Below are 56441 nucleotides of genomic sequence, written 5' to 3' on the forward strand. Positions count from 1 at the left end.
GTGTCAGGCACTGTTGATTTGACCGATGACCGCATTCGCCAGCAAGCCGGCTCCTACAGAATCAGGCGGCGCTTGGAAGAGCGTCGCCGCCCACAAAGTATCTACAGGCGGCAGCGATCCTGACGCAAACGCCGGCAAGCCGTGCTGCTGCAGCGCGTTGCCGCGCGACATCTCTCACTGGTCAGTTTTCTTCAATACCCGCCTAACCCTCGCCCGTTAATGTGTCCCTTCACTCATTGGATGGAGAAGGGCAGTAATGAACCTGATGATTTCCATGGCGGCGTTCGCGCTCGCGGCGTCCATTTCCCCGGGGCCGGTGAATGTGGTGGCGCTCAGTTCCGGGGCGCAGTTCGGGCTGGGGGCGAGTCTGCGGCATGTCATGGGCGCGACGGTCGGTTTCGTGGTGCTGCTGGCTTCCACCGGTTTCGGCCTGCATGAGGTGTTGCACAACTACCCGATGCTCACCGATATCATCCGCTGGGCGGGCATGGCGTTTCTGCTGTATCTGGCCTGGAAACTGGCGATGGACGACGGCCAACTGAATGTCGACAAACCCACGCAGCGGCCGTCGTTCTGGCATGGCGCGGCGATGCAGTGGCTCAATCCCAAAGCATGGCTGGCAGCTGTCGCGGGGATGGGCGCGTTCGTGGCCGATGGCGAGGCGCGGCTGATCGGCCTGTTCGCGCTGATCTACTTCGTGGTCTGTTATTTCTCGGTCGGCTGCTGGGCTTATGCTGGCGCGTTTCTCGGCCCCTGGTTGCGCAGCCCGCAGCGCATTCGCACCTTCAACCGCAGCATGGCGGCGTTGTTGGTCGGCTGTGCAGTGTCGTTGCTGTACGTCTGATCACTGCCGATACTGGCCCGGCGTCGCGGCAAGGTGCTTCTTGAACACACGCTGAAAGTGCGCCTGATCGGCAAAGCCGCTGCGCTGGGCAATATCGGCAATCGGCTCGCCCTCGCGCAGCTGTGTCTGGGCGTGTTGAATGCGCCGGTTGATCAGATAAGCATGGGGCGTCATGTGGTAATGCTGTTCGAAAGCGCGAATCAGATAAGCCTCAGACAGATTCGCCGCCTGACAGATTTCCTCCAGCCGCATCGCCCGCAAAAAATGCTGGTTGATGTACTGCGCGGCACGCTCGACCCGTTGGTTGACCTTCTTCAGCGGCGCATCGAAACTGCCAAGACGCTGCTGCATCAGCACGAAAAACGCGACGACGGCTTCGTGTTTCTGCAACGATTCCAGGGTCGGATCAATCAGCGTCCGGTGCAGATCCAGCAGACCCGAAAACAGCGCGGGATCCGTGCTGTGAATCGCCGGAATCGGTCGAAAACCTTCGACGCCACAAGCCTGCTGCACCCGGCCCAGCCACTGGGCATCGACATAAAACATGATGTACGACCAGGGTTGATCGTCGATAGGGTTGCAGGCGTGCACATCGCCGGGATTCATCAGCACCACGGTGCCAGTGGAGATGGTCTGGCAGGTCTTTTCATGCAGGTAAGTGCTTTGCCCGGCCGTGATCGCGCCGATGGAAAACACTTCGTGGGAATGACGCGAGTAGCAGACCTTGCGGCCATCGGCGATGGAGCGGGCTTCAATGAACGGCAGCTCGCCGTCCCTCCAGAACACCGGTGTTTCAGCGTTGCTCACCGGGTTCTGAAGGGCCATGTCAGATCATCCTTTGCTGCGCTTGCAACTGTGAAAAATATCCAGCGTCGGCTGGTATTCGGTGGTGTTGACGCCGAGCAAGCCTAGCACCGAATGAAACATATAGTCATGGCTCAGGCCCGCCTGGTTTTGCTTGTTCGCCAGACAGCTGCGATCGATGTCGGCATCTTCCAGTGTCGAATGGCCGAACCACATGACCATCGGCACATGGGTCTGCGCAACGGGTGCGATCGCGTAAGGCGCGGCGTGCAGATAGATGCCGTTTTCCCCCAGCGATTCACCGTGGTCCGAAACGTAGATCATCGAAGTGTCGACCTTGTCCTGATTGCGCTTGAGCAATTCGATGGTCTGCGACAGGAAGTGGTCGGTATAGAGAATCGTGTTGTCGTAGACGTTCTTCAGCTCATCGGAGGTGCAGCTGCCCAACTGATTGGTGTGACAGACCGGGGTGAATCGCTCCAGGCTTTTCGGATAGCGGTCGTAGTACTCCGGGCCGTGGCTGCCGTCGGAATGCAGGACGATGATGGCGTTGCCCGTGAGCGAATCAATGTACTCCTGCAGCCCGACCAACAGGGATTCATCCAGGCAATTCTGACCGTCGCAGAACGGGCTCGCCTGGTTTTTCGGGATGTCGCTGTGGGGCACGCGTACGCAGGTGTCCTTACAGTCGCTGTTGTTGTCCAGCCAAACCACCTGCAAACCGGCGCGCTGTAGCATGTCCAGCAGCCCCTCATAGGTCTTGCCTTTCTTGTCGCTGTAATCGGTGCGCGGAAATTTGGAAAACATGCAAGGCACCGAAACCGCCGTGGACGTACCGCAGGAGGCCACCTGAGTGAAATTGAGAATGTCCTGCTTCTTCAATTCAGGGTTGGTATCGCGGGCGTAGCCATTGAGCGAGAAGTGATCGGCGCGTGCAGTTTCACCAACAACGAAGATCATCAGGCTCTTTTTCGGTCGCTGCCGGGCTTCAGGGCTAAGCACGGAGTCGGCGCCCACGGTCTGGATCTGGACCGTTTCCTTGATCGCCACCGTCTGCTTGGTCAGCTTGCCGACGGCGTAGATGTAGTTGGTCGGATTGATGAAGTGGGTCAGAGCGTCTTCGTCACGGAAGATTGGCGCGTAGGTCGAGTAGAACAGTCCCACCGAGGCCGCCATTACCAGCACGCAACCGATGCAGACCAGCACCTTGTTCACCAGCCCCGGCAGAACCCGGCGATAGGTCACGGGGATCAGCCAGATCAATGTAATCGGTAGCGCACCGAGCACACCCAGATACAGGAACAACTTGCCGCTGAGCAAGGCCTTGACCTCGCCAGGGTTGGTCTCCAGCACGTTCTCCATCATCGTCGTGTCGATGCTGACGCCGTAGGTATTCATGAAATACGCCGCTGCCGCGGAGCACAGCGCGACCAGACTCAGCACCGGCTTGAGCGTCGGGCGGAAGGACACGAGGGTCAGAAGCAGGGTGATCGCGGCCCACAGGAAGAACGCGAACGAGATGTAGAAAGCTACGGCCTTGATGCCCTGCAACTGCGTCAGCCCGACCAGCGCATGCCAGGTGGCCAGGTTGTAGAACAGCACCAGACACAGGGAAGACAGCATGACCAGGCGGGTGGAGGTAACGGGTCGCAGCGTTGAGCGCATTTCCATATAAAGCACTACTCGAAACGGGGCTGCACATGCGCTTCAGCAGTCCCGTCCCTGGACCGGCACGTCAGCTGAGCCTGTTCGTCACAGGCGGGTTGATAAAGGATTCGAAAGTGGCGCGGAGTTTTTCAGATCGATTGTGAAGACTTTGTGAATACGGCGTAGACGGCGCGTTACCGGGCGGAGTGTTTTTGAAACCGTGCATGACGTCCCGCAGCGTTTTTGCCGACGTGCGGACGACCCCGGTCCCAGCGCGTTAAACGTAACGCCCCAAACATGCTCGCCCTGATTGACAATGCCTGCACAGCTTCTCTAGGATGCCGCTCATGCGCCGATTTAAACAGCTACTTGCGGGGCGCCGGGTGTCGTGAACAACGTCACCGAAATACCGCTAAAGCGCTGGTTCGGTGTTGCCTCTCACCGCTGCCCAGCGGAACACTGAGGCAGAGAAAACGACACTATGAGCAGTAATCCCAGCCCGCGCGCCCTCGTTCGCCTGGCCCCTATCGCCAGTCAATTCAACCGTCGCAACCCGAAAATCCTGCTCGGTGGTGCCCACCAGCCGACGCTTCTGCGCTACCTCGACGGCTGGCCTCGCCGTCAATACGGTCCTCACGCTTTCCTCATCCAATTCATCAACGTCGACGAATCCCTCGAACGTTTCGGTAACGACCAATTTGATCTGGCTGTCATTCAAGCGCCCTCCGCCGAGCACGCCGAAGGGGTGATTCGGCACCTGACGCGCATCGCCCGCCAGGGACTGATCACCCGCTGCTGACCCCGCACCGGGATGGCTATGGGTTATGCGCTTTGCCGAAGCGTTCGCACGCTAAGTGCGATGGCGGGTGGCGATCCTCGGAATGCCGCCAGTCCCGCCAGAATCAAAAGCCTGGGTGCCTCATTTTTCCGACAATTTCATGATCATCGCCACCGTCAGGTACAACCTCGGCGCGATGCTCGACAGCTCCGAATACTCGTCATCGGCATGCAGCCCTGCGCCGACCACGCCCATGGTTTCCAGCACGGCAGGTTTCTGGCTGTCGGGCACGTACGCATAACCGGCGTCGGTGCCGAAGCGCATGGCGATCGGTTCGATGTTGCGGCCGATCTTGCCGTAAAGCGCCTGAGCGGTTTTTGCCAGGTCTTCGGTGGCCGGGTTTTTCACCAGCGGCGGGCGGCCCTTGTCGAGGCGGAATGTTACTTCCGTGCCATCGATCAGTTTGTTCTGCACGATGCGTTGACCATCCGCCAGCACCCGCTCCGACTCGCTGAGGTCCGAATAGCGCATGTCACCTTCAGCCGAGGCGCTGGCCGGGATGATGTTGCGCTTCTCGCCACCCTTGATCAGCGTCCAGTTGACGGTCGTACCTTTGGCCTGATCTCCCAGGTCCTTGAGCTGAACCAGTTGGTGGGCCAACTCCAGCGCCGCGTTTCTTCCCGCCTCCGGTGCGGAACCGGCGTGGGAGGACTTGCCTTTGACGTCGACGAACACGCCATTGATGCCATTGGTGGCGACTGTCACAGCGTCCTTGTCCGGCGGCTCATAGGAGAAAACGTAGTCATGCTTGCGCGCCAGGTCGGCGATGACTTTTTTCGAGCCTGCCGAGCCCATTTCCTCATCCGGGTTGAACAGCACCGTGATCGTGCCGAAGTCCTTGAACTTCTGATCCTGCAGCAGCTTGAGTGAGTGCAGGACCATGGCTACCCCACCTTTGGCGTCTGCCACACCGGGGCCGTAAGCGCGATCGCCATCGATCCGGAACGGTCGCTTGGCAGCGGTGCCCGGACCGAACACAGTGTCGTAGTGAATCATCAGCAGGAAGGTTTTCGTGCCGTTGCCCTTGATCGTGCCGACAATGTTGTCGCCCGCCGAAGGGCTGGCCGGCGTGGTTTCGACGGTCGCACCCAGCGCCTTGAGACGTTCGACCAATACTGCGCTGACGGTCTTGAGCCCTGCGGCCTGGCCCGTACCGGTGTCGATGTCCACCAGTTGCTTGACGGTCGCCAGATAAGGCTTCTGTTCGGCTTCGGCTTTTTTCAGCAATTGTTCGGGAGGCAGCTCGGCGGCCAGGGCCAGTGAGCAGAACAAAGAGGCGGCAACCGCGGTCGCCAGGGAGGTACGTCGAACGAGCATGCTGGATCCCTCAGATGGTGTGCAAGTCTGGTATGCGAGCCATCTTCAGATAGCCCGCAGGTCTGCATTGTTCCCCCGCGTTCGCTCTTCAGCTTAGCCGGCGATATGTTCAGGCGCGGTGCATCACGGGCTTTCCCGCGCCGATCGCCGTAGAATCACGCCTCAGGAAGCGAGTTTTCGAGGTTGCAGCGGTGGATTTACAGCAGGGTTTTGTCCTGACCCGACATTGGCGAGATACGGATGCGGGCACCGAGGTCGACTTCTGGCTGGCGACCGACAACGGGCCGCGCCACCTGCGCCTGCCGCTTCAGACCTCCACGGCGTTCATTCCCGCGCAGCATCGCGAACGTGCCGAGGCGGTGTTGCGTCAGGAGAAGGATGTCGAGCTCAAGCCACTGCAGCTATGCGATTTCCGCCACCGACCGGTGCTTGGCCTCTATACCCGGCAGCACCGGCAGTTGATGAACCTGGAAAAAGACCTGCGTCAAGCCAGCGTCGATGTCTATGAAGCCGACGTGCGCCCGCCTGAGCGCTATCTGATGGAGCGTTTCATCACCGCGCCCGTGCAATTCAGCGGTACGCCGGATGCCAACGGTGTGTTGCGCGATGCGCAGATGAAACCCGCGCCGGAGTATCGCCCGCAGTTGAAACTGGTGTCTCTGGATATCGAAACCACCGAGCGCGGCGAGCTGTATTCCATTGCACTGGAAGGCTGCGGCGAGCGTCAGGTGTACATGCTCGGGCCGGCCAATGGCGATGCGTCGCAGGTGGATTTCAAGTTCGACTATTGCGACAGCCGCGCCCAGTTGCTGGAAAGGCTCAACGAGTGGATGGCGCTGCACGACCCGGACGCGATCATTGGCTGGAACGTGGTGCAGTTCGACCTGCGGGTGTTGCATGAGCATTCCCGCCGTCTGAATGTGCCGTTGCGACTGGGGCGCGACGGCGAAACCATGGCCTGGCGCGAGCACGGTGCGCGCAATAGCCACTTCTTCGCGTCCGCCGCCGGGCGTTTGATCATCGACGGCATCGAGGCCCTGCGCTCGGCGACCTGGAGCTTCCCCTCGTTCAGCCTGGAAAACGTCTCGCAGACCCTGTTGGGTGAAGGCAAGGCCATCGACAATCCGTACCAGCGCATGGACGAAATCAACCGCATGTTCGCCGAGGACAAGCCTGCACTGGCGCGCTACAACCTCAAGGATTGCGAGCTGGTCACGCGGATCTTCGCCAAGACCGAGCTGCTGACCTTCCTTCTCGAACGCGCGACCGTCACCGGTTTGCCAGTCGATAGAAGCGGCGGTTCGGTGGCGGCGTTCGAGCACCTGTACATGCCGCTTATGCATCGCCAGGGTTTCGTGGCGCCCAATCTGGGCGAGCGCATGCCCGAGGCGAGTCCCGGCGGTTTCGTCATGGATTCGCGGCCAGGTTTATATGAATCGGTGCTGGTGCTGGACTACAAGAGCCTGTATCCATCGATCATCCGCAGCTTTCTCATTGACCCGGTGGGCTTGATCGAAGGGCTCAGACATCCCGACGACAGTGAGTCGGTGGAAGGTTTTCGTGGCGCGCGATTCTCACGCACCCGACACTGCCTGCCGTCCATCGTCGCGCGGGTGGCGCAAGGTCGAGAGACGGCCAAGCGTGAGCGTAATGCGCCGCTGTCCCAGGCCCTGAAGATCATCATGAACGCTTTCTACGGTGTGCTCGGCTCCAGCGGTTGTCGCTTCTTCGATACCCGGCTGGCATCGTCGATCACCCTGCGCGGACATCAGATCATGCGCCAGACTCGCCAGCTCATCGAAGCCCAAGGCTACGAGGTGATTTACGGCGACACCGATTCCACGTTCGTCTGGCTCAAGCGGCCTCATGGTCAGGAAGAGGCCGCGCACATTGGCAAGGCGCTGGTGGAGGGCGTCAACGACTTCTGGCGAAAACACCTGCGTGATGAATACGGCCTGGAGAGCGCCCTCGAACTGCAATTCGAAACTCACTTCAAACGGTTCCTGATGCCGACCATTCGTGGCGCGGAGGAGGGCAGCAAGAAACGCTACGCCGGCCTGGTTACCCGCGCCAACGGTGAAGACGAAATGGTCTACAAAGGCCTGGAGGTGGTACGCACCGATTGGTCGCCGCTGGCGCAGGCGTTCCAGCAGGAACTTTACTTACGCATCTTCAACCGCCGTCCGTACCAGGATTACGTGCGCGACTATGTACGTCGCACCTTGGCGGGGGAAATGGATGACCAACTCATTTACCGCAAACGCCTGCGCCGCGCACTTGACGACTACGAGCGCAATGTCCCGCCCCACGTACGCGCCGCGCGCATCGCCGACGACTACAACCGCCAACACGGCCGCCCGCTGCAATACCAGAACCGCGGCTGGATCAATTACGTGATCAGCGTCGTCGGCCCTGAGCCGCTGGAGGTGCGCAGCGCCCCGATCGACTACGACCATTACATCACCCGACAGCTGCAACCGATTGCCGACGCGATTCTGCCATTCGTGCAGGATGATTTCGGCACCCTGATCGGCGGGCAGATGGGGCTTTTTTGAGAGCGGATTGCAATCCTCTCGAAAGCCGCTCCAGCTGCCGCCGAAGGCAAAGATGCAAGCGCATGCGCACGGCGCGTCATCGCGGTGTGAGCCGGGGCGCATGAGTGATGTTTGATCGATTTTTTTTTCACAGGAAAAAGCAAGCGCTTGCGTGAAACGATTCAGCTGTTCTAGAGTGTTTCAAGTTAATTCCGCGAGTCGCCCGAAACGAGGCGAACCCAGGCATAAGAACAAGAAACTCGGAGACACCCATGAACAGCTCGCCCGCTGTACTGCCGCACGCTTTTCCTGCGCTCGATGCGCCATTCCCCGCACTCCCGGACGCTCGCCCATGAGTGCCGTTCCCGTCGAACATCCCTTGCCTGTGCTGGAAATGAACGCCATTTCCAAGACCTTCAATGGCCTGCGCGTGCTGAAAAATGTCGCTTTGAAAGTCTATGCCGGTGAAGTCCATGCGTTGATGGGCGAGAACGGCGCGGGCAAGTCGACGCTGATGAAAATTCTTTCCGGCGCCTATCAGGCCGATGCCGGGGGCCAGATTCTTATCGATGGTCAGACGCTGACGGCGTTCGATCCGTTGACCGCGAAAGCGCAGGGCATCGCGGTGATTTATCAGGAACTGAGCCTGTGTCCGAATCTCAGCGTCGCCGAGAACGTTTATCTGGGCCGTGAGCTGCGTCGTGGCTGGAGCATCGATCGCAAGGCGATGGAGGCCGGTTGCGTCGACGTGCTCGCGCGCCTGGGCGCCGATTTCAAACCTTCGACCAAAGTCAGCGTGCTGTCGATTGCCGAGCGCCAACTGGTGGAAATCGCCCGCGCGCTGCACGCCAAGGCGAAGATTCTGGTGATGGACGAGCCGACTACGCCGCTGTCCTCGCGGGAGACCGATCGCCTGTTCGCGCTGATCAAGCAGCTGCGCGACCAGGGCCTGGCGGTCATCTACATCAGCCATCGCATGGCGGAAATCTACGAGCTGTCTGACAGGGTATCGGTGCTGCGCGACGGCGAGTACGTCGGCATGCTGCAGCGTGACGGTTTGTCGGCCGATGCGCTGGTGAAAATGATGGTCGGCCGCGACCTGTCCGGTTTCTATAAGAAGGAACACGCCGCCTACGACCCCGGTGCGGTGGTGATGCGGGTGCGCGACATGGCCGATGGCAAGCGCGTCAAACCGTGCAGTTTCGAGTTGCATGCGGGCGAAGTACTGGGCATCGCCGGCTTGGTCGGGGCAGGGCGTACGGAACTGGCGCGGCTGATTTTCGCGGCAGACCCGCGCACTTCCGGCACGCTTGAGGTGGCTGGCAAAACTGTCACCGAGCTGCGCAACCCCACCGACGCCATTCGTGCGGGGGTGGTTTACCTGACGGAGGATCGCAAGGCCCAGGGCCTGTTTCTCGACATGAGTGTGCGCGACAACATCAACGTCTGTGCCTGCGTGCCGGACGCCCATGCCGGCGGTGTGCTGGACCGTGGCCGTGGCGCGCAGCGGGCGGTGGAAGCGATTCGTTCGCTGTCGATTCGCGTAGCGTCGGGCAAGGTCAATGTCGGTGCGCTTTCCGGCGGCAACCAACAGAAGGTCTTGCTGGCGCGGCTGCTGGAGGTCAAGCCCCACGTGCTGATCCTCGACGAGCCCACGCGCGGCGTGGACATCGGCTCGAAATCGGAGATCTACCGGATCATCAACGAACTGGCGAAGGCTGGCGTGGGCATCGTGGTGATCTCCAGCGAACTGCCGGAAATCATCGGCACCTGCGACCGCGTGCTGATCATGCGCGAGGGGCAGTTGGTGGCGGAGGTGGGCGGCGCGTCGGGACAGGAGATTTCTCAGGAGCGGATCATCGATCTGGCGACTGGGGGTGAGCAGGTATCCGCGCCTGGCCCTGATGGCGGATGACCTGTGGCAATGAGCCTGCTCACGAAGGCTGACCTCCAGACGCTGGATGTTTTGGATGTACCGGTCTGTTCGTGAGCAAGCTCACTCCCACAGCTGCGCGTTTGCAGCATGACCGCGCGGCGTCGCCGAATACAGAAATACGCAGCACTCTTTCAATAACAAAAAAGGAAATCAGGCCATGAGTCTGCCCCTGGAAAACTCGCCCACCGTGGCCGCCATCAGCAAGCGTGAGCGTGTGCGCGAACTGATGCGCACCATCGGCATGCTGCCCGTTCTGATCTTGCTGCTGGTTGGCTTCGCGTTGATGACCGACAGCTTCATGACCTGGCAGAACCTGTCGATCATCACCCAGCAGGCATCGGTCAACGTGGTGCTGGCTGCTGGCATGACCTTCGTGATTCTGACCGCAGGCATCGACCTGTCGGTGGGCGCGATTCTCGCAGCCTCCGCGGTGGTTGCCTTGCAAGCGTCGATGTCGCCGCAGTTTGGCATGCTGGGGATCGCTGCCGGGATCGGTTTCGGCCTGTTGCTGGGCCTGGTCAATGGTGGGCTGATCGCCTTCATGCGTTTGCCGCCGTTCATCGTCACCCTTGGCGCGCTGACTGCCATGCGTGGCCTGGCGCGATTGCTGGCGGACGATAAAACCGTGTTCAACCCCGACCTGCCGTTCGCCTTCATCGGTAACGATTCAGTGCTAGGCGTGCCGTGGCTGGTGATCATCGCCGTGGCCGTCATTGCGATTTCCTGGTTCATCCTGCGCCGCACCGTCATGGGTGTGCAGATCTACTCGGTCGGCGGTAACCCGGAAGCGGCACGCCTGTCCGGGATTAAGGTATGGAAGGTGCTGCTGTTCGTCTATGCCGTTTCCGGCGCGTTGGCCGGGCTGGGCGCGGTGATGAGTGCGTCGCGGCTGTTCGCCGCAAACGGCCTGCAGTTGGGTCAGTCGTACGAGCTGGATGCCATCGCCGCAGTGATCCTGGGCGGCACCAGTTTTACCGGCGGCGTCGGCACCATCGGCGGCACTCTGATTGGCGCGCTGATCATTGCGGTATTGACCAACGGTCTGGTGCTGCTCGGCGTCTCGGACATCTGGCAATACATCATCAAGGGCATCGTGATCATCGGCGCAGTGGCGCTCGATCGCTATCGCCAGTCCGGTGCGCGGACCTGATTCGCCGGCTTGGGTCGTGCGGCTGCCGATCGCTGTAGCAGCGCGGCTCGCCGGCGGCGGCTTGCTTGAGATCGCTACCGCTGGCAAACGGAACGCCGACCGGCCGGACTGCGGCACGAAACGGGTATCAGCTGAATAGGTTTCAAACAATGGCTCTGACAATAATCACAAGAGAGAAAATCATGAACTTCAAACGCAAATTTCCCGCTGTCGTATCCCTGTGCCTGGCCGCGCTGTTGTCGCAAGGTGTCGAGGCGCGCGAGCTGAAATCGGTGGGCATCAGCCTGGGCTCGCTGGGCAACCCGTATTTCGTGACCCTGGCCGACGGGGCCAAGGCCAAGGCGCTTGAAATCAACCCCAACGCCAAGGTCACTTCGGTGTCCGCCGATTACGACCTGAGCAAGCAGTTCGCGCAGATCGATAATTTCATCGCGGCAGGCGTGGACCTGATCCTGATCAACGCCGTGGACCCGAAAGCCATCGCCTCGGCCATCAAAAAAGCTCAAGCCGCGGGCATCAAGGTGGTCGCGGTCGATGTTAGCGCCGCGGGGGTAGATGCCACGGTGCAGACCGACAACGTCGAAGCCGGCAAGCTCGCTTGTCAGTTCGTCGTCGACAAGCTTTCCGGCAAGGGCAATGTGATCATCGAAAACGGCCCGCAAGTCACGGCGGTGACCGATCGCGTGACCGGCTGCAAATCCGCCTTCGCCGCCGCCCCGGACATCAAGGTGCTGTCCGACGATCAAGACGCCAAGGGCTCCCGCGACGGCGGCCTGAATGCGATGCAGGGCTACCTGACGCGCTTCCCGAAAATCGACGGGTTGTTCGCGATCAATGACCCGCAAGCCATCGGCAGCGACCTGGCGGCCAGACAGCTCAAGCGCAGCGGCATTGTGATTACCTCGGTCGACGGCGCCCCGGACATCGAGCATGCCTTGAAGTCGGAGTCGTCGATTCAGGCCTCTGCCAGTCAGGATCCGTGGGCCATGGCGCAGCAGGCGGTGTTGATCGGCAACGACCTGCTCAACGACAAGAAACCGGCCGAGGCGGTGACCCAACTCACGCCCAAGTTGATCACCCGCGACAACATCGGCTCTTACACCGGCTGGTCGAGCAAACACTGATACGTCTTGAACCAACACCTTGGACAGGGAGAGTGAACGCAGTGGTCAAGATGGAGGACGTGGCGCGACGGGCGAGGGTATCGACGTCGACGGTGTCCCATGTGCTCAACGGCACGCGCAAGGTCAGCCCGGAAACCCTCGAAGCGGTGCAGCAGGCAGTCAGGGAGTTGGGCTATATCCCCAACACCCTGGCGCGTTCGCTGGCCCGCTCGCGCACCAATACCATTGGCGTGGCGATCTCGGCGCTGTCCAACCACTACTTCAGCGAGACCGTTCACGCCATTGAAACCGAGTGCGCGCGCCACGGCATCATGATGCTGTTCGTCGATACCCACGACGACCCCGAGCAGGAGTTGCGCGTGGTCAGGGCGCTGCACCATCGGCGTGTCGACGGCATTCTGTTGGCGCCCTGCAGCGATCCAGAGCAGGCGGCGCTGGCCTATCTGCAGGCCAATGCCATTCCCGCGGTGCTGGTCGACCGGCTGGCTGCAGACGGCTTCGATCAGGTCGGAGTGGAAAATCGTGAAGCCACGCGAGCCTTGGTCGCGCATCTGATCGGCCACGGTCATCAGCGCATTGGCATGATCGCCGGACATCGCGGTTTGAGCACCACCGAAGAGCGCATCGAAGGCTATCGCCAGGCGTTGTCGCAGGCCGGGCTCGCATTCGACGACATGCTGCTGGTCAACGGTGAATCCAACAGCGAATCGGCGCGGCTGGCTGCTTCAACGCTGTTGGCATTGCCGAGTCCGCCAAGCGCGATCATGGCGGCCAACAACCTGATGACCATCGGCGCCATGCACGCGCTACGGGATGCGAATATCGCGGTGCCTGAGCAGATGGCGCTGGTGGGTTTCGACGATTTCGACTGGGCGGATTTCTTTCTGCCCCGTCTGAGTGTGATCGCCCAACCGGTGCATGCATTGGGCGCTCGCGCCGTGCAGTTGTTGTTGCAACGCATCGACAATCCCGACGGCGCGCGGCAATCCGAACAGCTGCCTGCCACGTTGCGCATACGAAATTCATGTGGATGCCCTTGAACCGTCCCGCTGACTGGAACTGAACACACATGAGCCAAGCTGTCTCCCTGGGCATCGACCTGGGCACCTCGGAACTCAAGGCCATTTTGCTCGACGCACAAGGTACGGTGCTGGCCCAGGCCGGCGCCCGGGTGAGTGTGTCGCGCAGGCAATCCGGTTGGTCGGAACAGAATCCCGTTGACTGGTGGCTGGCCTGCGTGGCGGCACTTGGACAGTTACGTACCGAGCAGTCAGAGGCCTGGAGCCGCATCGAATGTCTGGGGTTGTCGGGACAGATGCATGGCGCCGTGCTGCTCGATCAGGCTGGACAGATCCTGTATCCGGCGATTCTCTGGGATGACTCGCGAGCGGTGGCGCAGGCCGAGCAGTTGAATCGCGAGTTTCCCGATTACGCCGAAATTACCGGCAGCCTGGCAATGGCCGGGCTGACGGCGCCGAAGTTGCTATGGCTGCGGCAATACGAACCCGAGCTCTTCTCCAGGATCGATTGCGTGCTGTCGCCCAAGGACTACCTGCGCCTATTGTTGACGGGCGAGCGGGTCAGCGACATGTCGGATGCCGCAGGCACGCTATGGCTGGATGTGGCGCGGCGGCAATGGTACGAACCGATGTTGCGCGCCACCGGTTTGGACCTGACGCAGATGCCGAGATTGCTGGAGGCCGATCAACTGTCTGGCTCCCTGAACGCAGAAGCCGCGCAGTTGCTCGGTTTACCCCTGGGTTTGCCTGTCGCGGCGGGTGGTGGTGATAACCCGGTGTCAGCAGTGGCCATCGGGGCGATCAATGCGGGGGATGCTTTCGTGACCCTGGGTACCAGCGCGGCCATCGTCGCGATTACCGATCATGCCGCGGGGAATCCGCCCAGCGCGGTGCACAGCTTTTGTCACGCAATGCCGAATCGCTGGTACACCATGGGCGCGATGCTTGCGGGGGCCAGCTGCCTGCGTTGGGTGACTCGGCTGCTCGGTCAGCCGGATGAGCAAACCCTGCTGGATCAGGTATGCACGGCGTTGCCCGTCGACCAACCTGTTGCCGAAACCTGTCCCTTGTTCTTGCCTTATCTGGCAGGCGAACGAACCCCGCACAACGACCCGCTGCTGCGCGGTGGTTTCATGAGTCTGGGGCATGACAGCACGCCCGCCATGCTCGGCTATGCGGTGCTGGAGGGCGTGGGTTTCGGCTTGCTGGACGCGATGAACGCCGCTCTGTCGGCCGGGGCCAGGGTCAACGCCTGCGCACTGGTCGGCGGCGGCGCGCGCAGTGAGTACTGGGCGCAGTTGCTGGCCAATATTCTTGATCGCGAGGTCTACACCTTGCATGGCAGCGAGTTGAGTGCCTGCATCGGTGCGGCGAAGCTGGGGCTGCTGGCGATCGGGCAGGGGGCTGATTTGCTGCAGCACGGAATGCCGATCAAGGCGCGCTATCGACCGATGGCATCAGTGCAGCCAGCGTTGCGAGTGCGTTACGCGAAGTTTCGCGGGCTGCTGCCCGCGGCGCAGGGGTTGCATGGCCGATAGGGCACATCTTTGGTAGAGCGCGATTTGTAGCCGTCCGGCTTACCGGCGGTGGCGCGCGATGAATCGCTGCCACCGGTAAGAGCTTGCTCACGAAGGCGTTGTGTCAGCCGACAACCAGGCATCTGCCCTGACGCACTCGTGAGCAAGCTCACTCCCACAGATGGGGCTGGCAGAGAATCGCCAGCCGACTGCTACAGATGCCGACGCTCTGATTTTTCTTAATGCACTGCCCAGGACCGCGGCGCAGGGGTATGGCTGAATTTGGAAATGCCCTTGACCCAAAACCGCCGATGCTGGGTCTGATCCGGTGGCAGCAACGGCTTGCTGGACCACTGGTGATGACGTTTCGACTCTTCGCGATAAGCCTTCCACTCCATCGCTTCCGCCGTATCCTTAGCTGCTCGCTCGTCGTCGAACCAGCCAAGAACGGACACTTCGCCCTGATCGCGGCCATGTTCTACCAGCAGAAAAATGTCGTACATACCTGAGCCTTTCATTCATCAAGTCCGGCCCGATTTTCGGGCGCCACTGATGGTTTATCGACTGTCGACGAGAAAAATTTAGCGGCATGGTATCGCGCCGGACTGATGCTGCCGCGGCTCGGAGCGGCTACGCGTCGGCAACGTCTGTTATTTCGGCAGGGGCGTGAGCACGTCGCCGTTGTCGTCCAGCAGGATGAACACCAATAACTTCGCAGGGTTGCTCGCGCTGGCATTGCGTGATTCGTAGTGCCTGGAGCCAGCAGGTTCGTACCAGGTCTGACCGGCCTTGTAGGTGATCGCCTTGCCATCGTTGACCCGCGAAATCACCTCGCCTTCGAGCACATAGGCAATCGCGCTGCCACTGTGGCTGTGGGGGATGGACACTTGTCCCGGTTGGTAATCGACCGTCAGCACCATGGCCTTTTTTCCCGGCGCGTTGAGCATCGGGTGGTTTTCCAGCACGGTGACTTTTTCGTGTCCTTCATCGTGGGCCTGCGCGCCGAACGACAGCGCCAGACACATCATCAAGGGCAGCGCCAGGCAGGACAGAGTCGCGGCCAGCAGTTTCACAGGGTTCATGGTCCTTCTCCGGATGGGGGTGACAGATGACAAAGCTATGCCCGGCTTGCCACCGGTCACATTCCCAATCCGGTAAAAGATCATGAGGCCAATTGCGCGAGATCCAGCGTCACAGGATCGAAATCGGATAGTCCACGATCAGCCGAAACTCGTTCTGATCGCCCTCGGCCTGATCGGCGTTGCCGCGGTGCCAGGCCTGGCGAACGCGGAACGCCAGATCCTTGGCCGGGCCGTCCTGAATCACGTATTTGGCTTCCAGGTTGGTCTCATGGTGTTTGCCGTCTTCGCCATAACCGTAAGCGCGATACGGACTGTCGGCGGCCATCTTGGTGCCGTCGATATCCCGCCCATTGATGTAGCGGGCCATGAAACTCAGCCCCGGAATGCCGTAGGTGCTCATTGAAAGGTCATAACGTGCCTGCCAGGACTTTTCCCCTGGGCCGTTGAAGTCCGAATATTGCACGGAGTTGGCGAGGAAGATCGAGTCCCCGGTAGTGCCCGGCCCGTTATCGCCGAACGACACATAGTCGAACGGCTCATCGCCATGCACTTTCTGATAGGAGAGGGTGAAGGTGTGCCCGGCCAGGAAACTATAGGCAGCGGCGAGCGACCAAGTGGTGTTGTTGATTTCACCCGCCTTGGCCTGGCCTTCGTCGTTAGTGCGATAGAGATTGAAGTCGAAGGTCAGAGACTGATCGGCGGGCATCGCCAGCACATAGTTGGCGTTGGCGTAGTACTGACGCCAAACGTCTTCGAATTCGGAGCCGTATAGCTGCAGCGAGAGACTGTCGTTGATCGCGTACTTGCCGCCGACGAAGTCAACGCTGTTGGTGGTCACCCCGGCATAAGTGGCGAACAGCTCACCACTTGCGCGGGTGTGCTGCGGCCCATTGCCGGCGGTGAAATGTCCGCCCTCAAGGTCCAGGTCCTTGATCTCGCTACTTAGCAGACTGAAGCCGGTAGCCGTTTGCGGGAACAGGCGCGTGCCTCCGGCCGCGAAGACCGGCGCGGTGGGCTGCATGGTTCCCCATTTCAGCTCGGTCTTGGAAATACGCGCTTTGATCGCGCCGCCGGCGGTGGAGAACTCGTCTTCCGGGCTGCCACTGCTGTCCACCGGAATATTGCCGGTGCCCGAATGCCCGGCACCCCCATCGAGCTTCAGCCCATACCAGCCGAAGGCATCGACGCCAAAGCCGACCGTGCCTTGGGTGAATCCCGAACTGAAGTTGGCCATCGCCGCCTGGGACCAGTCACGCTGGTCTCGCGCTTCACTTTTCCCATCTCGATTGAAGTAATAATTGCGGAACAACAGATCCAACTTGGCATCATCGACGAAGCCTTTGGTATCGGCCTGATCGTTGACGAAGGCTTCTGCTTCAACTGATTGGACATATCCCGCCGAAACCGCCAACGCGATCAGACTCAGACTTATCACTCTCATAATGGCATTACCTCTCAGGTCTCTGAGGCAACTCGCTATTACTTTGTGCAAGTAACAGCACCCGCTTGCCTGCAAGACGCAAAGGATAATCGGGGATCCGCAGTTCGCCACTTTATGAGCGCAATCGGGCATCCATAACCCGTTTTTCGGACGATTGGTTTGTTTAACAGGCAATTAAGCCGCGTGGTTAAAGTGCTTTTTCATCCGTACCCACTATCCGCACCTCAACGATTGCCGAGGAAATTGCAATGTCTGGGGCCGTATGCGGATGGGTGCAGGCTGAGGAAGGGGCGCAAGGGGCGAGGTACGGATCAGCTCAAGCGAAACTGCCGCGATGGGAAAAGAAATATCAAAACGGTGCGCACAAAGTGTGGGAGCGAATTCAGCCGCGATGCAGGTTGAGAGGCAACAAATGCCGTTTGCCCTGAACACCGCTTCGCGAATCAATTCGCTCCCAGATAGGGTCAGCTTTGGGGGCTAGGACACCCTTACTTGCTGCCGCCGGATCCACCCGAGCCACCTGCGCCAGCGCCGTCACCACCGCCGCCGTTGCCGCCCATGCCGGTTCCGGTACTCATCCCGCCACCGCCCTCGCCGGTGCTGCCATTGCCGTCGGAACTGCCCGAACCTTTGGTGCCGGGGGTGGAGGTGTTACCGGTTTTGGGGGTGCCGTCGGTATTAGGACCCTGGCTGCTGTTGCGTGGGCCCACGGTACCGGAGGAACTAGCTGGATCGGTCGGACCGGTGGGGCCAGCGAATGCGGAGCCGGTCGCTACAGCGAGCAGGCTAGCGAGAGTCAGGGCCGTCAATTTTTTCGTGATCATGATGTGAATCCCTTTTCTGTCGTGGATACACCTTGGTCTGGTCGCCGGGCGCAGACGTGCCCTTTTGCCGACGAACGGTCAAAAGCGATACGCCTCGGGCACGTGCCGTGCAATGAACGCCTGGGTGTGTTCGAGAAAGGCCGTCTGCAGCTTCGAAGCAGGCCCCTGCACTGGCAGCAGCATGCTGAAATCCATTTCAATTGCCGGCTCGAACGCTTTGAAGACAATCCCGGTGCCCCGGTAATTGACCGCGCTCAGCACATCCACCAGCGCCACCCCAAGGCCGTGCTCGACGAATTCGCACATCGGCTGCGACAGCTGGGTTTCCAGGCGCAGTTCGCGCTCGACGCCATGGGCGGCGAACAGGGTGTCGATCTGCTGCCGCGAACCGATCGAATGCGGGTAGGAAATGAACGCCTCGCCGCGCAGGTCCTCGGGCACGATCACCGGCTTGTCGCAGAGCCTGTGACTCGCTGGCAGAGCACACAGCATGCGGGTTGCCAACAGTTTTTCCGAACGTGGACTGGGGTAGGTGTTGGGCAGCACGATGATGCCCAGATCACAGCGCTGGCCGACCACCAGATCGATGACTTCCGACGACGAATGCACCACCAGCGAGATCTGCACGCCGTCATGCTCGGCCATGAACGCGGCAATCACCCGAGGCATGAACGCCAGGCCCATCGCCGGCGCACAGGCGATCTGCAGCGAGCCGCGCTTGAGGCTGCGAATGTCCTGCGCCGTGCGCGCAATGCGCTCGACCCCGACCAGCGAGCGCTGTACTTCCTGATACAGCGTCATGGCTTCGGCGGTCGGCTGCAGACGCCCCTTGATCCGGTCGAACAGGGTAAAGCCGATGTCTTCCTCGAGGCTGGCAATCAGTCGCGTCGCCGCCGGTTGCGAGATGTGCAGCATTTCCGCGGCGCGGGTGACGGTCTGGCCGAGGATCACTGCCCTGAACGCTTCGAGTTGACGCAAATTCATTCTTTCATCCCATAACAAAAAGACATGACTGGCAAAAAATAAAGCATTTTTCATAGCCCTGACAGAGCCACTAGCATCGGATTTCAGTGAACAGCAACAGGCTGCAGGCCAAGTAATGAATCATGCGCAAGACTGATCTGATTGTCGTCGGTGGTGGCCTGGTGGGTATGTCCATTGCGTATGGGCTTGCGCTATTGGGGCGTCGGGTAACGGTGCTCGACGAGGGCGATGATGCCCTGCGCGCTGCTCGCGGCAACTTCGGTTTGCTCTGGGTGCAGGGCAAAGGCTATCGCAATGCTGCTTATGCCAGCTGGACCCGGCAGTCAGTGGCGTTATGGCCGGAGCTCAACGCCTTGCTGCAGTCCGACACTGGTATTGATGTTCATCTGCGTCAGCCCGGCGGATTTCAGCTGTGCCTGAGCGATGAGGAAATGGCTGAGGAAAGCCGCCGACTGATCTGGCTGCGAGAAGCGTTCGATGGCGATTACCCCTTCGAACTGCTCGACCCGATCCAGCTCAAGGCGCGTATTCCCGGTATCGGTCCGGGCGTGGTCGGTGCCTGCTATACGCCGATGGATGGCCACGTCAACCCGCTCAAACTGCTGCGCGCCCTGTATGCCGCCTGCCAAATGCGTGGTGTGAAGGTTGTCAACGGCCTGAGCGTCGACGCTATCGATCAGCATCCTGGCGGCTTCGAGCTGCGCGCTGGGGAGCAGCGGTACTGCGCTGATCACCTGGTGCTGGCTGCCGGACTGGGCAATCGTCCGCTGGGCGCTATGCTGGGCATGAACGTGCCAGTGCGGCCCAATCGCGGACAGATTCTGGTCACCGAACGCCTGCAGCCGTTTCTGCACTATCCCACCACTTACGTGCGCCAGACCGACGAAGGCACGGTGCAGCTGGGCGACTCTCTGGAGGCGGTGGGTTTCGATGACCGCACCAGCAACCAGGTGATGTCCGAGATCGCTGCCCGCGCAGTGCAGTGTTTCCCGCGTCTGGGCCAGGTGCGCATGGTGAGGGCCTGGGGCGCGCTGCGTGTGCTCAGCGCCGATGGCTACCCCATCTACGAAGCCGCCCATGGCAGCCCCGGCGCATTTGTCATCACCTGCCACAGCGGCGTGACCCTGGCCGCCGCCCATGCATTGCGCCTGGCGCCCTGGATTGCCGGGGAGACCGACGAACCCGCGATACGGCCGTTCGATCTGGCCCGATTCGAAGGCAAGCGTGAGGTGCACTATGCCCACTGAAGCGCTGTTCCGGCGTCTGCATTTGGCACGGAAATACGTGCAGATCGAATTCGAAGGTATGCCGCTCACGGTTCCCGCCGACGTCTCCCTCGCCGCTGCATTGTTGAGCCATGACGTCGGGCATACCACCCGCGAGAGTGCGGTCAATGGCAGGCCCGGTGCAGCCTACTGCATGATGGGCGTGTGCTTCGAATGCCTGGTGGAAGTCGACGGTCAGGCCAATTGCCAGGCGTGTCTGATTCAAGTCACCGAGGGCATGCGCGTGCGTCGTCAGCGCGGTGCTCGGGATCTGCTGAGCGGAGGGACGGACGATGAGTGAGGCAGTGGTTGATCTGATCATCATCGGCGCTGGCCCCGCAGGCATCAACGCGGCGCTGGAGGCCAAGGCCCATGGTCTTGACGTCGTGCTGCTGGACGAGCAGGGAAGCCCCGGCGGACAGATCTGGCGAAACGTCGGCCAGACCGACGCGGACACTCGACAAGTGCTTGGCAACGACTACACCGCAGGGCTCAGGCTTGTCGAAGCGCTGCTTGCCAGCGACGTACGCTATCTGCCCAATGCCGCGGTCTGGCAGGTGACCGAAGAGCGTCGCGTGCATGTTCTGGTCGGCGGCAAGGCTCGTGTGTTGCAGGGTCGCCAGTTATTGATCGCCACCGGCGCCATGGAGCGGCCGATGCCGATTCCCGGCTGGACCCTGCCCGGTGTGATGACCGCTGGTGCGGGTCAGATTCTGCTCAAGAGCGCCGCTCTGGTGCCACAGGGACCCATGGTTCTGGCCGGGTGCGGGCCGTTGCTTTATCTGCTTGCGGTGCAGTACCTGCGTGCCGGGATCCGCATCGAAGCGTTGGTCGACACCAGCCAGCGGCGCGAAGTGTTCAGACATCCGCGTCAGGTATGTCAGGCGCTCGGGGGGTGGCGAGACCTGCTCAAAGGGGTGTCGCTACTTGCAACGCTCAAGCGCGCTGGCGTCAAACACTACCGCGCCGCACGCAACCTGCGGATTGAAGGCGAGCGACGTGCCGAGGCGTTGAGTTTCGACAGCCAAGGCCACGCGCACAAGATTCAGGCCGCGCTGATTCTGCTGCATCAGGGCGTCATCCCGAACATCCAGATCAGCCAGTCCCTGCGCGCCAGCCACGAGTGGAGCGAGCAGCAGTTGTGTTGGATTGCCCGCCGTGACAGCTGGGGCGAAACCAGTCTGCCGGGAATTTTCATCGCCGGTGATGGCGGGGCTGTTGGTGGTGCCAATGTAGCCGTTACGCAGGGGCGTCTGGCAGCCTTGGCGATCGCCCACCGGTTGCAGAAAATCGATGATGCACGTCTGCACGACCTCGGCAAACCCTGGCGCCGGTTGCTGCGAAAACAAAGTGCTGCGCGGCCGCTGATCGACGCGTTGTATCGTCCCGACGCCCGGAATCGCATTCCCCACGACGACACCATCGTCTGCCGCTGCGAAGAGGTCAGTGCCGGGGCGATTCGCGCTTACGTCGACCTCGGTTGCCTGGGGCCCAATCAGACCAAGGCATTCGGGCGATGCGGCATGGGTCCGTGTCAGGGGCGTCAGTGCGGTCTGAGCGTTACCGAAATCATCGCCGAGCATCGCAACGTCCCGCAGGCGCAGGTCGGCTACTACCGCATTCGCCCACCCCTCAAGCCCATTACCCTGGCGCAACTGGCCACCGAGCGTGAGCTTGAGACGTCCACTTCCTCAACCCTCGAAAGGAGCCCGTCATGAGCACCTCGATCCACCGTATCGAAAGCAACCCACGCCTGAGCCGCAGCGTGGTTCACAACGGCGTGGCCTGGCTGGCCGGTATCGTCGCCGCCGATTGCACCCAGGACATTCGCGGCCAGACCCGTCAGGTGCTGCAGCGTGTCGACGAATTGCTGGCCGCCTCGGGCAGCGACAAACACCGATTGCTCAGCGTGCAGATCTGGATGAAGGACATGACCGCCGATTTCGCCGGCATGAATGAAACCTGGAGCGCCTGGGTCGATGCCGCGCAGACACCGGCGCGGGCCACCTGTCAGGTGATGTTCGATGACCCTGAAATCCTCGTGGAGATCATCGTCACCGCCGCCGTCTGATTTTGCTTCAAGGGCAGGGCGCCATTCACTTGCATCAGAGCGCCCACCCGCCGTTCACATTGCTGCTGCCATAACGGGCGCGATCCTCATGCCGAGGGCTCGCCCGACTTGAACAACATCGTCCGGAGCCATGCATGAACCTCAGAACCATCGTCACTACCCTGGGCCTCGCGTCCGTGCTCACCTTTAACGCCCATGCCGCCGACGCGCCGCTCAAATTGGGCATCGAAGCCGCTTACCCACCCTTTGCTTCGAAAACCGCCGACAACCAGATCGTCGGCTTTGACTACGACATCGGCCAGGCCCTGTGCGCCGAAATGAAAGTGCAATGCGTATGGAAGGAAAACGAGTTCGACGGCCTGATTCCCGCACTCAAGGTGAAGAAGGTTGACGCCATCATCTCGTCAATGTCGATCACCCCCGAGCGTATGAAATCGGTGGACTTCACCAACCACTACTACCGCATCCCGGCGCGGTTGGTCGTGCGCAAGAGCAGCGGCATCACCGACATCCCCGCGCAACTAAAAGGCCTGCGCATCGGTGTGCAGCGTGCTACCAACTTCGAGCGTTACGTCACCGACAAATTCGTCCCGGCAGGCGCGCAGATTGTAAGCTACGGCTCACAGAACGAAGTGTTCCTCGACCTGCTGGGGGGACGCATCGATGCGACCATGGCCAGCTCGGTCGCCATCGACGAAGGCCTGCTGAAAAAGCCTGAAGGCAAAGATTACGCGTTCGTCGGCCCGACGTTCACCGAGGAACAGTACTTCGGCACCGGCATCGGCGTGGCCGTGCGCAAGGGCGACCCACTGCAACAGCGATTCAACCAGGCCCTGGCAACGATTCGCGCGAACGGCACGTACGAGCAAATCCAGAAGAAGTATTTTGATTTCGATATTTACGGGGAGTAATCGAGCTTTGCGTCTGCGCGGCGTTTGATGTTGGCTCAAGTCAGGCGCCCTCCGGGCAGAGGCCGGGATCGCGCAGGATTCCAGCTTTTGATTCTGCCCGCAGGGCGTAGGAGCGGGGGTTGGCAGCGATCTGCCGACCCCCGGCCCGTTACATCGGCGGCGTCACGCCGTTTTCGCCCGCAGAGATCGACAAGGCGCTCAGCGAACCGTCCGCCGCGGGCTGTGCCTGAAGTACGATTTTCACGCCGGGCTTAAGCAGGCTGCGATCACCAGGCACCAAGTTGACGATCGGCACATCATCCGGGATCATGATCTTCTTCTGGCCGCCCTTGTAATTCACGGTAATGGTGCGCCCGTTGCTGGTTACCAGATCGCCCACCGAACCGTTGGTCATGGTGCTGTCCTTGCCAAGGTCGAACGCGCGATGACCATCCCCGGTACCCGCCATCTCTGGCGGGAACACGTGAACTTCCAGTGCCTTGAGCGTGCCATCGGCCTGGGGAATGGCAGCCGAACCGATATAGCTACCCGGCTTGATTTCCGATACCTGCGCCAACGTCACACCCCGTACCTGAGTGTCCTTGGTCAGGTTGACCTGCAGGTCCTCATTGCGGTTGCTGTGCACCTTGAGTACGTCGCCCTCGATCGCGGTGATCGCGCCGCGCACGCGGGTCGGCTTGGCGTCCTCGGCCTGGGACGGTCCTGCCATCAGCAGCGCCGAAGCCAGCGCAGTGGAGATCAGCAGGGCTTGCCGCAATTGCTTGCCTGTTGTCATTTTCATGGGGTCGCAATCCTGTGTGGTTGTTCCGAATCCCGAGCTTAGCGTTACCTGTTCAGAAAGGTGATGACATCCCTGTCAGAAAGGCTGCGTTCAGAATCGACGACGTCGGCCATGATGCCGGGGATGGTGTCGGCATACATAGACTATTTGCATAGTCCTATAGAATTAAAATGAATTTAAGTAATTAAAAATCCGGTGATAAGGTTTTAAGCAGTCGCTGGAACCTTAGTTAAGGTTATTAAAACTTTCCAGATGACCTCGTCCATTTCATTCATCTGGTAAGGGAACACCATGGCCGTTTTCGATCATCTGAGCCGCCGTCGCGTGCTGGGTCTGGCAGGCGTCGCGTTGGCTTCGCCACTTTTTTTGTCATTGCCGCGCGGAGTATGGGCGGCGGACGAGCACGCGGATCACGCGAGCCACGGTGCCGATGCGGCCGAACCGGCAGGCACCGGCGATTTTATCCGGCTGGATCAGCCTCGCGCGCTGAAACTGGCCATCAACCTCAATGCAGTGTGCCTGGCCCCGGTGGTGATCGCCCACGGACAAGGCTTTTTCAAAAAGCACAATTTGGACGTCGAGTTGGTCAACTTCGGTAATTCCACCGAGGTACTGCTCGAAGCCATTGCCACCGGCAAGGCGGATGCGGGCATCGGCATGGCGCTGCGTTGGCTCAAGGCGCTGGAGCAGGGTTTCGATGTCAAGCTGACGGCGGGTACTCATGGCGGATGCCTGCGCTTGCTGACGGCGGCCAATGGTGGCGTTAACAGCCTGGAAGACCTCAAGGGCAAGGCGATCGGCGTGACTGACATGGCGAGTCCGGATCGCAACTTCTTCTCGATCCTGCTCAAGAAGCATGGCGTTGACCCGGTGCGTGACGTCGAATGGCGCCTGTATCCCGCCGACCTGCTGGGCACGGCGCTGGAGCGCGGCGAGGTGCAAGCGGTCAGCGGCAGCGACCCGTTCATGTACCGACTGATCAACGCCGGCAAGGCCCGCGAACTGTCCACCAATCTGGTCGAAGAGTACGCCAACCTCAGCTGCTGCGTGGTTGGGGTGACCGGCAAACTGGCCAGGGATGACAAGCGTGTGGTCGCCGCGCTGACGCAGGCAATCCTCGAAGCCCACGACTATTCGGTAAAGCATCCCGAAGAAGTCGCCAAGGGCTTTCAGGCCTACGCGCTCAACACCACCACCGAAGAAGTGGTGGCGATTCTCCACGATCACACCCATGGTCATCACGCGGTAGGCGCGGCGTTGACTGCCGAGATCGCCACCTACGTCCGCGATCTGAAAACGGTCGAGGTGATTCGTCAGAGCACTGATGCCAACACCTTTGCCGGGGAGATCACTGCCGATGTCTTCAGTTGAGCTGGTCGAGACCGGCGAACCCGTGAGAACCGCGACACGCTGTCTCTGGCTGCAAGGCCTCATCGCGGCGGCGATGTGGATCGCCTGCGCGGCGTTGATCGTCTGCTGGCCGAACGCCTTGCGCACTTGGCCAATGACCCAGGGGCTGGCCAATGTTTGCCTGACGGTCGCGGCGTTGATCGTGCTTGCGGTCATTATCGTTCGCTGGTCTGGACACTTGACGCGACGTACCCGGCCGTTGGGCGCATGGTTGATCGCCTTGCCGATTCTGCTCGGCGTCTGGGAGCTGTGCACCGCCAAGCTCGGCTGGCTGCCGGTGCCGTTTTTCGCACCGCCCCAGGCGTTGCTCGACGTCTATGTCGAGGACTGGCCGCGTCTGGCCGACAGCCTCGTGCATTCGGCGCTTCTGTTGGGCAGCGGGGTGGCAGTGGGGGCGATCACCGGTTTCGTCGCCGGTGTGGCCATCGGCTGGTCGCGCAGCATCGGCTACTGGCTGCATCCGGTGCTGCGAATCCTCGGTCCCGTGCCGTCCACGGCTTTGCTTCCGCTGTGTTTCTTCCTGTTCCCCAGCAGCTGGAGCGCGAGCGTTTTCCTGATCGCACTGGCGACTTGGTTTCCGGTCACCGTTCTGACCTGGTCCGGAGTGTCGAGTGTCGACAAGGCTTACTACGATGTGGCCCGGACGTTGGGCGCAAAGCAGCGTTTTCTGATCTTCAAAGTGGCCATTCCCGCCGCGCTGCCACACGTGTTCGTCGGCCTGTTCATGGGTCTTGGTGCGTCGTTCTCGACCTTGGTCGTAGCGGAAATGATGGGCGTCAAATCAGGCATCGGCTGGTATCTGCAATGGGCGCAAGGCTGGGCGGCCTACGCCAACATGTACGCCGCATTGTTGATCATGGCATTGGCGTGTTCGGGGCTGATCTCGGCGTTGTTTTTGATTCGTGACCGGCTATTGGCCTGGCAGCAGGGAGCAATGAAATGGTGAACACGGCAGACGCAACTGTCGCGCGGCAAAGCCCTGGGCTGGCGCTGCGGATCGACAATCTGAGTCATGGCTTTTCCCTGGAGGGGCATCGTCTGCCGGTGCTGGAACGAGTATCGCTCGATGTTGCCCCAGGTGAATTCGTCGCGCTGCTGGGGCCGTCGGGGTGCGGCAAGTCGACCCTGCTGCGCTTGGTGGCGGGTTTGGAAACCGCTGATCGCGGGACATTGCAGGCAGACGGCGTGGCGATCACATCACCTGATCCCAGCCGCGTAGTGGTGTTCCAGGATCCCACGCTCTATCCCTGGCGGCGAGTCTGGGACAACGTGGCGCTGGGGCTGGAGGCGCAGGGGCTGCTCAAGACCACAAAAGGCAAGGTCGATCAGGCGTTGGCGAAAGTCGGCCTGAGTCAGTTCGCCCGTGCCTATCCTCGGCAGTTATCCGGTGGCATGGCGCAACGCGTCGCGCTGGCCAGGGCGCTGGTCAACGAACCCCGATTGCTGATTCTCGATGAGCCATTGGGCAAGCTCGACTCGTTGACGCGGATCGCCATGCAGCAGGAGCTGATCGATCTCTGGCAGCGTCAGGGCTATACAGCTCTGCTGGTAACCCACGATGTCGAGGAAGCGCTACTGCTGGCCAATCGGGTCATCGTGTTCAGCGATCGCCCGGCGACGATCAAGGCCGAGCTGACCATCGACCGGGGTTACCCACGGCACCGCGACGACCCGTATCTGCTCGACCTGCGCAAGCAGATTCTCGGCCTGTTGGGGCTTGGAGAGCGTTGGTAGCGCAGACCGACGTTGCGCGCCTGTCGTCATTCACGACAGCGCGCAATCATCCCGCCTACTGCTGTTGCAGCGAAAGGGTCGTGTTGGCCAGTTTTGGCTGATTGAACATGCTCACCAGCACTTCATCGAGGATTGACGAAGCACCCCACGGACGAGCGTCGTTGAGGATTGCGACGACGACCCAGGTGTTGCCGTTGCTGTCGCGGCTGAAGCCTGCGATGGCGCGAACGGTATTCAGGGTGCCGGTCTTGATGTGGGCTTCGCCGCGCAGGGCGGTGCGTTTCAGACGCTTGCGCATGGTGCCGTCCATGCCTGCCAGCGGCAGCGAACTCATGAACTCAGCCTGATAAGGACTGTTCCATGCCGCCTGAAGCATTTGCGCCATTTCCCGTGCACTGACGCGTTCGGCGCGAGAAAGCCCGGAGCCGTTTTCCATGACAAGGTGCGGCGCGGTAATACCCTTTTTCGCCAGCCACTGACGAATCACCCGTTGCGCGGCCTTGGCATCGTCACCGTCGGCTTCATTGCGGAATTCCGAACCCAGGCTCAGGAACAACTGCTGGGCCATGGTGTTGTTACTGAATTTGTTGATGTCGCGGATGATTTCCGCCAGATCCGGCGAATAGGCCTTGGCCAGCAGTTTGGCGCTGCCGGGAACCACGTCCAGACGGTCCTTGCCCAGAATGGTGCCACCCAGTTCCTGCCAGATGGCGCGAACGGCGCCCGCGGTGTAGGTCGGGTGATCGAGCAGCGACAGATAGGTCTGCGAGTTGCAGCCGTCGCCCAACTGACCGGAAACCGTGACCGTGATGCCGCCGTCGGCTTCGGGCACCGGGTTGTACAACACATCGCCCGTGCACTTGTTCGAGGACAGAGCCTTGACCTGATTGTTGATGTGAATCGCCGCGATCGGCGGCTCTACTGAAACCAGGATCTTGCCACCGTCATTGCGGGTCACGAAGCGCAGGGCTTTGAGGTTAACCATCAGGGAATCGGGGCGGACCAGGAATGGCTTGTTCTTGTCATTGCCGTCGTCGTCGAACACCGGCAGTTGCGGCTGGATGAAATGGCTGCGGTCCAGCACCAGATCACCGGTGACTTGCTGTACGCCATTGGCGCGCAGATCACGCATCAGCAGCCAGAGTTTTTCCATGTTCAGCTTCGGATCGCCGCCACCCTTGAGGTAAAGGTTGCCGCGCAGGACGCCGTTGCTCAGGGTGCCGTCGGTGTAGAACTCGGTCTTCCACTGGTGGGTAGGGCCGAGCATTTCCAAAGCAGCGTAAGTGGTCACCAATTTCATGGTGGAGGCGGGGTTGACCGATACATCGGCGTTATAGACGGTGGGGGTTCCAGGCCCGGTCAGCGGCAGCATGACCAGCGAAAGAGCGCTGTTGTCCAGCTTGCCCGCCTTGAGCGCATCCTGGACCTTGGGTGGCAACGCGGTGTTGATCGGTGCAGCAGAAATGGACAGAGAAATCGGCAGAAGCAGGGTGGCAAAAAACAGCGGACGCAAAGACTTGATCATTCAATAAACCCTACTGCGGAAGAGGGGAAAACAGGAGGGGATGGATTCCCTCATGACGTAAAAATGACCGGGACTGGAAATGTCTCGGCCAACGGGCGGAAAAATGGCCCTGTAATGACGCGGCATTATGCCCCAAGCATTCGTGACTTGCGCCGGGGGGAAACCGTCAAACCGCGCTATTTTTTCAAATGCCGCGAAATTGTCATCTGAAAAGGTGTTTTTCTGTGCGGCGTCGCCGGTGGAGAGTGCAGTTTTTTCGCGTCTGAGGCGACAGTTCACCGTTGGGGCGCGATAGCACAGGACTAGTCATCGTTCGTTGCAAATCGACGTCCTGCCCAACCGTCACCCACAAAAAAGCCACCGCGAAGGTGGCTTTGTTGTAGCAAGCGGTTCAGGACTCGGCTGCCCGGCCGTTAAGCTTGCTGTCAATCCTGCGAATCAGACAGCCGGATTGATCGGCTTTTCCGGGTACCAGGCGTCCAGCAACGGGCTGACTTCAACCTTGGTTAGCTCGCTGCGGCCTTTGAGCCAGGCTTCCACAGTGGCGCGCTGCTCTTCGGTGACCGAGCCTCGGTCAGCCAGGCAAACTAGACCGTAGTCATCGCCGCCGACATAGTCCAGGCCATTGCCGTCCATTGCATCAGTCAGGAATGCGTCGAGGAAGGCGTCGATTGCCTCGTCATCCAGACCTTCCTTGAATTCCAGATTCAGCTCGAAGCCCAATTCCTGGAACTCGTCTACACAGAGCTTTTTGCGCAGACGACGGGAGCGGTTAGTGGCCATGAAGCAATCCTCTTAGGTAAATTCGGGGCGCAGTCTACCAGCTAACGGCCGCTTGCGCGTCCGGCGCGTCGGATATCCGGCTGTTCGTATCAGGTGATGCCATTTTGCGGCTCTGGTGAGGCATGTCATGGCAATTAGGGTTGACCCAGTGTTGAAACCGACCGAGCTGTTTCCGAGTCATGGTTCAGTGGTTCTGCACTATCCATTCGCGCACATTCGTGCAGTACGCCCGAAGTCTGAACCTCTCCAAAATTCTAACTTGCTGAATTAATAGAATATTTTTAGAGCGCACCTATGGCACGCACTCTGCAATCTATTGGAGGTAACAGGAGGACTGGCATCCAGACCGGTCCACTGAACGTGATACCAGAGGAAATGACATGAACGCTATCGACCTTCTCAAAGCAGACCATGAACGTGTTAAGGCAATCCTGACTCAGTTGAGCGAATCTACCGAACGCGGCGTGAAAAAACGTAGGGAACTGCTGGCCAAGCTCGAAATGGAAATCACCGTCCATACCAAGATTGAAGAAGAAATCCTTTACCCTGCCTTCAAAGAGGCCGGAGCCAAAGAGCAGGACATCATGTATTACGAAGCCAAGGAAGAACACCGTACTGTGGACTCCCTGGTGCTTCCTGACCTGAAAAACACCGATCCGTCCACCCCCGAGTTTTCCGGGCGGGTAAAGGTGGTGAAAGAACTGCTCGAGCATCACATTGAGGAAGAGGAAACCGAAATGTTTCCCCAAGCCAATAAATTGCTCGGCAAAGCCAAGCTTGATGAGCTGGGCGCGCAAATGGAAGCGATGAAAGCCGAATACAAAAAGTCATCGCTGGCGGGAATGGCTGCGTAATTGTGGTTGCGTAATGGGTGGATTGAAAAGCCCGGCTCACAGCTGGGCTTTTTATATTTGCGTTGTCGCGATTGCAACGTTCGCAATCGAGCCGCGTCGTCGGTGAGCCGTATGACGTTGGTCAAAGCGTCGCGACTTCTACGGTCTGCGATGCTTCACAAGTCCCCGCTCAAGTCTCTCCATCGCCACTTTCAACGCCTGCGCATGGCCGTTCACCGCTGTCGTCGGCATGTCATCATCACAAGCCTCCTCCAACCGCTCGCACAGATCGATCACCTCAACGGCACTGATGATCCGCGCCGCGCCCTTGATCTTGTGGGCTACATCACGAATTTCCTGCCGGTCTTCCCGGGCGCTGACCTCACTCAACTCCCTGGCATCATCCCGGCAACTGCTGATCAACTGACTGATCAAATGCTCGATCATCTCCGGCCGATTCCCGGTCAGTGCCACGATGCTTCCCATATCGAATGGCGGATGTTCAGTCTGCTGACCCCGGTATCGCTGCCCTGCGCCAATCCGCGAAAGCCGCTCGTTCAGCGCGGTAAGGCTGATCGGCTTGAACAGGCAATCGTCCATCCCGGCCTCCCGGCAGCGCTGTATTTCCTCGGGTTGAGCGTTGGCAGTGAAACCCAGCACAGTGCAGGGCTGCTGCTCATGGTCGCGTTCGTGAGAGCGTATCGCCCGGGTCAGGTCGTAGCCATTCATGACCGGCATGTTGCAGTCGACCATCACCAGATCGAAATGCCGCGCCAACCAATGCTCCAGCCCGCGAGCCCCCTGGTCTGCGACATCGCAGCGATGCCCGAGGAACTCCAGCTGCTGGCACAGCAAAAGGCGGTTCGCTGGATGGTCGTCGACCACCAGAATATCCAAAGGCGCTGCGCTGTGTTCGCTGCTGTCCCGCAGAACCGGAAGAATGGCCAGCGGGTCCAGTGAGGTCAGCTCGAACAGCATCTGCACTCGAGTCCCCTTGCCAGGCTCGCTGTCGAGGGTCAGGGTTCCTCCCATCATCTCGCACAGATTGCGACAGATGACCAGCCCAAGCCCGGCGCCCGTCCTTGCCAGTTGCCCGCTGTTGTCGGCCTGGGCGAAAGGCGCGAAGAGTCGAGCCTGATCTTCCGGCGTAATGCCGATGCCGCTGTCTTGAATGACGACCTGCAGGCGGATCTGTTGTTCGTTGGTCGAGTCTTCCGCCTGCAGGCCAATGCGGATATGCCCTTGCTGCGTAAACTTGATGGCATTGCTGATCAGATTGGAAAGAATCTGCTTGAAACGCAGTGGATCGATCAGCACGTCGATGTTGATCCGGCTGTCCAGGTCCATTTGCAAGGCCAGACCTTTTTGTCGGGCGAGGCCGTCGAACACCCTGACCACCGATTCCACCAACTGACGCAGATTGGCCCGCTCGGGGCTGAGGGTCAGGCGTCCGGATTCGATGCGGGCGATATCGAGGATGTCGCCGATCAGGTCCAGCAGATCCTTGGCCGAGTTGTATGCCACCTCGATGGCAGGGCGATCCAGTTGCCCCTGATCGGCGCGTTTGAGGGCCAGTTCCAGCATGCCGATGACCGCATTCATCGGCGTGCGTATCTCATGACTCATGGTTGCCAAAAAAGTACTTTTCGCTCGGTTGGCATCATCGGCCTGTTGCTTGGCGGCTTGCAGTTCCTCGATCAGTTGGCGTCGCTCGCTGATGTCGATCCAGCCGCCGATGATGCCTTGGACCTTGCCCAGCGAATCTCGAAACGGAAGGATCCAGTGATAGATAGTCAGTGACTGCTCGCCAATGTGCAGCGAGCGATCGAGGATCAGCGGCGTATCGTCAGCCATCACTTGCTGGTAATCCGCCACATACTGCCGGGCCTCCTGAATGTCGCTCAGAGCGCCGTCGAGAATGCTTTTGCCGATCACCTCTTCGCGTTTGGCCGAGAACGCGGTGAGGTAGCTCTCGTTGCACATCTGCAACAGCCCGGCGCGATCGCGCACGTAGATCGGATGGGGGGTGCCGTTGACCAGTGCGCTCATGAATTCGAACTGATCGCCCAAGGCCCGCTCGGCGCGTTCCCGTTGCTTTATCTGGCGGCGCATCCACGCGTTCCAGGCAAGAGAGCCCAGCAGCAATAGCCCGGCGCCAATGACGATCTGGTAGACCAGCAACTGATAGTCTTTCCATGCGCCGCGTCCGGTAGGCATATAGCTGCGCCAGCGATTGTTGATCACGGCAAGGTCTTCCGGAGCGATGCTCGACAGCGCCTTGTCGATGATGCCGCTCAACTCGGTGGCATTGCGGGAGGTCGCCATCGCGATACGCGCGGGCTCACGGCCTACTGTCACTCGCATTTGCAGGGCGTCGCTCAGCCCCCGTGATGAGATGAAATAACTGGCGCTGAACAAAGAAGTGACGGCACCTTCGACCCGACCGTGAGCCAGCATGTCCAGGGCCTGGGCCGGATTGTCGACTTCCACCGGGTAGATGCGCGGATGGGCCTGCTGCAGATATTCGAGCACCGGGCTGCCCAAGGTGAGGGCGACGCGTTTGCCTTCCAGCTGATCGAGATTGGAGGGGCTGGACGTTGCCTTGCGGGTGACCAGGACGAAGGCATTGTCCATGTACGGGCGGCTGAAGTTGAAACGGTTTTCGCGCTCGTCGCTGGGCACCATAGCGCCGATCAGGTCGGCCTGACCCTGAGCGAGCCGATTCATCATGTCGCGCATGTTCGGGGCATGGCTGACCTCGAATCGCAACCCGGTGCGCAGTTTTATCAGATCCAGCAGATCGGCGGTGACCCCGCGGAAATTGCCGTTGGCGTCGAAGAAGGTCAAGGGTGCGTAGGCATCGTTGATGACCACCCGAACCGTGGGATGCTGCGCGATCCAGCGCTCCTCGCGCTGGGTCAGCTGCAGTTTCTGATCGGTGAGCAGCAGATCGGTACCTGCGCCCCAGCGCTTGGAAATGGCAATACGCTCCTCGATGGGAATGCCCTTGAGGATCAGGTTGATCATATCCAGCAACGCAGTGTTGTCAGCCTTCACGGCAAAGCTGAAACCGTTGGGTTCATGCTTGCCGAAGTTGGCCATCTGTACGTTGTTCAGATAGCCCTTGTTGATCACGTAATGAGTGGAGATGGCATCGCCCAGAAAAACGTCCGCCTGGTTGAATGCGACTGCGTTGATCGCGCTTTGAAAGGAAGGGAAGGTCTGCAGGCTGGCCTTCGGATACAGGGCGCTGATTTCCTCGGGGGGAAGATAGTGGTAGACCATGCTCAGGCGCAGGCCGTTGAGGCCGTCGGTCAAGCCCCGGGTTTCACCCGTGCGGGTCACCAGCACCGGTTGATCCACGGCGTAAGGCGATGACAGTTTGAGATCGGAGGCAGCAGCTTCGTAGCCATTGGCGCTGCCCAGCAGGTCAACTTCCCCCCTGAGCAGAGCCGCGATCGCCTCGTCTCGTGACTCGTAGCGCAGAACCCTGATCGGCAGATCCAGGGCCCGTGCCAGAATGCCCGCGTAGTCGGCGGTGAAGCCTTCGTAGTCGCGACCTGTGAGGGTCATGTCAAAAGGCGGGTAGTCCGGCGAGGATGTGCCCAGAATCAGTTCGCGCTTGTCGCGCACCCATTGCCACTGGGTCCGATCCAGCGTGACATCCATGTGCGCCGGATTGGCGCGGCTCAGCAGGGTATAGCGTTCGGCTCCTGCCGACTGGGCCGGTGCACTGATGCTCAGGCACACAACTACAATCGCAATCCAATAGTCCTTTAACCCCTTCGACATCCTATCTCTCACACTAGGGAGTTGCGTTTTGCCATCTCGATAAGTTCTACCAGAGTCTTGGCTTTGAGTTTTTGCATTAAACGGGTTTTGTAAGTGCTCACAGTCTTGTTGCTGAGAAACATACCCTTGGCAATTTCCTTGTTTGTTCGCCCTTGGGCAAATAATTGAAGGACCATCAATTCGCGATCATTGACCAGTTTGAAACGCTCCAGTTCGTTCGGGTCACCGTCGCCGGCGGATACCCCGAGCGCCTGGCTTGGGAAATAATTGTAGCCGGAGAGTACGGCTTTGACAGAACTGACAAGTTCACTGAGGTCTTCCTGCTTGCATACATATCCGGCTGCACCCGACTGCATGCAGCGTATTGCAAATAAACTCGGCGCCTGCGCGGTCAATACCAGGATCTTCGATGGAAGGTTCATTGCGTTGAAGCGAGCCAGCACTTCGAGCCCGTCCAGCTTGGGGATGCTGATGTCGAGGATGATCAGGTCCGGCATGCATTCGCGCACCATCTGCATGGCATCCACACCGTTGTCAGTCTCGCCGACGATCTCGTAATTTTCGTTTTCCAGCAGCATCCGGATGGCGAGGCGAATGACAGGATGATCATCGATGATAAAAACTGTGTTCATAATTCAATCCATAACGAGCAGCGAAGAAAGCGCGCACCTTATCTCAGATGCTGGAAGGCGCGCATGAACGGAACGGGCTCACAGCCATATATAGGAAAGATCCTACAAAAATTAGAGTCTTACCGTACGTCAATACCCAGGGCGGCTGAAAACGTTTAAAAAAATCGAGGCTTGTTGATACGTGAAAAGTTATCAGGAAACGAGTGTTTATTTCTATTCGGAATGATCCTACATTAATGTCAGGCACCGGCTACATAATTAAACCGGAAGGTATTTTTGCTATGACGCTGCCTGTCCCAATACCACGACATTCCTAAAGCCGGAAATACAGTTCGTTATTAAGTTGGTAGCGGCGCAACAGTCGATGAGATGTCTTGAAGGTTTCAGCGTTCACTTGGCGCAGATGCAACAAGGCGCAATAGTTCGAGCGTATTCAATGGCTTGATAAGACAACCAAGTAATGGAACGCCGTTTCTGATGGCTTCATTTTCGATGTCGAGCAGCTGCGACGGTTCAAGGCCGCTCAGCAGTACGGCGTGGCGGATCAGGCCGCGTCGAGCGGCGACGTCGATCAGTTCGATACCGCTCATGTCTGGCAGACGCTGATCGCACAGCAGCAGATCGTAGGGCTCGGCGCTGCGCTCGAGCGCTGCGAGTGCTTCGGCGGCATTCAGGGCAGGCGTTACCAGATAGAGCCCATGGTTGTTGAGCAGGATTTGCAGAGAGATGAGTTGAAACGGGTGATCCTCTACCAGCAGAATTCGAAGACTGTGTCTGGACATCGGGCTTTCCTGGAGGGGCGGTGGGCTCGGCGAGACGCTGGCGCGGGGCGAGGCGCTCGACGGGAGCATGCGTGGGTAAGATGCTTGGGCTGGTAAGGGGTTGGGTCGCCAGCGTTAACGGGCTGGCGGATTATTCGGTAGCGGTCTTAGGGCAGCGATAGGGTATTTCCGGCTTCCGTGTAGGACGCTTCCTAAGATTAGGTTTTCTTTTCTTTGGCGCGTGAAAAGAAAAGCCCGATCTCCGTTAGGATTTCGGGCTTTCAGCATTGCCTTACAGGCATTGGTCTACTGGAGAGGACCTGAGCGTCCGGTCATTTCCCGGGCCATCTCGCTGGCATAGCTGTCGGTCATGCCCGCGATAAAATCGATGACTCGCAGGAACGAGGTGTGCAACGGCCAGCTCGGGTCGGGTGCGTTGTTGCCCAGCAGATCGAGAATGCGTCGGCTCTTGAATGACGGCGTGTGCCCGCCGTATTGCTCCAGCGCCGCACCGCAGAACGCATTGAGCAGGATCTCCAGCGTGGTGTAGGCGCCGATCTCGTGAAGCGTCTTGCGTTTGTCCTGGAAGATCTTCTTGCGGGCCATGTCCTTTGCGCTGAGCACACAGCGTTTGGCAGGACCATGCATGTGTTCCACCAGATCGCCCTGCAGCGTCCCCGCCAGCAAGGCGTCCTGCTGCTCGACAAAGGCGCGCGCGGCAGCGTTGGTCAGGTGCTCGATGGCCTTGCCGCGCAGGATCGCCAGCTTGCGCCGACGTGAGTCGTCGGGGCCAAGCTGGCGGTAGGTCTCAGGGAGGTCATCGCCTACCAGTCCGAGCAGCAGGGATTCGACTTCCGGATAGCTGAGCAACTCCATTTCCAGCCCGTCTTCGAGGTCGATCAGCGCATAGCAGATGTCGTCGGCAGCCTCCATCAGGTACACCAGTGGATGCCGCGCCCAGCGTTGCTCCTCCAGCTGCGGCAGCCCGAGTTTGTGGGCGATCTGCTCAAGGATCGGCAGCTCACTCTGGTAGCAGCCGAACTTGTGTTTCTTGTAGCCCAGCGAATCGGCATGCCGCGCGGTCCACGGGTACTTGAGGTATGTCCCCAGGGTGGCGTAGGTCAGGCGGGTGCCACCTTCGAACTGGTGATATTCCAGTTGCGTCAGCACGCGAAAGCCTTGGGCATTGCCTTCGAAATTGAGAAAGTCATTGCGTTCGACTTCACTCATCGCGTCGAGCCAGCCCCGTCCTGCCGCCTGTTTGAACCAGTTGCGGATCGCGTCTTCGCCGGAGTGGCCGAAGGGTGGATTGCCGATGTCGTGGGCCAGACAGGCCGATTGCACGACCATGCCCAGATCGCTCGGTTCGCACCAGTCGGGCAGGGCGCTGCGCAGGGTCTCGCCAACCCTCATGCCCAATGAGCGACCGACGCAGCTGACTTCCAGCGAATGGGTCAGGCGCGTGTGGATGTGATCGTTGCTGGTCACCGGGTGGACTTGGGTCTTGCGTCCGAGGCGGCGGAAGGCGCCGGAAAATATGATGCGGTCATGGTCTTTGTGGAACGGACTGCGCCCCAACTCTTCAGGGCTGTGCAAGGTCTTGCCGAGGCGCTCGCGGGTGAGCAGTGTCTGCCAATCCAAGGCCGGTACTCCGTCGGGGTGATTACCGGCCTAGCTTCCCGGTTAGTCCACTGGGCTGCAAGCAGAAGATCGCGACATCGAAGAATCAAAAGCCTGCGGCGTCGACGTCAATTAGCAGCAGACGCTGGCCGTTGTTGAAGAACTGTCCCGCCGTCAGGCAGTACTGGTTGCTGGTGGCGTCGCGATAAGTGTTGGACAGAGTCAGGCGGCGCTCGTGCCAACCCTCGGCGAGCAGGTGGTAGAAGTACGGGCGCCAGGACCAGTTATGCCCCATGTAGCGGGTATCGGCGATCCACGCGCCGTTGCGCAACTCCAGGTTCGGCGTAAGTTGCGTGCCATGTCGGTCGCACTGATAAAAGCGCAGCAGCCAGGGGTAGTCCGCCACATCCGGCAGATTCGCAAGTGGCGCGTCGCCTTCGGCCCACGCCTGCAGTCGCTGCATGAGTTGACTAAGCTGCTTGCGCAGGCTCATCCAGCGCTCGCGATCCACCACCTTTTGCATCACATAACGATCTCGCAGTTCGGCGAAGCGTTCGACGAAGGCGTCGGCGGCGAAAAAATCTTCCTCGGCCTGGGCGAAGAGAAAACTCTGAACATAGCGAGAACCGCATTCCAGAGCGAAATTCAGCTCCGCTTCGGTTTCAACGCCCTCGGCGATAATCCAGCAACCGGTCTTTTCTGCCATCTGCGCCAGCGCCTTGACCACATCGCTGCTCGGACCACCGCGTGCAGCGGCCTGGAACAGACGCATGTCGAGCTTGAGGATGTCGGGCTGTAACGCCAGCACGCGGTCGAGCTGGGAGTAACCGGCACCGAAGTCGTCGATGGCAATGCGTGCGCCCGCGTCACGATAGCGTGCCACTACCTCGCTCAGGCGCTGGCTGTCGCCGCTCAGTTCAGTGATTTCGAAAACGATTCGTTGCGCGGCGATACCGTGTTGCTGAAGTTGCGTGAGGCTGGGCAGCGGCTGGCCGGGGCGCATGCGACTGATCCAGCGGGGGGAAATATTGAGGCTCAGAAACCAGTCATTCGGAACTTCATGCAGCCGTCCGAGGGCGTTGTCGCGAATCAATCTGTCCAGACGCCGCAGTTCGGCTGCGGGCCTTTTCGGGTCGGCGAACAGAGGGCCTACGGACTGCAGGCGACCATCGTCTTGACGCAGGCGTCCCAATGCTTCAACGCCTGCAATACGGCCAGTAGCGGTATCGATGAACGGCTGAAAGCACGCTAGCGGTTGCCCATCGATCACATGGCCTCCTTAATGGCGAATGGGTTATTCAGGCGGACACCGCCGCTTCACCCCATGTGAATCATGGGGCAAAGAGGCGGATAGGGTTTGTTTGCAAGATTGCAGCCAAATGGCCAGCTCAGCGGCGTCGACCGGAACTCTGAATGATGAGTCTGATGATTGGCATGAGACTGGCGCTGAGTTTGATCAGCCGAGTGACGTTACCGGTGCGTTTGCTGCGCGCGCCTTTACCGGTGAGGAAACCCAGAAGCGATACTGCTCCGACACCCCACAGCGGCGCATGCTTGATGCCCAACGAGCCGGGCAGGTCATGGGCCATTCCGCGCATTCGATGCAGGGGTCGCATCAATTGCGCCGATTCGTGACGGATCTCCTGGCGGTGCATTTCCATGCGCAGGCGTATAAGCGCCTTGCGCAGTTCGCGACGATTATGAGTCTGGGGCGAATCAGGCGTACTCATGGCATCAGTCGCTCGCGGTCATTGGCCAGTTCTTCCAGGGTGGAATGAAACGGCGAGGATTCATCGAAAATCGCGGCTTTGAGGCGCATCGCGCAGAACAATGCGGCGAGTGTATAAAACGCGCAGAGGCCGATGATGCCGGTCAGGCGATAGCTGTCCCAAACCAGAATCAGCAGCAGCGCCGACAGACCGATCAGCAGCAGCAACGCGAATACCAGCGCCAGCCCTGCAAACAACAACAGGCTGACGGTGCGCGCTTTCTGTTCCTGCAACTCGATGCCGAACAGCTCGACATGGCTGTGCAGCAGGCCCAGAAATGCTGCCCCCAAGCGGCGGGGCGAGGACGTGTTGTCGGTCTCGGAAGGACCTGTTCCTGGCGTCATATCGGTCAGCGCCTGGTAGCCAGCAGACCCAGCAGGAAGCCGACACCCGCGGCGATACCCACTGACTGCCATGGATTGGCTTGTACATATTCTTCGGTCGCAACCACTGCTTCCTTGCTGCGCTCGCGCAGGGTGGCTTCTGCCACGGCCAGCGTTTCACGCGCGCGCACCAGACTTTCGTTGATTTGGTCGCGCAGCTCGTCAGCCTGTTCACCGGCCAGAGAGGCCGTGTGCGCCAGCAACTTTTCCGTGTCGGCAACCAGCGTCTGGAAATCTGACATCAAAACGTCCTGGGCTTTCTCTGCTGTTGGGCGAGCCATAGTGTTCTCCGTAGGGTTTGCGATATTGGCTTTCGAGTATGGCCTATTCCTGAAGGTTCATTTGAATTGCCGCAAGTTGCACTTCCAACGGCTGGTACAGCTTTTGCTTCTCAGTGGTGCGCCAGGGAGGCACAGCGCTCCAATGCGGAGCGCGTCGGTCGGCGAAACGCCGAAACATTGATCCAAAACCATAAAACCAAAAAAAGACGCCCTGGCGTTCAATTCTTCTGTCTTCCGGTGTGCGCCAAATCGGTTCATATCGACTGCGTGCCGCGCCAGTTTGGTGCTATCGGCGCGCTCAACAGGGGAGGTTGTCCTGCTTTGGTGCTTTTCATGACTTGCAGGCCTGCCCCTCGATGGAAAATGTGCAAAGCGCGGTGGACACCCTGATCCACAGCTCCAATACCCTGTTCATCTTGATCGGTGCGGTCATGGTTCTGGCCATGCACGCCGGTTTCGCCTTTCTGGAAGTCGGCACAGTCCGGCAGAAGAACCAGGTCAACGCGTTATCCAAGATCCTCAGCGATTTCGCCGTGTCGACCCTCGCTTATTTCTTTGTGGGTTACTGGATTTCCTACGGGGTCAGCTTCCTGCAGCCTGCGAGCGTGCTGGCCACCGATCATGGCTATGGATTGGTAAAGTTCTTCTTCCTGCTGACATTCGCTGCGGCCATCCCAGCGATCATCTCCGGCGGCATTGCCGAACGCGCACGCTTCGCGCCGCAGTTATGCGCGACGGTGCTGATCGTGGCGTTCGTTTACCCGTTCTTCGAAGGCATGGCGTGGAATGGCAACTTCGGTCTGCAGGCCTGGTTGCTGCGGACCTTTGGCGCCGCTTTCCATGACTTCGCGGGTTCGGTAGTGGTTCATGCCATGGGAGGCTGGCTGGCGCTGGCGGCAGTGACTTTGCTCGGTGCACGCAACGGTCGGTATCGCGACGGCAAGCTGGTGGCCTATCCGCCTTCAAGCATTCCGTTTCTGGCGTTGGGCTCGTGGATCCTCATAGTCGGCTGGTTCGGTTTCAACGTCATGAGCGCGCAGACCCTGGATGGCGTCAGCGGGCTGGTGGCGGTCAATTCATTGATGGCCATGGTCGGGGGCACTGTCGCCGCCCTGATCGTCGGGCGCAACGACCCGGGCTTCTTGCACAACGGCCCGCTGGCCGGGCTGGTGGCGGTATGTGCCGGCTCCGACCTGATGCATCCGGTCGGAGCCTTGATCACCGGGCTCATCGCTGGCGCGCTGTTCGTCTGGTGCTTCACCGCCGCGCAGGTGCGCTGGAAGATCGACGACGTGCTGGGTGTCTGGCCGCTGCATGGCCTGTGCGGTGTCTGGGGCGGGATTGCCTGTGGCATCTTCGGCCAGGCCGGTTGGGGCGGTCTGGGCGGCGTCAGCCTGATCAGCCAGTTGATCGGCAGCGCACTCGGTGTGCTGATTGCGCTGGCCGGGGGCTTCCTGGTCTATGGCGCGATCAAGCTGTGCCTGGGGCTGCGACTCAGCCAGGAGCAGGAGTACTACGGTGCAGACCTGTCGATTCACAAGATCGGTGCCGTCAGTCACGACTGATTGGGGGGGCGAACCTCCGGATGATCGATTCTCTGTAACAGCAAGGCTTGCCAGCGGTGACGGTCCTTGGGATCGCTGCCGTCGGCAAGCCGTGCTGCTATAGGGTCGGTGCTTGCAGGATTGTCGTTTGATTCGCCGTCGCCGTGTTACGGCTGGGTGGAATAGGGCGGATTCGAGAAGCTGTTGCTTGATCGACAACGATTTTTCCAGACAGCGCTTGCGCCTCGACGCTGTTTCCGGGCGGGCCTAAACTGACCCTCCAGCGTTAGCTCTGCACGCGGAGGGTCAGGACATGCCACCGGAATGCCAACTGTTCGGAACACTGGGTTGCTATTTATGCGAAGTCGCCGAGGCCGAGCTGATGCCCCTGGTGGAGCATGGCCTGTTGGTCGAATTGGTGGATATTGCCGAGAGCGAAGCCATGCACGACATTTATGGCTTGCGTATTCCGGTACTGAGGCGCACTGACACCGGTGCCGAGCTGGACTGGCCGTTCGACACCGGGCAGGTGGTGATGTTCTTGCGCGATCAGGTCAAGGGCTGAGCCGGGAGACTCCCGGTCAGCATGACCCTGAGACGTCGGTGCAACATTGCTTCAGAGGTACTGAGTGTCGACGACCATCGCTTTGGCGACCGCTTCTTTCTGCGCTTCGCTCATGCCGTCCCATACGTGGACTTTGGCGTAGTAGCCAAGGCCGGCGACGATGTACAGGCTCAGGGTGAAGACAATGAACACCGACATGAACGTCCAGCGGCCTACGTCGTTTTCTTCATCGGAAAAAGATTGCGAGTAGCCTTCTTCGCTTTCGGCCGGGGTGCCGGTGGAAAGGCGTTTGATCCATTGAAACAGTTGTACCAGCATGTGCATAACCTCAAAGTTGAAATACAAAATCTGTCGTGGGCAGTGCAGGACACCGGGGTGTCTCGAGTCTTCAGTGCCGACGTTGTAAGTCCGGCGTTCGCGCGTCCAGGCGCTGAACAAACGCTGAAAACGAAAAAAGCCCGTCGAGGACGGGCTTTCTTTTTATGAGTTCAGGTCTTGCAGGCGTTTTCGATTTCGATCAAGACCTGGGCCATGTCGATTCGGTTTCGCGCCTGCTTGCCGAGTTAGAAACATTTTAGAACAAATCATTTTCCGCTTCTACAGCTGTCATGTAGATGTCTGACAACTGGTACGTCTCAGGGCTGCGACAAATCGTCGCCTATGACTGTTGCAATATGAAAATGCAGGTTATCGAATCATTTATGAAATGAGGCACGCATCTGTAGCAGCATGGCTTGCCGGCGATAAGGCATTTTGAATCGCTACCGTCGGCAAGCCATGCTGCTACAGGCGGGGCATCGCGAATGCCGACCGGCTCGCGCAAGGTAATGGGGCTGGGCGATAATGCCGGGCTTGCCGTGTCAGCCATCCCTCGATCCTGAGTTGCCCATGTCCGAATCCGTTTTCATTCCTGCCGCGCGTCAGGCCAGTACCCTTTATCTGCCGCCGGGTCCCTGGCTCACTGTGCTTGATTGCCTGTGCGAGCGGTTCAGTGCGATCAGCCGGGAACAGTGGCTGGACCGGATCGCCCGCGGCCGAGTGCTCGATGCCCAGGGCAAGCCTATCGCCGAAGATCTTGCTTATCGCGAGGGTCTGCGCATTCATTATTTTCGCGAGGTGCCCAATGAGACGCCGATCCCGGTGCAGGAGCAGATTCTGTATGCGGACGCGCATCTGGTCGTTGCCGACAAACCGCATTTTCTGCCCGTGACGCCTGCCGGGGAATATGTCGAGCAGACCCTGCTGCGCCGGCTGATTCGCACCCTGGACAACCCCGATCTGGTGCCGTTGCACCGCATCGATCGCCATACCGCAGGCCTGGTGCTGTTCTCCGCCGACAAGCAGAGCCGCTCGGCGTATCAGGCGCTGTTCCCGACCCGCCAGATTGACAAGCGCTACGAAGCCATTGCCCGCGCGCTGCCCGAGCTTGAATTTCCCAGGGTACATAAGAGCCGCCTGGTGGATGGCGAGCCGTTCTTTCGTATGCAGGAAGGGCAAGGGCAGAGCAACACCGAGACCCGCATCGAGGTATGCGAGCGCAACGGCGATCTGTGGCGCTACGGTTTGTATCCGGTGACCGGCAAGAAGCATCAGTTGCGGGTGCACATGGCGGCGCTCGGGGCGGGGATCTGCAACGACCCGTTTTACCCGGATGTGATCAAGGACGCGGTGGATGACTATGACAAACCGCTGAAGCTGCTGGCGCAGGGGTTGCGCTTCGTCGATCCGCTGACCGACGAAGAGCGGTTCTTCGAGAGCCGGATCAAGCTGGATTGGTGATTTCGGGTTCTCTACTGCAGCTGTAGCAGTCCGGCGTGCCGCCTGTAGCGGCGGGGCGTATTCAGCGTTGAGTAGGTTGCGTGCAACTGCCCCTGCGGCCGAGAATCAGATTCTCGGCTGCCGGCGTGTGTCCCGCGACAAACAGCAAGCCGGGAATTGGGTTAAGATCCCTGCGCGACAAGTCCTCCCAGCGGTAACGAACACGTTGCTCATCCACCCTTCATGCGGCGACCGTTATGCCTGACACCTTTGCGTTTGCTCAAGACATCGCCTCCGTGGCGAAGATCGATGCCGTTCCGATCATTCTGAGCATGGTCAAGCACGTGACCGGCATGCGCTTCGCTGCGGTGGCGCGAGTCACGGACCGGCGCTGGGTGGTATGCGCTGTCGATGACTCGATCGATTTCGGCCTCCAACCCGGTGGCGAACTGGTGCTGGAGTCGACCATCTGCCATGAGATACGGCAGAAACGCCAGCCAGTGCTCTTCACCCATGCCAGCGAACACCCGGTGTATTCGCTGCACCACACCCCTAAAACCTATCAATTGGAAAGCTACGCCTCGATCCCCATCGTCAAGGCCAATGGCGAATTTTTCGGCACGCTGTGCGCCATCGATACCGTGCCCGCGCATTTCGATGAAAACGCTGTGCTCAAGACCCTGACCCTGTTCGCCCAACTGATCGCGATGCAGCTGGACTTGCAGCAGGACCTGGAAAGATCCGAAAGCGCGCTGGCCGATGCTACTGAAGCGGGGCGCCTGCGCGAGCAGTTCATCGCGGTATTGGGTCATGACCTGCGCACACCGCTCAGCGCTATCCGCATGAGTGCCGATCTGCTTGAAACCCGGCTTGACGACAAGCGCGAGCGCAGCCTGGCCAGCGCCATCCGCAAAAGCTCGCAGCGTATGGGCGCGCTGATTGAAGACGTGCTGGATTTCGCCCGTGGCAAGCTCGGCGGCGGTATTCCGGTGCGGCGAACGATGGTCGATGACCTGCAAAGCGTTTTCAATTCGGTAGTGGCCGAGATCTGTGCGTCGGAGCCTGACACGCAGATTCATCAGAACATGGTTATCCCTTCCGGCATTTATTGTGATCCGGCGCGCATTGGCCAGCTGCTGTCGAACCTGCTGGGCAATGCTGTCAAGCACGGGACACGGGAATTTCCCATTGAGGTCACGACGCATATGGACGGCGGCGAGTTCGTGCTGTCGGTCACCAATCAGGGAGTCTGCATCCCCGAGGCATCGATGCCGTTGCTATTTGAGCCATTCAAACGCTCCGAAGCGGGCTCCAGAGAAGAAGGGCTGGGCCTTGGGCTGTACATCGCCGCGCAGATCATGAATGGCCATCGGGGTACGCTTTCTGTCAGTTCATCGATTGAACAGGGCACCTGCTTCGTCGCGCGTTTTCCGGCCAGGCTTGAATGAGACACCGGGCGGCGGGTCGCAGCCCTGGTCGCCGGGGGGGCAGTGGTAAAACAAAGACTGTTTATATTTTTTTCACATGAATATGCCTATAGTGGCGGCCCTTGTTGGGGAGTAGCCTGCTCTTGACCCCCGGTTCAGAGCGTTCGCGTCAACATTCTCGGCTGCATGCCGTGGCGCGGACACCTTCGGGTTGGCGAGACCAACGATGCATCCATGCCTAAGTCGGGCGTGTGGTTGCGTCGTTGACTCAGAGCCCGACTGGACGTAATCCGTGAACCCGATTTCCCTCATCTTCGTCGCGCTGGCCATGTCCACGGACGCTTTCGCGGCGGCTATCGGCAAAGGCTCCAGCCTGCACAGACCGCGTCTGACCGAAGCCTTGCGCACCGGTCTGATCTTCGGTGTCATCGAAGGCATCACCCCTATCGTCGGCTGGGGCGTCGGTCAGGTGGCTAGCCGTTTCGTCGAGAACTGGGATCACTGGATCGCCTTCGTGTTGCTGCTGGGATTGGGACTGCACATGATCTACAACGGCTTCAGGCACGATGATGAAGAATCAGAGAAGCCTGACCGACACTCCTTTCTGATTCTGGCGGTCACCGCGTTTGCCACCAGCATCGATGCGCTGGCGGTGGGTGTCGGGCTGGCGTTCGTTGACGTGAATATCCTGGTTGCGGCTGCGGCGATCGGCATCGCCACCCTGGTCATGGTTACCCTTGGTGTAATGCTCGGCCGGGTGCTGGGAACGGTGGTCGGCAAGCGCGCCGAGATTGTTGGCGGCATTGTGTTGATGATGGTCGGCGCGACCATCCTTTATGAGCATCTGTCGGCCGCCTGATTCGTGAATAACAACGCACTCGAACCATAAATCTCACAGCGGAGAAGGTCACACCGGCGACGTCCACACCCGCGCCCAAACGACTGCACACGCTCAGCACGCTCACTGAGGCAAGGCGATCTTCAACCCTCGCATTCGGGAATGGCTGCCTCGTTGCTGCCTGATCGATCAGCGCTGGGCCGAGGCTGTGCTGTTCGTTGTGGGGCGCTGTTCGCCTGCCGGGCTTCCGCGCGCACGACCAGCCAGATTCCGACCCCGGAAATTCCCATTCCGCCCGCCATTTGCCAGGACAAGGGCTCATCGAACATGGCCCAGGCCCACAGCATGGTAACGGGCGGGCTGAGGTACAACACGCTGGCGACGCGCGTTGCGGTGGCGCGACGCAGGCAAATCCAGTAAAGCCCGTAACCGCCGATGGTCGACAGGCCCACGGTCCACAGCACACTCAGCGCGAAGCCTGTGCTCGGAATTGGCACCAGACTGCCGCGCATGCCTTCGATGGCAGCGAATGCAAAGCTGGAGACGAAGCATTGCAGCCACAGGTTTGGCAGCAGGCCCATTGACCGCGAAGTGCCCGCGTTTTTTTGCCACAGGGTCGCCACGGCCAATGACAACATGCCCGCCAGTGGCAGGCCGTACGCCCACAACGGCGCGCTGCCCCAGGCCAATGCGCCGTGGGTCACCCATACCACTCCGGCCAGGCCGATAACCAGTCCCTCCCAGACCTGACGCACCAGTCGTTCGCCAAGCACCACCGCCGCCAGCAATGCCATGCCCAGCGGCAGCAGGTCGGCGAACAGCGCAGCCAGCCCAGCCGGGACGCCCAGCGCGATGCCTTGGGTGACGCCCGCCAGGTAGCCGGCCATGGCCAGCAGGCCGATTCCAGCATTTTTGAGCAGGGTGCCGAAGGCTGTCTGACGCAGTTGCCTGGCGACGAAAGGAAACAATATGAGGCTGACGATCACGCAGCGCCAGAACACCACTAGCAGCGCCGGGGCGTAGTCGATGGACAATCGTGCGCCAATGAATCCTGAGCTCCACGTCAGCACCAATGCTGCCTCGAGCAGTGGCAGTGGAAGTGTCTGGCGCCAGCTGGATCTGGCCCGTGTGTTGTCTGAGATCGATGTGTGCTGGTTCATTCCCAAAGGCTACGGAACCGGAGTAGTCTAATAAATCAAAATAAACTGCAGCAGTTGTTCACAAAGGTTAAACCATGAACGCAGTCCTCGATATCGAACTTGTCCGCACCTTTCATGCAGTCGCGCGCATCGGCAAGTTCAGTGCCGCAGCAGAGCAACTCCATAAAAGCCCAGCGGCGGTGAGCGTGCATATCCAGCGCCTCGAAACGGTCGCGGGCGGCCGACTGCTGAACCGCGATAACCAGTCGGTCTCGCTGACCGTGCTGGGCAAGCGCCTCCTGGTGTCCACCACCGAACTGCTGCGCACCCACGATCAGGCGCTGGCCGACCTGCACGGCACCGACCTTGCGGGACGAATAACGCTGGGTGTGCCCGACGAGTACGCGCCGCATGTCATTCGGGACATTCTGCCCACCTTCACGACAGCATGGCCGAATGTCGTGCTGGAACTCACGACTGCACCGAGTCATGCGCTAAGAGAGCAGGTACAGCGCGGCAAGTTGCAGGCCGCTGTCGTTGCGCAGACCAAAGGATATTCAGGGCCGGAGGCGCAGGTGCTGGTGGCCACTACACCGGTCTGGGTGGGGCCGGCCAACACCAGTCTTGCCCTGATCGATCCGTTGCCCCTGGCCGCCCATGCCCCGCAATGCCCTTACCGGCAAGCCATGATCGCTTCCCTGAGAGAGGCGGGCCGCCGATCACGCATCGTGCTCGAAAGCCCTTCCAATCAAGCGGTCAAGGCGTGCGTGGAAGCAGGGCTGGGGATCAGCTTGATTGACCGCGCCAAAGTCACCGAACACATGCAGATTCTGGAAGGGTTGCCAGTTATCGCCGAGCATGAGGTGGTGTTCCTGCGCAGCCAGGCTTCGCAGGGGGACGAAGCGGTGGACCTGCTTTCCCGGGCGATGCAGCAGTATTTTCGGATGTAGCTGCACCACGACGCTGGCACGTGCACGTGTGTAGCCGTACTGCTACAGGAAGATGTCCGCCACTTGTGATCTACGTGGCGGAAATTCCACTGCGCTTTGGAGCTGGTCCAGTGCAGGCGCGGGGTGATGCCGCTCATGTTGACGATGTGCAGCACAGCCAACGGGCGCTCGCCGGTGAACGATTTACGGCGAATAATCGTCACCGTGTTTCGCTTCAGTCAATCAATCAATCAATCAATCAATCAAGCCGGCGGCACAGGTAGGCCTGGGTCTGGTACGGGAATTCGATGGTCTGGCGGCCGCGAAGGGCAGGGTGCGTCCGAATCAGCTCACGCAGTTGCTCGGTGATCGCGGCCTTTTCGGGATCCGGCAATGCAGCGATGAAGCTCACTGACAGGAAGCGGTTCATGATCACAGTCTCGGCAGGGCCAGAATGCGCATAGTTGAAGCAGGTAAGTTCAGGCTGCGCGAAATAGCGCCCGTTGAACGGCTGACGCCAGTTGCCGGTGTGAAAGCGTGGGGTGTCGCCTTCGTAAGGGGTGATGATCCGGGTAATTTCGGCGACCCAGTCCACCGACTCGTCGCGCACATTCCAGATCAGGCCGAGACGACCACCAGGTTTGAGCACGCGATGTATCTCGGCCAGAGCGGTCTCATTGGCAAACCAGTGGAAGGCCTGGGCACAGACCAGCACGTCGGCGCTGGCATCGGCCAGGGGCAGGGACTCGGCGGTGCCGTGGACAATAGGCGTGTCGGGAAGACTCTTGGCGAACTCCTGACGCATGGGCTCCACCGGTTCCACAGCGGTCACGTGATCGGTCAGCGGTTTGAGCAACCGGGTGAACTTGCCGGTCCCCGCGCCCAGATCCACCACCGACGACTGAACGTCGATGCCTAGCGTGTGCCTGAGCCATGAACTCAGTTCATCGGGATAATCCGGCCTCCCTTGGTTGTAAGTGCCCGCTTGCGTTGAAAACCCCACCTGAGCTGCTTTGTGAACGACTGGCATGGTCAGCGATCCTCTTGGTGAAAAAGTGGCCGGCGCATTATGCGGCAAATCGCAGACCCACCGCAGTCTGTGTAGCAGCACGGTTGCGTAAAAGCGCTTATACCCTCGTTGCCCTGGCGATGGCGTTCTTTCAAGCGCCGCCTGACTCCTACAGGTACGCAGCGCTTGTATGAGCTTTGGCATTTTCCCTTGGTACCGAAACGACATACGAGCAGTCCGGCTTGCCGGCGGCAGCGCTCTCAGGGACGCCATCGCAGGCCATGCTGCTACAGCTACAGCATCTCCAGCCCTGAAAACTCTTGTTTGCGTTAGAGACACACCAGCAAATGCACCAGCCGCTTCAACCGTTCTTTATGAAATCCACAAACGCCCTTAATGGCGAGGGCAGATATCGGCGACCTGGGTAGTAGAGGAACGGGCCGCTGAACGTCTGCCACCAAGGTTCGAGCACCGGTTCCAGTGCGCCGCTTTCCAGGTGCGGGCGCAGCCAATCCTCGAATAGAAAGACCACGCCCAGCCCGTCGATGGCGGTTTGCACGGCGAGGTCGACGGCGCCGGCGATGTTGACGACCAAAGGGCCGGTCGGGTCGACGCGTACGATTTCACCGTTCTTTTCGTATTCCCACAAAGGCATCGAGCCGCTGGGGAATTTGCCCCGCAGACAGGCGTGCTCGAGCAGATCTCGCGGGTGTTGTGGGCGGCCTCTTGCGTCGAGATAGGCCGGGGCGGCGGCTGTGGCGAAGCGCTGAAAGCGGGGCCCGATGGGCACGGCGATCATGTCTTGTTCCAAGCGTTCGTCGTAGCGAATTCCGGCGTCGCAGCCTGCAGCGAGCATGTCGACGAAGCTTTCCTCGACGATGACTTCCAGACGGATATCGGGATGCGCCTGCAGGAAAGGCGTGATAATCGCGGGTAACACCAGCCGGGCGGCGCTGGCTGGGACATTGAGTTTGAGGGTGCCGGAAGGTCTATCGCGAAAGTCATTGACCACATCCAGTGCTGACTCAACCTCGCCAAGCGCGGGCACGATACGTTCCATCAGCCGCGCGCCTGCTTCGGTGGGCACCACGCTGCGGGTGGTGCGGTTGAGCAGGCGCACGCCAAGGCCCGACTCCATGCGCCGCACCGCATCACTCAGGCTTGACGCAGATTTGCCGCTCGCTCTCGCACCTTCACGAAAACCACCGGCCCTGACCACGGCCACGAACGCCATCAGGTCTTGAATATCCATCGCCATCAGTTCCCACCATTGTCCGATCAGCCGTACAGCCCGTGCCGATTGCACCTGATTATCGATCGATGGGTCAACGCCTATAGTGGTCGAACCCACCTTGATAGAGGCAACGATATGAGCGACGCCAGCAAAGCAGGTACTTTCCAGATCGGCGACCGGACCGTGAATCGCATGGGGTACGGCGCGATGCAATTGGCCGGACCGGGCGTATTCGGGCCGCCTAAAGATGCAAAGGCCGCCGTCGCCGTGTTGCGCGAGGCGTTGGCGCTAGGCGTGAATCACATCGACACCTCCGATTTCTACGGTCCTCACGTGACCAACCAACTGATCCGAGAAGCGCTGCATCCCTATGCCGACGATCTGACGATTGTCACCAAAGTCGGCGCAAAACGCGGTGATGATGCCTCATGGAACCCTGCGCAAAGCCCTGCCGAACTGACTCAGGCGGTACATGACAACCTGCGCAACCTGGGGCTGGACGTGCTGGAAGTGGTGAATCTGCGCGCGTGGGGCAACCTGCATTCGCCGGGTGAGGAATCCATCGCAGAGCAATTTACCGCGCTGGCCGAACTGCAGCAGCAAGGACTCATTCGCCATCTGGGCCTGAGCAACGTCAGCGCTGCGCAAGTGAAAGAGGCGCAGGGCATCGCAGAAGTGGTCTGTGTGCAGAACCACTACAACCTGGCACATCGCACCGACGAGCAGTTGATTGTGGATCTGGCCAAACAGGGCGTCGCCTACGTGCCATTCTTTCCGCTCGGGGGCTTCACTCCGTTGCAATCGGACGTTCTGAGCAGCGTCGCTCAACGTCTGGATGCGTCGCAACTCAATGTGGCACTGGCCTGGCTGCTGCAGCGCGCGCCCAATATCCTGCTGATTCCAGGCACGTCTTCAGTGGCGCACTTGCGGGAGAATCTGGCCGCCGGTGAGCTGAAGATCGCGCCCGAGTTGTTGCCCGAACTGGACGCGGTGGCTGGATCAGGCACGGTGGTTTGATCATAGGCAGGCCAAAGGCTCGCGGGACTCGGATCATGGGCGCCTCCGCCGAAAAACCGTGCCGCTACAGGTTTTGCGGCGAAGGGAACAGCGCCGTTGTCACGGATTACCGGAGGACAACGGCGGGGTGCGCGGCGGCACTTGGCGCTTGTTCCCCGTCGACTCGAACGCCGACGCCAGGCGCAGTAGCGTCGAGTCGTCATAGGCGCGACCGGCGAAGGTCAGCCCCACCGGCATGCCGATATCGGGCATCAGGCCCATTGGCACGGTGACGGTCGGCACGCCCAGATGACGAATGGCGAGGTTGCCGTTGGCGACCCACACCCCGTTGCTCCAGGCAATGTCCGCCGATTGAGGGTCGACATCCGAATTGGCGGGCGCAACGTCCGCCACCGTCGGAAACAACACCGCATCCAGCCCCAACCGATCCATCCATTCTTCGAGGTCGATGCGCCGGGTTTTTTCCAGACCACGCAGGCCGTCTGGCAGGGTATCGATCTCGTTCCAGGGCGTGATGCCGCGCTCGGCCATGCGCACGTATTCATCCATGCCCGCGGCCAGATCGCCTTCGCGGTTGGGCAGGGTGCCAGGGTCGTGAGGGAAGATTTTCGGGCCATCGACATCGACCAGTCGGTTCAGCTTCGGATCGCCGTTGGCGCGCAGGAAGTCATCGAACGCCCAAGCGGTGAGGTCCCACAACTCGTGGTGCAGGAATTCCTTGGACACGATTCCGCGATTGAACACGGTCGGTGCGCCAGGGCGATCGCCTTCGCAGTTGGACACCAGCGGGAAATCGACCTCGATCACTTCGGCGCCAGCCGCTTCGAGGGCCATGCGCGCCTCTTGCCAAAGCCCGATCACCGAGGGCCGGGTATTGATGCGTTGCCCGGTCGGGCCGCCAATGCCGGGGGCATCGCTGGTGCCCGCTTCGGGGTCGGCGTTGATGTACATGCGCGGCACGCCAAGACGCTTGCCCGCCAGTGCGTCGGCTTTTACCGCCAACTCGGCGTAAGACGCGGGACGCACCGAGGCGACGCTGGGAATCGGCACCCAAGGCTGCAAGCGCCAGAGGTCGCCACGGGTGTCAGGGTCTTCGGCTACCACCACGTCAAGCACTTCGAGTAGGTCGGGCATGGTCCGGGCAAACGGCACGACCACGTCCATGGTCGGCGTCAGCGGCCAATTGCCGCGCACTGAAATCACGCCACGTGAAGGCGTATACGCGCACAGTCCGTTGTTGGACGCCGGCCCACGCCCGCTGGACCAGGTTTCCTCGGCCAGACCGAACGCCGCGAAACTGGCAGCAGTCGCTGTGCCTGCGCCGTTCGAGGAGCCGGAAGCGAAGGGGGCGGTGAGGAAGTCCGCGTTGTACGGGCTTTCCGCGCGACCGTAGACGCCGCGCTGCATGCCTCCGTTGGCCATCGGCGGCATGTTGGTCTTGCCCAGACAGATTGCACCGGCGGCACGCAGGCGTTCGATGGTGAAGGCGTCGCGATAAGCGATCAGGTCGGCGAAGGCCGGGCTTCCCGACGCTGCGGTGAGGCCCTTGACCAGATAGCTGTCCTTGGCGGTGTAGGGAATGCCGTCCAGCGGCCCCAGCACCTGACCGGCCGCCCGACGCGCGTCTGCGGCCTGGGCCTCTTTCACTGCATCGGGGTTTCGCACCACAACGGCATTGAGCGCGGTGTCGGTATCGGCACCGTCGTAGGCGTCGATCCGCGCCAGATAGGCCTGCACCAGTTCGACCGAGGTCGTTTGGCCTGACTCCAGCGCGGCTCGAAGCTGGGCAATGGAGACTTCAGTGACTTCGATCATGCTGTCACCGCCAGTGGTCGTGAATGAAGGGTATGAGATGTCTCGAATGGGCTGTTCATTGTGCTTTCCGTTTCGCTGCGCGCTTTCGGGGGAGGCCGGAGCAGGCTGTACTTGCCAGGCTGTAGGAGTATTGCGGGTGCTGTATTTAACACCAAGTGAAGCGGCGCAGGCAGGGGGTGCGCCGATCGTGCCATTAACTCCACTGCGTCGGACCCTCACGACTAGACTGACCTTTGCATCCCCGCACCCCTGGAGAACCGACATGGTCAGCAAGAACACACTCTGTCTCTGGTACGAAGGCACTGCTCTGGACGCCGCTAAATTCTATGCCGCGACGTTCCCGGACAGTGCCGTAACAGCCGTCCACCAAGCGCCGAGTGATTATCCGTCGGGCAAGGAAGGGGATGTGCTGACGGTTGAGTTCACGGTCATGGGCATTCCGTGTATCGGGCTCAACGGCGGGCCCATTTTCAAGCACAGCGAAGCCTTTTCATTTCAGGTGGCGACGGAGGACCAAGCCGAGACCGACCGTCTGTGGAACGCGATCATCGATAACGGCGGTGCGCCCAGCGCCTGCGGCTGGTGCAAGGATAAGTGGGGATTGTCATGGCAGATCACCCCTCGTGTGCTGACCGAAGCCTTCACCAATGCAGACAGAACCGTCGCCAAACGCGCCTTCGAAGCCATGATGCACATGACGAAAATCGACATCGCACTTATCGAAGCCGCAGTCAAAGGCCCAACTGACCCGAATGACCGTCGGTGACACTACCGGCGCGAGCATTTGATCGTTACTCTCTGCCGGAGCGAATTCAGCTAACGAGGCAACGTTGAGCGAAAGACGAGAGTTCAGTGGCGGCATGAAGGGCAAGAACCTTCGTTACCTGGACGACGATAGAAAAACGCCAGGCGCGACGACTCGGGCTGGATTTCTGCTGCTTGAACATTTCTCCCTGCCTGCCTTCACACAGGTGCTGGATACCATCGTCACCGCCAACCTGTTGCGCCCGAAACTGTTTTCGTCACGCACGTTCGGGTTGCAGGAAGGCGAAGTCATCAGCGATCTGGGGCTGGTCATTCGCCCCGATGCGTCGCTTGAATCAGCGGCGCTCAAGGACCTCGACCTGCTGGTGATCTGCGGCGGCTACCGTACGGAACTCAAGGTCGACGATGCGCTGATCAATCTGCTGATCAGCGCTTCAGAGCAGGGGCTCACCCTGGCCGGGCTGTGGAACGGCGCCTGGTTTCTCGGTGCCGCCGGTTTGCTCGAAGGCTACCGTTGTGCGATTCATCCCGAGCATCGTCCAGCGCTGGCCGAGATTTCCAGGGTGACCCATGTCACCAGCGAACCGTTTGTGGTGGACCGCAACCGGCTCACCGCTTCCAGCCCGTCCGGGGCTTTCCACATGGCGTTGGAGTGGATCACGGCGCTGCACGACAAGGCGTTGGTGGAGGGCATCGAAGATATCCTGTCGTTCGAAGAGTCGCGCTACCGACGCATCAAACCCAGTCGCCACATCTCGATGAGCGCGCCGCTCAGGGAGGTCGTCAAACTGATGGACGCCAACCTGGAAGAGCCGCTGGAAATGGAGCAACTGGCGGTGTACGCCGGGCGCTCTCGGCGGCAGATCGAGCGTCTGTTCAAGGAGCAACTGGGGACCACGCCGCAGCGCTATTACCTTGAGCTGCGCATCACCGAAGCCAGGCGCCTGCTGCAGCACACCGAACTGTCCCAGGTTGAAGTGCTGGTGGCGTGCGGCTTCGTCTCGCCGAGTCATTTCAGCAAGTGCTACAGCTCGTACTTCGGCTACCGACCTTCAAAGGAAAAACGCCTAGTGAAGTGAACGGTGGGCGCAGTACGGCTGGACGCTTCGACGCTCAAGAGACAGCCCAGTATTTGCCCAGCGGCGGTTCTCTTCCCGTGACCGGATCGGTTTCAGGAAATGGCAACTTCGCCATGCGCTCGATCATTTCCGGAGTCGGCGCTTCGCGGCAGATGTCCCAGTTTTGCCCTGGCGGGTAGCCGCCGACCACCAGAAAGTCGTCGCTGGCCCAAAGCCGGCAATGACCGGTGCCTGTGGGCAGCAACACCACATCGCCCTTGTTGACCGTCACCTCCTGGCCATTCGGCCCGCCTAGCATCAACCGCGCGCTGCCCGCCGCGAAGCCGAGCACCTCATGGGCTGTGGAGTGGTAGTGGTGATAGTCGAATACCCCGTCACGCCAAGCGGGTTTCCAGCCGTTGCGTGTGAACAGCGCTTCCATTGCCGATGCCACATCGCCGTCGGTGATCACGTCCGTGTAATGCAGTACGGGCAGGCGGGGGTTATTCGGCACCCAGTCGTTGCGTTGCAGCAAAAGTGTTTTCGGTGCTTGCATGGTTTTCGCCCAGGCAAAACCGGTCGGAAGCGCCAAAGAACCTGCGCCGAGGACCAGTGCCCCTTTGATGAAATTGCGTCGATCGAAGGTCGTCATGAATATTTTCCTCCGTAGCAGCTGACCCGCTCGGACGCATCCGCGTTCCATGAAAACATGCGCACCTGCCCCTGTAGCAGGGCGGTTTGCCGAGGGCATCGGCTGGAGGGGGCCACGGTCGGGAAGCCACTGCCAGAGGCCTGCGTTCGCAGACACAGCCATTCTGCAAGGGAACCCCTGAGTCCTCGGCGGGGTCGGTTGATTCGTGCCGGAAGATCAAATGTCATTTGTGCCCCATGCTCTGTTTGGCGCCGGAAGACATGGCGATACTTCGCAAGACTTTGAAAATCCAGAAAAGGCCCATGGATGGCCGTCGCGAGGTTCCAATAATGATTGCAACGCAACGATTTGCACTGCTGATGACCGCTGCCACGTTGCTCAGTGCCTGTGGCGATACTTCGAAGCTGCCGTTTCAGGCGGGCGTTGGTCCCTCGCCGCAGTTGCCTGAACCGACCAGTTCACTGATTCCGACGCTCAAAGTTTCCAAGGCAGTGGGCTGGAGTGGCAGCGACACGCCCAAGGCGCCCGACGGTTTCAAAGTGCAGGCGCTGGCCGATGACCTCCAGCATCCGCGCTGGCTGTACAAGCTGCCGAACGGCGACGTGCTGGTCGCCGAAAGCAACACGCCGCCCAAGCCTGAAGGCTCGACAGATGGCGGAACTGGCCTAATGGCATGGGCCAAGCGCACCGCCGCGGGCATCGTCATGGGCCGCGCCGGGGCCGAAGCGCCGAGCGCCAATCGCATCACCCTGCTGCGTGACGCCGACGGTGATGGCAAGGCGGAAGTGCACAAGGTGTTCATCAGCGGCCTGACCTCGCCCTACGGCATGGCGCTGGTCGGTAACGAGCTGTTTATTGCCAACGCCGACGCAGTGGTCAAAGTGCCGTACAGCGAAGGCCAGACCGAAATCACCGCAACCCCGGTGAAGGTCACCGACCTGCCGGCGGGCATCAACCATCACTGGACCAAGAACATCGTCGCCAACAGCGATGGCAGCAAGCTCTATGTGACAGTGGGCTCCAACAGCAACGTCGGTGAAAACGGCATTGAGGCGGAAGAGGGGCGCGCGGCGATCTGG

51 protein-coding genes, 1 pseudogene and 1 riboswitch (1 of these 53 running past the window's edge) are annotated in these 56441 nt (G+C 60.3%); of the genes and pseudogenes, 27 read left to right on the forward strand and 25 right to left on the reverse strand.

Annotated elements, in window-relative coordinates:
* The first annotated feature begins 256 nt into the window (after window positions 1-256).
* On the forward strand, window positions 257-844 hold the full coding sequence (locus ACRER8_RS03570; RefSeq protein WP_431744976.1) for a LysE family translocator: 588 nt from the start codon (window positions 257-259) through the stop codon (window positions 842-844).
* On the opposite strand, the gene ACRER8_RS03575 is transcribed toward ACRER8_RS03570, so the two are convergent.
* Both ACRER8_RS03575 and ACRER8_RS03580 read right to left on the reverse strand, forming a co-directional pair.
* Complete coding sequence (locus ACRER8_RS03575; protein WP_431744977.1) at window positions 845-1669, reverse strand: AraC family transcriptional regulator; 825 nt, start codon at window positions 1667-1669, stop codon at window positions 845-847. It lies immediately after the preceding gene.
* A gap of 6 nt (window positions 1670-1675) precedes the next feature.
* Window positions 1676-3319, reverse strand: a complete 1644-nt coding sequence (locus ACRER8_RS03580) for a phosphoethanolamine transferase (RefSeq protein ID WP_431744978.1) — start codon at window positions 3317-3319, stop codon at window positions 1676-1678.
* Between the two features lie 457 nt (window positions 3320-3776).
* Between ACRER8_RS03580 and ACRER8_RS03585 the strand changes: the two genes are divergently transcribed.
* Window positions 3777-4094: a class I SAM-dependent methyltransferase gene (locus ACRER8_RS03585; RefSeq protein WP_431744979.1), complete on the forward strand. Its 318-nt coding sequence runs from the start codon at window positions 3777-3779 to the stop codon at window positions 4092-4094.
* Window positions 4095-4214: 120 nt separating this feature from the next.
* Here the strand turns inward: ACRER8_RS03585 and ACRER8_RS03590 are convergent, their stop codons facing one another.
* Window positions 4215-5450, reverse strand: coding sequence for a M20/M25/M40 family metallo-hydrolase (locus tag ACRER8_RS03590; RefSeq protein ID WP_431744980.1), 1236 nt, complete (start codon window positions 5448-5450; stop codon window positions 4215-4217).
* Window positions 5451-5641: 191 nt separating this feature from the next.
* Here ACRER8_RS03590 and ACRER8_RS03595 point away from each other — a divergent pair, with 191 nt between their 5' ends.
* From ACRER8_RS03595 to xylB, 6 genes are all read left to right on the forward strand, one after another.
* Entirely contained in the window at window positions 5642-8005 is a 2364-nt protein-coding gene (locus tag ACRER8_RS03595) for a DNA polymerase II (protein ID WP_431744981.1), read from the forward strand.
* Window positions 8006-8336: 331 nt separating this feature from the next.
* Window positions 8337-9899: a sugar ABC transporter ATP-binding protein gene (locus ACRER8_RS03600; RefSeq protein WP_431744982.1), complete on the forward strand. Its 1563-nt coding sequence runs from the start codon at window positions 8337-8339 to the stop codon at window positions 9897-9899.
* A 178-nt stretch (window positions 9900-10077) separates the two neighbouring features.
* Window positions 10078-11070, forward strand: a complete 993-nt coding sequence (locus tag ACRER8_RS03605) for an ABC transporter permease subunit (RefSeq protein WP_431744983.1) — start codon at window positions 10078-10080, stop codon at window positions 11068-11070.
* A gap of 182 nt (window positions 11071-11252) precedes the next feature.
* Complete coding sequence (locus ACRER8_RS03610; protein ID WP_431744984.1) at window positions 11253-12194, forward strand: ABC transporter substrate-binding protein; 942 nt, start codon at window positions 11253-11255, stop codon at window positions 12192-12194.
* A gap of 41 nt (window positions 12195-12235) precedes the next feature.
* Window positions 12236-13234, forward strand: coding sequence for a LacI family DNA-binding transcriptional regulator (locus tag ACRER8_RS03615; protein WP_431745105.1), 999 nt, complete (start codon window positions 12236-12238; stop codon window positions 13232-13234).
* 29 nt (window positions 13235-13263) lie between these two features.
* On the forward strand, window positions 13264-14751 hold the full coding sequence (xylB, locus tag ACRER8_RS03620) for a xylulokinase (RefSeq protein WP_431744985.1): 1488 nt from the start codon (window positions 13264-13266) through the stop codon (window positions 14749-14751).
* Window positions 14752-14969: 218 nt separating this feature from the next.
* Here the strand turns inward: xylB and ACRER8_RS03625 are convergent, their stop codons facing one another.
* The 5 genes from ACRER8_RS03625 to ACRER8_RS03645 form a co-directional block, all read right to left on the reverse strand.
* The gene (locus tag ACRER8_RS03625) at window positions 14970-15233 is read right to left on the reverse strand and encodes a hypothetical protein (protein ID WP_431744986.1); all 264 of its coding nucleotides are present in this window, start codon (window positions 15231-15233) and stop codon (window positions 14970-14972) included.
* A gap of 147 nt (window positions 15234-15380) precedes the next feature.
* Window positions 15381-15758, reverse strand: coding sequence for a cupin domain-containing protein (locus tag ACRER8_RS03630; protein ID WP_431745106.1), 378 nt, complete (start codon window positions 15756-15758; stop codon window positions 15381-15383).
* Between the two features lie 163 nt (window positions 15759-15921).
* A complete protein-coding gene (locus tag ACRER8_RS03635; RefSeq protein WP_431744987.1) occupies window positions 15922-17253 on the reverse strand; it encodes an OprD family porin in 1332 nt (443 codons plus the stop codon).
* Window positions 17254-17741: 488 nt separating this feature from the next.
* Complete coding sequence (locus tag ACRER8_RS03640) at window positions 17742-18077, reverse strand: hypothetical protein (protein WP_431744988.1); 336 nt, start codon at window positions 18075-18077, stop codon at window positions 17742-17744.
* A 78-nt stretch (window positions 18078-18155) separates the two neighbouring features.
* The gene (locus ACRER8_RS03645; RefSeq protein ID WP_431744989.1) at window positions 18156-19061 is read right to left on the reverse strand and encodes a LysR substrate-binding domain-containing protein; all 906 of its coding nucleotides are present in this window, start codon (window positions 19059-19061) and stop codon (window positions 18156-18158) included.
* 122 nt (window positions 19062-19183) lie between these two features.
* Here ACRER8_RS03645 and ACRER8_RS03650 point away from each other — a divergent pair, with 122 nt between their 5' ends.
* The 5 genes from ACRER8_RS03650 to ACRER8_RS03670 all read left to right on the forward strand — a co-directional run bounded on the left by ACRER8_RS03650 (window position 19184) and on the right by ACRER8_RS03670 (window position 23308).
* The gene (locus ACRER8_RS03650) at window positions 19184-20308 is read left to right on the forward strand and encodes an NAD(P)/FAD-dependent oxidoreductase (RefSeq protein ID WP_431744990.1); all 1125 of its coding nucleotides are present in this window, start codon (window positions 19184-19186) and stop codon (window positions 20306-20308) included.
* The gene (locus ACRER8_RS03655; RefSeq protein WP_431744991.1) at window positions 20298-20627 is read left to right on the forward strand and encodes a (2Fe-2S)-binding protein; all 330 of its coding nucleotides are present in this window, start codon (window positions 20298-20300) and stop codon (window positions 20625-20627) included. The genes ACRER8_RS03650 and ACRER8_RS03655 overlap by 11 nt, the downstream gene beginning before the upstream one ends.
* Window positions 20620-22044, forward strand: coding sequence for an FAD-dependent oxidoreductase (locus tag ACRER8_RS03660; protein WP_431744992.1), 1425 nt, complete (start codon window positions 20620-20622; stop codon window positions 22042-22044). Before ACRER8_RS03655 ends, ACRER8_RS03660 begins: the two co-directional genes overlap by 8 nt.
* Window positions 22041-22397, forward strand: coding sequence for a RidA family protein (locus ACRER8_RS03665; RefSeq protein ID WP_431744993.1), 357 nt, complete (start codon window positions 22041-22043; stop codon window positions 22395-22397). Before ACRER8_RS03660 ends, ACRER8_RS03665 begins: the two co-directional genes overlap by 4 nt.
* 134 nt (window positions 22398-22531) lie before the next feature.
* Entirely contained in the window at window positions 22532-23308 is a 777-nt protein-coding gene (locus ACRER8_RS03670) for an ABC transporter substrate-binding protein (protein ID WP_431744994.1), read from the forward strand.
* A 148-nt stretch (window positions 23309-23456) separates the two neighbouring features.
* On the opposite strand, the gene ACRER8_RS03675 is transcribed toward ACRER8_RS03670, so the two are convergent.
* Window positions 23457-24089 carry a DUF5666 domain-containing protein gene (locus ACRER8_RS03675; RefSeq protein WP_431744995.1) on the reverse strand — a complete coding sequence of 211 codons (633 nt, stop codon included), beginning with the start codon at window positions 24087-24089 and terminating at the stop codon, window positions 23457-23459.
* Between the two features lie 291 nt (window positions 24090-24380).
* On the opposite strand from ACRER8_RS03675, the gene ACRER8_RS03680 reads away from it, so the two are divergent.
* From ACRER8_RS03680 to ACRER8_RS03690, 3 genes are read left to right on the forward strand one after another with little or no spacing between them, the layout of a single operon-like run.
* A complete protein-coding gene (locus tag ACRER8_RS03680) occupies window positions 24381-25460 on the forward strand; it encodes an ABC transporter substrate-binding protein (RefSeq protein WP_431744996.1) in 1080 nt (359 codons plus the stop codon).
* The gene (locus tag ACRER8_RS03685) at window positions 25447-26445 is read left to right on the forward strand and encodes an ABC transporter permease (protein WP_431744997.1); all 999 of its coding nucleotides are present in this window, start codon (window positions 25447-25449) and stop codon (window positions 26443-26445) included. Before ACRER8_RS03680 ends, ACRER8_RS03685 begins: the two co-directional genes overlap by 14 nt.
* The gene (locus tag ACRER8_RS03690) at window positions 26439-27233 is read left to right on the forward strand and encodes an ABC transporter ATP-binding protein (RefSeq protein WP_431744998.1); all 795 of its coding nucleotides are present in this window, start codon (window positions 26439-26441) and stop codon (window positions 27231-27233) included. The genes ACRER8_RS03685 and ACRER8_RS03690 overlap by 7 nt, the downstream gene beginning before the upstream one ends.
* A 55-nt stretch (window positions 27234-27288) precedes the next feature.
* Here the strand turns inward: ACRER8_RS03690 and dacB are convergent, their stop codons facing one another.
* Both dacB and ACRER8_RS03700 read right to left on the reverse strand, forming a co-directional pair.
* The gene (gene dacB / locus ACRER8_RS03695) at window positions 27289-28758 is read right to left on the reverse strand and encodes a D-alanyl-D-alanine carboxypeptidase/D-alanyl-D-alanine endopeptidase (protein ID WP_431744999.1); all 1470 of its coding nucleotides are present in this window, start codon (window positions 28756-28758) and stop codon (window positions 27289-27291) included.
* Window positions 28759-29196: 438 nt separating this feature from the next.
* A complete protein-coding gene (locus ACRER8_RS03700; RefSeq protein ID WP_431745000.1) occupies window positions 29197-29541 on the reverse strand; it encodes a YggL family protein in 345 nt (114 codons plus the stop codon).
* Between the two features lie 380 nt (window positions 29542-29921).
* On the opposite strand from ACRER8_RS03700, the gene ACRER8_RS03705 reads away from it, so the two are divergent.
* A complete protein-coding gene (locus ACRER8_RS03705) occupies window positions 29922-30395 on the forward strand; it encodes a hemerythrin domain-containing protein (protein WP_431745001.1) in 474 nt (157 codons plus the stop codon).
* A 138-nt stretch (window positions 30396-30533) separates the two neighbouring features.
* On the opposite strand, the gene ACRER8_RS03710 is transcribed toward ACRER8_RS03705, so the two are convergent.
* The 8 genes from ACRER8_RS03710 to ACRER8_RS03745 all read right to left on the reverse strand — a co-directional run bounded on the left by ACRER8_RS03710 (window position 30534) and on the right by ACRER8_RS03745 (window position 39612).
* Entirely contained in the window at window positions 30534-34166 is a 3633-nt protein-coding gene (locus tag ACRER8_RS03710) for a transporter substrate-binding domain-containing protein (protein WP_431745002.1), read from the reverse strand.
* A gap of 8 nt (window positions 34167-34174) precedes the next feature.
* Window positions 34175-34798 carry a response regulator transcription factor gene (locus ACRER8_RS03715; RefSeq protein WP_133748794.1) on the reverse strand — a complete coding sequence of 208 codons (624 nt, stop codon included), beginning with the start codon at window positions 34796-34798 and terminating at the stop codon, window positions 34175-34177.
* Between the two features lie 383 nt (window positions 34799-35181).
* Window positions 35182-35580 carry a response regulator gene (locus tag ACRER8_RS03720; RefSeq protein ID WP_431745003.1) on the reverse strand — a complete coding sequence of 133 codons (399 nt, stop codon included), beginning with the start codon at window positions 35578-35580 and terminating at the stop codon, window positions 35182-35184.
* A 285-nt stretch (window positions 35581-35865) separates the two neighbouring features.
* Window positions 35866-37200 carry a deoxyguanosinetriphosphate triphosphohydrolase gene (locus ACRER8_RS03725; RefSeq protein WP_431745004.1) on the reverse strand — a complete coding sequence of 445 codons (1335 nt, stop codon included), beginning with the start codon at window positions 37198-37200 and terminating at the stop codon, window positions 35866-35868.
* An 85-nt stretch (window positions 37201-37285) separates the two neighbouring features.
* Window positions 37286-38449, reverse strand: a complete 1164-nt coding sequence (locus ACRER8_RS03730) for an EAL domain-containing protein (protein ID WP_431745005.1) — start codon at window positions 38447-38449, stop codon at window positions 37286-37288.
* A 118-nt stretch (window positions 38450-38567) separates the two neighbouring features.
* The gene (locus tag ACRER8_RS03735) at window positions 38568-38909 is read right to left on the reverse strand and encodes a hypothetical protein (RefSeq protein ID WP_431745006.1); all 342 of its coding nucleotides are present in this window, start codon (window positions 38907-38909) and stop codon (window positions 38568-38570) included.
* Window positions 38906-39292: a phage holin family protein gene (locus tag ACRER8_RS03740; RefSeq protein WP_431745007.1), complete on the reverse strand. Its 387-nt coding sequence runs from the start codon at window positions 39290-39292 to the stop codon at window positions 38906-38908. The genes ACRER8_RS03735 and ACRER8_RS03740 overlap by 4 nt, the downstream gene beginning before the upstream one ends.
* Window positions 39293-39297: 5 nt before the next feature.
* Entirely contained in the window at window positions 39298-39612 is a 315-nt protein-coding gene (locus tag ACRER8_RS03745; RefSeq protein ID WP_431745008.1) for a DUF883 family protein, read from the reverse strand.
* 356 nt (window positions 39613-39968) lie between these two features.
* On the opposite strand from ACRER8_RS03745, the gene ACRER8_RS03750 reads away from it, so the two are divergent.
* Together ACRER8_RS03750 and ACRER8_RS03755 are read left to right on the forward strand one after the other, a co-directional pair.
* Window positions 39969-41177, forward strand: coding sequence for an ammonium transporter (locus ACRER8_RS03750; RefSeq protein ID WP_431745009.1), 1209 nt, complete (start codon window positions 39969-39971; stop codon window positions 41175-41177).
* A 292-nt stretch (window positions 41178-41469) separates the two neighbouring features.
* Window positions 41470-41721 carry a glutaredoxin family protein gene (locus ACRER8_RS03755; protein ID WP_431745010.1) on the forward strand — a complete coding sequence of 84 codons (252 nt, stop codon included), beginning with the start codon at window positions 41470-41472 and terminating at the stop codon, window positions 41719-41721.
* Between the two features lie 51 nt (window positions 41722-41772).
* Here the strand turns inward: ACRER8_RS03755 and ACRER8_RS03760 are convergent, their stop codons facing one another.
* A complete protein-coding gene (locus ACRER8_RS03760; protein WP_431745011.1) occupies window positions 41773-42039 on the reverse strand; it encodes a hypothetical protein in 267 nt (88 codons plus the stop codon).
* A gap of 570 nt (window positions 42040-42609) precedes the next feature.
* Between ACRER8_RS03760 and ACRER8_RS03765 the strand changes: the two genes are divergently transcribed.
* The 3 genes from ACRER8_RS03765 to mntP all read left to right on the forward strand — a co-directional run bounded on the left by ACRER8_RS03765 (window position 42610) and on the right by mntP (window position 45765).
* Complete coding sequence (locus tag ACRER8_RS03765; protein ID WP_431745012.1) at window positions 42610-43500, forward strand: pseudouridine synthase; 891 nt, start codon at window positions 42610-42612, stop codon at window positions 43498-43500.
* Window positions 43501-43736: 236 nt separating this feature from the next.
* Window positions 43737-44927 (forward strand): GAF domain-containing sensor histidine kinase, encoded by a 1191-nt coding sequence (locus tag ACRER8_RS03770; protein WP_431745013.1) that lies wholly within the window; start codon window positions 43737-43739, stop codon window positions 44925-44927.
* Window positions 44928-45026: 99 nt separating this feature from the next.
* Window positions 45027-45193: riboswitch (yybP-ykoY riboswitch) on the forward strand.
* 5 nt (window positions 45194-45198) lie between these two features.
* Entirely contained in the window at window positions 45199-45765 is a 567-nt protein-coding gene (gene mntP / locus ACRER8_RS03775) for a manganese efflux pump MntP (protein ID WP_431745014.1), read from the forward strand.
* A gap of 206 nt (window positions 45766-45971) precedes the next feature.
* On the opposite strand, the pseudogene ACRER8_RS03780 reads toward mntP, so the two are convergent.
* Window positions 45972-46904: pseudogene (locus ACRER8_RS03780) on the reverse strand (DMT family transporter); the annotation flags it as partial.
* 74 nt (window positions 46905-46978) lie between these two features.
* Here ACRER8_RS03780 and ACRER8_RS03785 point away from each other — a divergent pair.
* The gene (locus tag ACRER8_RS03785) at window positions 46979-47833 is read left to right on the forward strand and encodes a LysR family transcriptional regulator (protein ID WP_431745015.1); all 855 of its coding nucleotides are present in this window, start codon (window positions 46979-46981) and stop codon (window positions 47831-47833) included.
* A 238-nt stretch (window positions 47834-48071) separates the two neighbouring features.
* Here the strand turns inward: ACRER8_RS03785 and ACRER8_RS03790 are convergent, their stop codons facing one another.
* Window positions 48072-48842, reverse strand: coding sequence for a class I SAM-dependent methyltransferase (locus tag ACRER8_RS03790; protein WP_431745016.1), 771 nt, complete (start codon window positions 48840-48842; stop codon window positions 48072-48074).
* A gap of 340 nt (window positions 48843-49182) precedes the next feature.
* Entirely contained in the window at window positions 49183-50079 is an 897-nt protein-coding gene (locus ACRER8_RS03795; protein WP_431745017.1) for a LysR family transcriptional regulator, read from the reverse strand.
* 111 nt (window positions 50080-50190) lie between these two features.
* Between ACRER8_RS03795 and ACRER8_RS03800 the strand changes: the two genes are divergently transcribed.
* Window positions 50191-51072 (forward strand): aldo/keto reductase family oxidoreductase, encoded by an 882-nt coding sequence (locus ACRER8_RS03800; RefSeq protein ID WP_431745018.1) that lies wholly within the window; start codon window positions 50191-50193, stop codon window positions 51070-51072.
* Between the two features lie 99 nt (window positions 51073-51171).
* Here ACRER8_RS03800 and ACRER8_RS03805 read toward each other — a convergent pair whose 3' ends face one another.
* Window positions 51172-52887 carry an amidase gene (locus ACRER8_RS03805; protein ID WP_431745019.1) on the reverse strand — a complete coding sequence of 572 codons (1716 nt, stop codon included), beginning with the start codon at window positions 52885-52887 and terminating at the stop codon, window positions 51172-51174.
* A 262-nt stretch (window positions 52888-53149) separates the two neighbouring features.
* Here ACRER8_RS03805 and ACRER8_RS03810 point away from each other — a divergent pair, with 262 nt between their 5' ends.
* Together ACRER8_RS03810 and ACRER8_RS03815 are read left to right on the forward strand one after the other, a co-directional pair.
* A complete protein-coding gene (locus ACRER8_RS03810) occupies window positions 53150-53653 on the forward strand; it encodes a VOC family protein (RefSeq protein ID WP_431745020.1) in 504 nt (167 codons plus the stop codon).
* Between the two features lie 64 nt (window positions 53654-53717).
* On the forward strand, window positions 53718-54731 hold the full coding sequence (locus tag ACRER8_RS03815) for a GlxA family transcriptional regulator (protein WP_431745021.1): 1014 nt from the start codon (window positions 53718-53720) through the stop codon (window positions 54729-54731).
* 34 nt (window positions 54732-54765) lie between these two features.
* Here ACRER8_RS03815 and ACRER8_RS03820 read toward each other — a convergent pair whose 3' ends face one another.
* Window positions 54766-55362: a cupin gene (locus tag ACRER8_RS03820; protein WP_431745022.1), complete on the reverse strand. Its 597-nt coding sequence runs from the start codon at window positions 55360-55362 to the stop codon at window positions 54766-54768.
* A 329-nt stretch (window positions 55363-55691) separates the two neighbouring features.
* Between ACRER8_RS03820 and ACRER8_RS03825 the strand changes: the two genes are divergently transcribed.
* Window positions 55692-56441, forward strand: partial view of a PQQ-dependent sugar dehydrogenase gene (locus ACRER8_RS03825; protein ID WP_431745023.1) — the 5' portion only. The gene runs 588 nt beyond the window's last position; 750 of the gene's 1338 nt are visible here — the first part of the coding sequence; its start codon is at window positions 55692-55694; the stop codon falls past the right edge of the window.

The organism is Pseudomonas sp. (assembly GCF_050739935.1).
Lineage (GTDB): Bacteria > Pseudomonadota > Gammaproteobacteria > Pseudomonadales > Pseudomonadaceae > Aquipseudomonas.

Coding starts and splice junctions, on each gene's coding strand:
- ACRER8_RS03680 (WP_431744996.1), top strand. CDS start 24,381: ATGGCCGTTTTCGATCATCTGAGCCGCCGTCGCGTGCTGGGTCTGGCA.
- ACRER8_RS03645 (WP_431744989.1), bottom strand. CDS start 19,061: ATGAATTTGCGTCAACTCGAAGCGTTCAGGGCAGTGATCCTCGGCCAG.
- ACRER8_RS03755 (WP_431745010.1), top strand. CDS start 41,470: ATGCCACCGGAATGCCAACTGTTCGGAACACTGGGTTGCTATTTATGC.
- ACRER8_RS03575 (WP_431744977.1), bottom strand. CDS start 1,669: ATGGCCCTTCAGAACCCGGTGAGCAACGCTGAAACACCGGTGTTCTGG.
- ACRER8_RS03690 (WP_431744998.1), top strand. CDS start 26,439: ATGGTGAACACGGCAGACGCAACTGTCGCGCGGCAAAGCCCTGGGCTG.
- ACRER8_RS03580 (WP_431744978.1), bottom strand. CDS start 3,319: ATGGAAATGCGCTCAACGCTGCGACCCGTTACCTCCACCCGCCTGGTC.
- ACRER8_RS03665 (WP_431744993.1), top strand. CDS start 22,041: ATGAGCACCTCGATCCACCGTATCGAAAGCAACCCACGCCTGAGCCGC.
- ACRER8_RS03710 (WP_431745002.1), bottom strand. CDS start 34,166: ATGTCGAAGGGGTTAAAGGACTATTGGATTGCGATTGTAGTTGTGTGC.
- ACRER8_RS03805 (WP_431745019.1), bottom strand. CDS start 52,887: ATGATCGAAGTCACTGAAGTCTCCATTGCCCAGCTTCGAGCCGCGCTG.
- ACRER8_RS03795 (WP_431745017.1), bottom strand. CDS start 50,079: ATGGCGATGGATATTCAAGACCTGATGGCGTTCGTGGCCGTGGTCAGG.
- dacB (WP_431744999.1), bottom strand. CDS start 28,758: ATGATCAAGTCTTTGCGTCCGCTGTTTTTTGCCACCCTGCTTCTGCCG.
- ACRER8_RS03810 (WP_431745020.1), top strand. CDS start 53,150: ATGGTCAGCAAGAACACACTCTGTCTCTGGTACGAAGGCACTGCTCTG.
- ACRER8_RS03590 (WP_431744980.1), bottom strand. CDS start 5,450: ATGCTCGTTCGACGTACCTCCCTGGCGACCGCGGTTGCCGCCTCTTTG.
- ACRER8_RS03635 (WP_431744987.1), bottom strand. CDS start 17,253: ATGAGAGTGATAAGTCTGAGTCTGATCGCGTTGGCGGTTTCGGCGGGA.
- ACRER8_RS03760 (WP_431745011.1), bottom strand. CDS start 42,039: ATGCTGGTACAACTGTTTCAATGGATCAAACGCCTTTCCACCGGCACC.
- ACRER8_RS03685 (WP_431744997.1), top strand. CDS start 25,447: ATGTCTTCAGTTGAGCTGGTCGAGACCGGCGAACCCGTGAGAACCGCG.
- ACRER8_RS03720 (WP_431745003.1), bottom strand. CDS start 35,580: ATGTCCAGACACAGTCTTCGAATTCTGCTGGTAGAGGATCACCCGTTT.
- ACRER8_RS03740 (WP_431745007.1), bottom strand. CDS start 39,292: ATGACGCCAGGAACAGGTCCTTCCGAGACCGACAACACGTCCTCGCCC.
- ACRER8_RS03675 (WP_431744995.1), bottom strand. CDS start 24,089: ATGAAAATGACAACAGGCAAGCAATTGCGGCAAGCCCTGCTGATCTCC.
- ACRER8_RS03650 (WP_431744990.1), top strand. CDS start 19,184: ATGCGCAAGACTGATCTGATTGTCGTCGGTGGTGGCCTGGTGGGTATG.
- ACRER8_RS03770 (WP_431745013.1), top strand. CDS start 43,737: ATGCCTGACACCTTTGCGTTTGCTCAAGACATCGCCTCCGTGGCGAAG.
- ACRER8_RS03820 (WP_431745022.1), bottom strand. CDS start 55,362: ATGACGACCTTCGATCGACGCAATTTCATCAAAGGGGCACTGGTCCTC.
- ACRER8_RS03610 (WP_431744984.1), top strand. CDS start 11,253: ATGAACTTCAAACGCAAATTTCCCGCTGTCGTATCCCTGTGCCTGGCC.
- ACRER8_RS03700 (WP_431745000.1), bottom strand. CDS start 29,541: ATGGCCACTAACCGCTCCCGTCGTCTGCGCAAAAAGCTCTGTGTAGAC.
- xylB (WP_431744985.1), top strand. CDS start 13,264: ATGAGCCAAGCTGTCTCCCTGGGCATCGACCTGGGCACCTCGGAACTC.
- ACRER8_RS03745 (WP_431745008.1), bottom strand. CDS start 39,612: ATGGCTCGCCCAACAGCAGAGAAAGCCCAGGACGTTTTGATGTCAGAT.
- ACRER8_RS03605 (WP_431744983.1), top strand. CDS start 10,078: ATGAGTCTGCCCCTGGAAAACTCGCCCACCGTGGCCGCCATCAGCAAG.
- ACRER8_RS03715 (WP_133748794.1), bottom strand. CDS start 34,798: ATGAACACAGTTTTTATCATCGATGATCATCCTGTCATTCGCCTCGCC.
- ACRER8_RS03670 (WP_431744994.1), top strand. CDS start 22,532: ATGAACCTCAGAACCATCGTCACTACCCTGGGCCTCGCGTCCGTGCTC.
- ACRER8_RS03570 (WP_431744976.1), top strand. CDS start 257: ATGAACCTGATGATTTCCATGGCGGCGTTCGCGCTCGCGGCGTCCATT.
- ACRER8_RS03630 (WP_431745106.1), bottom strand. CDS start 15,758: ATGATGTGTCTGGCGCTGTCGTTCGGCGCGCAGGCCCACGATGAAGGA.
- ACRER8_RS03785 (WP_431745015.1), top strand. CDS start 46,979: ATGAACGCAGTCCTCGATATCGAACTTGTCCGCACCTTTCATGCAGTC.
- ACRER8_RS03655 (WP_431744991.1), top strand. CDS start 20,298: ATGCCCACTGAAGCGCTGTTCCGGCGTCTGCATTTGGCACGGAAATAC.
- ACRER8_RS03750 (WP_431745009.1), top strand. CDS start 39,969: ATGGAAAATGTGCAAAGCGCGGTGGACACCCTGATCCACAGCTCCAAT.
- ACRER8_RS03765 (WP_431745012.1), top strand. CDS start 42,610: ATGTCCGAATCCGTTTTCATTCCTGCCGCGCGTCAGGCCAGTACCCTT.
- ACRER8_RS03800 (WP_431745018.1), top strand. CDS start 50,191: ATGAGCGACGCCAGCAAAGCAGGTACTTTCCAGATCGGCGACCGGACC.
- ACRER8_RS03585 (WP_431744979.1), top strand. CDS start 3,777: ATGAGCAGTAATCCCAGCCCGCGCGCCCTCGTTCGCCTGGCCCCTATC.
- ACRER8_RS03600 (WP_431744982.1), top strand. CDS start 8,337: ATGAGTGCCGTTCCCGTCGAACATCCCTTGCCTGTGCTGGAAATGAAC.
- ACRER8_RS03640 (WP_431744988.1), bottom strand. CDS start 18,077: ATGATCACGAAAAAATTGACGGCCCTGACTCTCGCTAGCCTGCTCGCT.
- ACRER8_RS03735 (WP_431745006.1), bottom strand. CDS start 38,909: ATGAGTACGCCTGATTCGCCCCAGACTCATAATCGTCGCGAACTGCGC.
- ACRER8_RS03660 (WP_431744992.1), top strand. CDS start 20,620: ATGAGTGAGGCAGTGGTTGATCTGATCATCATCGGCGCTGGCCCCGCA.
- ACRER8_RS03625 (WP_431744986.1), bottom strand. CDS start 15,233: ATGTACGACATTTTTCTGCTGGTAGAACATGGCCGCGATCAGGGCGAA.
- ACRER8_RS03705 (WP_431745001.1), top strand. CDS start 29,922: ATGAACGCTATCGACCTTCTCAAAGCAGACCATGAACGTGTTAAGGCA.
- ACRER8_RS03790 (WP_431745016.1), bottom strand. CDS start 48,842: ATGCCAGTCGTTCACAAAGCAGCTCAGGTGGGGTTTTCAACGCAAGCG.